Here is a 57,671-nt window from a genome sequence, read left to right as displayed (position 1 = left end):
ATCCATCCAACCGTTACCAGACATTCGGAGTTGAGGATTCGCGGATCACACAGATTGGCGACACTTACTATATCTATTTCAGCGCGGTTTCCGAGGTTGGCATCGGCGTAAATATGGTATCAACAAAGGACTTTAAAACTTTTCAGGATCACGGACTGATTTTCTCACCAGAGAATAAGGATGTTGTGATTTTTCCGGAAAAGATTAATGGGTGCTATTATGCCTTGCACCGCCCGTCTCTGAAAAGTGTCGGCACACCGGATATCTGGATTGCTGAGTCCGACAATCTGGATTACTGGGGCAATCACCGCCATCTTCTTGGTGTGAGAAAAGGCCGCTGGGATGGGGGACGAATTGGCAGTGGAGCGGTACCAATCAAGACTCAGGATGGCTGGCTGGAAATCTATCACGGTATGTCAGCGGACAGTCGCTACTGCCTGGGCGGACTTTTGCTTGATCTGAACGATCCGTCAAAGATTCTGGCGCGTTCCGATAAACCCATACTGGAACCGGAAGCGGAATATGAAAAGAAAGGTTTCTTCGGAGAAGTCGTCTTTACATGCGGTGGCATCGTTCAAGGACAGATTTTAAAGCTGTATTATGGAGTATCGGATCGCTCAATGGCCTGTGCCGAACTGGATATAGATGAAATCCTTTCTGAGCTGAAAAACAGTGTAGCGAAGGCTTGAATACTGACAAAACAATTTAGTGATATTTAATGTAAAAACTACCGCCAGTCATAGTCATACGGCCGACAGTAGTTTTTATTGGTAGGCCCGTTATGGGCGACAGGTAAGCGGTGAAAGTACGACTGATCTTAACGAAAATGTCCATAGCCCCGCACACATTTTTGGCCCCCCCTTACGCGACTTAAACAGGAAGAACATTTTTCTTACCCTTTTCATTAGAGTGGGATGGACTTTTCATCCATACTACTCTAGGATGAATATGTTCTGTCAGCAAATCAAAAAACCCGGAAGACGGAGTGCCTTTCCGGGTTTTCCTCAATGAAAGAAGTCATGATTTTTTCTGCAATTGCATCAAGCCTTCAGCGCGTTAAACAGTTCGCCTTTCGTTTTCGCCTGATGGAGCGCGCGGACAACGGACTGGTCCATGAGTTTCTGAGCGATGTCGGACAAATAGTGCATGTGGCTGACGTTTCCTTTTTCAGGGATTAGGAAGACAATGGCAATGGATACCGGATTGCCGTCGAGTGTTTTCCAATCGCTGATCTGTCTGTTCACCTTGACCACAAACATCGCTGACTGCCGTACGGCCTGGGACTGGGCATGGGGGATGGCGAAACCGCCTTCCATGCCCGTCGAACTCTGAGACTCACGTTTGTTGAACGCGTCGATTAAAGCGGCTTTATCGGAAATATATCCGTCTTCATAAGCTTTTTCCGCAATGAATCGGAACAGCTCCTGTTTTGATTGAATTTCATCATTTTCGACATAGATATTGCCGCTGTTCAAAAGTGAACCGGATTGCTCGGCCATGCTCAATTGCTCTCTGTCCGGCTGGTTGAATGAGTTGGCGGTCGAAATCACTTTGTTTGAGCGATTCGCTCTCCGGGAAGTTCTTTTTTGATCCCATGCGATCAGGTATCCGGCAACGAGCGCACCGGCGACAATGTCAGCGACCCAGAGAAACGGATTGGAGACAATCGGCAGAATGATAAAACCTCCGTGCGGTGCAGGAACCTGAATCTTCATATAATACGTCAGAATGGCGGCGATCGATGAACCGACCATCAGGAACGGAATGACGGTCAGCGGCCGTTTAGCCGCAAAAGGAATGGCACCTTCCGTGATATGCGTCGAGCCTAAAAGGAAATTGACATAACCCGCATTGCGTTCTTCGGTTGAGTAATATTTCTTGGCAAACAGAACCGCGAAACCGGTGGCAAGCGGCGGAGCGATGCAGGCGGCGGATACTCCGGCCATGAAATAATAGTTGCCCTGAGCAAGCAGTGCCGTGCCGGTCAGATAGGCAGCCTTATTTACCGGCCCGCCCATATCAAAAGCACACATCATACCAATGACCAGTCCAAGGATGAAAGGACTTGAATTCTGCAACCCGGCGACAAAATGCATCATGCCTGTGTTGATGGCCGACATCGGCGATGAAAGGAAAAATGTGACTAACCCTGCGGCAAATGTTCCGATCACAGGCAAGAGGAAAATGGCTTTCAAACCGTCAAGCTGCTTTGGCAGACTCTTCATCAGATAGTCGAGCAGAACAATGACATAACCTGATAAGAACCCGCTTACAATTCCGCCAAGAAAACCTGTTCCATTCGTAAAAGCGATCATACCCGTGATAAAACCGACGATCAGCCCCGGACGCTTTCCAATGGCCTGGGCGATGTAGGCAGAAAGAATAGGTACCATTAAGCCCATCGCCGTTTTTCCGATCATGTTCAACTGATAGGCAAAGGGATTATACTGCGGATTTCCCGGTTCCGCCGAATGAATGCCGAACATGAAAGAAACGGCCAGAAGAACACCGCCGGCGACGACGATCGGGATCATGTGGGACACACCATTCATTAAATAAACATAAATTTTATGAAGATAGGAGTCTTCACTTTCATTTTTAATCGAATTAGAGTTTGAAGATCTCTGTTTTCCCTCTTTGAAAGGTGCGAGATCATCATTAAGAATTTTATCGATCAGATCATCCGGGTCTTTAATCCCTTTCGATACGGACACCTTGATGACACGTTTGCCAATGAAGCGGTCTTCGTCAACATCTTTATCCGCTGCAATGATTACACCGTAGGCTTCGTCGATCTCCTGTTCGGTCAGTGCGTTTTCAACGCCGACTTGTCCGTGGGTTTCAACCTTGATGCTGATTCCTTTCTTTTTTGCCGCGTCTTCGAGCGCTTTCTTGGCCATAAACGTATGAGCAATGCCCGTTGGACAGCCGGTTGCCGCAATAATCTTTTTTGTCATTGTTCTTAGACCTCGCTTTCAATTTTGTTTTCTACATGAATCTGCTGAAGCAAGCCTGGGACATCCCGCAGATCACTGAGTCCGGAAGTAAAGGCTGTTGAAGACGCAGCCGCGGTCGCGTAGGCCAGGGAGTTGGCCAATGACCGTCCCTTAATCTGGGAACCGATAAAAGTTGCCAGCAACGTATCGCCGGAACATGCCGTGTTCACCACATTCCCTTTTGGTGCGTTGGCAAACAAAACCTGATCCTGATCCATGTACATGGCGCCCTGCGCTCCTCGCGAGACAATGATGTGCTGCGCCCCCATATGGAGCAATTTCCGCGCGCCGTCGATGATATTCTTTTGGGTATCAAAAGTTTTGATATCCGTATCAAGGAAAGCCGCCAGCTCTTCATCACTCGGTTTGATCAGCGCGGGCTGGTATGGCAGGCAGTTCAGAAGGGCCCTTGAACTGACATCCAGTATCAGTGAAAAACCGATCTCTTTTGAAAGGCGGGCGATGGCAACCAATATGCTGTCGTCAACATTTCTCGGGAGACTGCCCGAGACAAAAAGGGTGTCTGTCGAATGAAACTGTTTGATGAACTCCAGCAGTCTGCGCTGGTCCTCTTTACTGATAACCGGTCCGCGGTTAACAGCTTTGTATTCCTTTTCCTTTACCCTGATAAACGTATTGATTCTTGTGATTCCGTCAATATAAATGAATGCGGTGCCGATCTTCTGATTTTTTAATGCCGACTCGATAAACTCTCCGGTAAAACCACCAAGGAATCCTGTCGCGGTGCTGTCAATATTCATTTTTTTCAGCATCAGCGAAATATTGATCGCCTTCCCGTTTGGCTGATAATCCTCAAAATAACTGCGGTTGACAATAAAAGGTTTGAATTCATCAAATTCTGCAAACAAATCAATTGCTGGGTTCATGGTGCACGTGTAAATCATTTTTAATCCTCCTTTCTTTCCCTCTGTCTTTCTCTCTATGTGTTTAGTATCTCATATCCTGTACGAAAAGATTTTCGAATCATGGTATAATTATTGTAAGGCTTTACATAGTTGGATTCGAGGTGTGGTCTTTGGAGTCTTCTTTTCTGACCCGAATAAAAGAAAACGAACATTTGCTGAGCAATAGTGAAAGCTATTTGGTTGACTACATTAAAGACCATCTTGACCATATTTCGCAATTGTCTATCGTTCAATTGAGCCTGGAGGCCAGCGTTTCAACGGCCACGATTGTGCGGGCGATGCAGAAGCTGGGTTATGGCGGATTTACCTCGTTTAAAATCCGGCTTAAGGATGAAAACGCGGAAAACAGTAAATTTTCCAATGTTGAAATAGCGGATCATAAAATCAAAGAAGCTATTTTCAAGAATGAAAGGGAAGTTACCCAGACGATAAAAATGCTGGACAGCGGAACCATCGAGGATGCCGTACAGAAGATTTTTTACGCCGATAAACTTATGCTTTTTGCCAGGGGACTTTCCGAACTGATCGCCAAAGAAATGACGATCAAGTTTCAGCTTCTGGGCAAGTACAGTGAGATGCATAATGATCCGAACATCATTCGCACAATCAGCAATCGGATCGGCGCCCAAAGTTTAGTCATCTTCATTTCGTTAAACGGAAATACAGAAGAATTGGTTCAGGCAGCCAAAAATTGTAAGGCAAACGGAGTCAGCACGATGACACTGACAACCAATCGGCAGAGTCCGCTGTCTGATTTGTCAGAGATTAATTTTGTGGGCTATAAATCAAAAATATCTTATTTTCCTGATTATGAAGTCCGTTCCCGCCTTCCCATTCAAGTGATCGCGCGTATCCTGCTTGATGCTTATGCCATCAGGACACAAGAGAAGGATACGATGTGAACGGCCGCCTTGGCAGTTAGTCCTGATCGCGTATATGAAAAACGGACAAGTATGATGACAACGATAGATTCAAGAAAAATTAAGGGGTATGAGTCCTGCACAATACAGGATTCATACCCCTTAGGAATGCGCACAAACCAACGTTTTTCGGGTCAGCGCGAAAGGAATATCGATAAAAAACCTATTGATATAAAAGGTGGAAAACAGTTAATTTTTACTATTGAAAATACCATGATTAATCATGGGCAAGACTGTTCACATTTACGGTTCAGGCGGGGAAAATCGTCAACAGCGTTCTGACTGATTCCAAAGTGCAAATTGTGGCTGCGGGAAGTCTGTAAACTGAGGCTGTGATCAGACTGCGGGCTGCGGTCAGGGCATTCGCAGTTAAAAGAGGGTAATCGTCAATGTCTTTGCAGCAGCGATTCTCTTAAAGGTTCCAGCTTCTTTCGCAATGTTTTTTTCCAGGAGCGGACGGTATGTTCCGAAACCCGCGCGGCTTCGGCAATCTGCTTTGTATCCCAGTCTTTGAAAAGGGCGAGATGCAGATATTGGCGCTCACGGGGGCTGAGTATAGAGAAGAAATCATCGACGAGGGCATGCAGCTGTTTTTCAGCCGATACTGAGGAATAGTCGGGGAATTCAACGGTTCCGTCACTTATACCGTGTGCTTCACGGCGTGTCTGTTTGCTCACCTTTCTGAGCCTGTCCGACAGCCTTCCGCACATCGTTGCTGTCGCAAAGGCGATAAAAACATTTTCAGGAGTCTTGCCGCGATCCACTTTGGCGGGATCAAATAAACAGTTGGCTTCCCAAAAGGCGATACGCGCGATCTGCATGAGGTCGTCCCAGTCCGCCGCGCCCCGAAGATGCCGGGCGTAGGCGGTGGCGTAACGGTGGACCGTACTGACAATCTTCGGCTCGTACTTTTTGAGCAGCCTTTCAAAAGTCAGTTCGGGTGGTTCGCCGGGTCTTGCGAAAAAATGGGTGAAGGGCATAGTGGAGGTCTCCTCTCGGAAATGAAGGTGGTTTTGAAACAGAAGAAGTGAGGCGAAGTGTGTCAAGGTCGTTCGTCGGTGAAAACGACGAGGCAATGCTGAACGGCCTTTCTACATTCTATATAGCAGGAAAATGCAGAAAATGGTGATGAGAACAGGCTATTTTTTGAACGGAATTTGATTTTGGTTTCAGAAGCCGAGGCAGAGGCTCTAATTATGCTTCTTTTTTCACAAAGTGCGATCCATTGACCTTGGAAGTTAACTATAATACTCGCGCCCAATCTTATATAATGGAACAAGTGGATCCTGAGAACGGCAAGGTTCTTGAACCCTTAGTCCCGGTGTATGAAAAAATATCATTGAGGCAGGGTAGATGCCGGTTCTGCTTTCTTCATAAGACAAATATCGAATAGACGGAGAGATATACTTTGAAGGTTTTATTTTTTATCGGTGAATTTCCCAAACTGTCGGAGACGTTTATTCTGAATCAAATAACCGGAATGATCAGCAGTGGACATGAAGTAACCATCTTTGCGGATCATAAGGAAAACAATTCGAAGGTTCACGAAGATGTTTCTAAATATCATTTAATGTCTAAAGTCCATTACTATGGTTTTGACGGGAATAAGATTCAAAGAAGAGTGTTTTTGCTGGAGCGGTTAATTAGATGGTTTCCTAAAATCCTGTTTGGAAAGAATAGCCTTTCAAACATTAGGCATATCTTAAAGTTTCCCATACTGATTTCTTTCTATCATCAGCTTCACGTCAACAAGATTGGATCGTTTGATGTTATACTCGCCCACTTCGGACCAAACGGTGTCCGCGCACAGGAATTGATCGATTTGGGTTGGTTGAAAGGCCGATTGTTCACAGTTTTTCACGGCTATGATATGATAAAATACCTTAAAACAAATGGAATGGACGCTTATAATAAGCTTTTTGCTTCTGAGAGCGTGCTTCTCCCGATCAGTGAATTCTGGAAAAACAGCTTGATCAGGTTGGGTGCCGATCCTCACAGGACCATTGTTCATCATATGGGTATCGATCTTGAAAAATTTGAATTCAGCCCCCAAATTTATGATCAAGAAATAACGATCCTGTCCGTAGCCCGATTTGTGGAAAAGAAGGGACTGGCCTATGGCTTATTGGCTGTATCTCAGCTGATTAAAAAGGGCTATAAGGTCAGATATATCATCATTGGCAATGGCCCGCTTAAGGCTGACTTGAAAAAAGTGATCGCGGAAAACAACCTTGACGAGCATGTCAAACTTCTGGGATGGAAAACACAAAAAGAAATTGCAGAGCTGATGAAAGCCATGCAAATTGTTTTACTGCCGAGTGTGACGAGCCGGGATGGTGATATGGAAGGCATTCCTGTCTTTTTAATGGAAGCGATGGCTATGGGGAAAATCGTTGTTTCTACCTATCATAGCGGGATACCTGAGCTGATTGATAATCAGAAGAACGGGTACCTGGTTCAGGAAAAAGATATTGATGGATTGGTCGGCGTTCTTGAGTATATCGTGAGGTCTAAAGATAAGTGGACGGAAATAGCGGACAACGCTCGAACAAAAGTTGATAGCGAATTTAATATCCATAAACTTAATGACCGGTTAGTCGAAATCTTTCAGAATGAGCTGAAAAATCATGATGAAGATCTTAAGGAACACAAGTTACCGTTATAAAGAGTGAATGAGTCAGAAAGGCGCTGAAAATGAATCGTGAAACCGCTAATATCAGTCATTATTGCCGCTTATAATGTCGAGCCGTATATTGACCACTGCCTGACCTCAATTTTAAATCAATCCTTAACAAATATTGAAGTCATCGTCGTTGATGATCACTCAACAGATGGCACATTGTTGAAATTAGCTGGCTACAAGGACAAAAGAATAAAAGTTATCGCGAATTCAACGAATTACGGACCGTCTCACTGTCGCAACCAGGCGATGAAAGCCGCGGAGGGAGAGTACTATGCATTTATTGATTCCGATGATTGGATTACAGAAGATCGATTTCAAATTCTTTTGGAGAATATGGATCGGTTAAAGGCGGACTTGATTTCAGACAATCAATTGTGCGTGTACGGCGAGTCTGAAGATCCATGGGGATCGATCTTTGGCGATTTGGAGACGAATGAACGGAAAATAGATCCCGTTTATTACATCGATCAGAGTCTGGGTTTAAAACCAATCATAAGAAGTGATTTCATTAAAAAAAACCATTTGCTTTTTGATGAAAAACTAAAATATGGAGAAGACTACCTGTTTTTTTTCACTTGTCTGCTTCTGGGCGCTGATTTGTGGATATTAAAGGACGGGTATTATTTTTACCGCACAAGAAGGGATTCCTTAATGACCAATAAAGTCGCCCTGTTTCAAAGTACGGTAAAGACAACAGAAGAACTTCTTCTTGATGAACGGGTGATTCACAATAAGCCATTGGTCAATGCGCTGAAAAACAGATTATGCCAAAGAAAGAGAGCGCTGCACTACTTTATGGTCATTGAACCCCTGAATAAGGGAGACTATATCAAAGCTTTGAAAACATTCTTCACGGACATGGAATCTGCAAAAGTCATGCTCACAGAATCGCCTAAAATTATCTTGAGGGGCGCAAAGAAATTATTTAAAAAAATTAGAGCAGTGACTCCTGAAGTCCATAAAAAATAGATCGAACATATAAGCCCTCATATTTGAAAAGAGGAGAACGATGAAAGCTAAGCGAAGCATCCTGAATTTAATCTTTGGCATGGCAAGCATGCTGATAACAGTCGCTTTAGGCATTATTATTCCCAGGATGTTCCTTGTCCACTTTGGGTCTGAGGTCAACGGCCTGATCTCTTCAATCGGGCAGATTATCATCTACCTGTCTCTCCTTGAGGCGGGAGTCGGGGCCGCATCCTTGCAGGCGCTCTATAAAGTGGTGGCAAGAGCTGACAAACAAGATATCAATGAGGTTTTATCGGCAACTCATAATTATTATCAGAAAACGGGACTGTACTATTTCTTGTGCGTGATTGTCATGGCCGTCCTTTACCCTTTGTTTGTGCACTCTTCCATCAGCTGGCCCACGACGATGTCGGTCGTTTTGCTGACGGGGCTCGGCGGAGCCTTTAATTACTATTTTCAGGGAACCTACACGATTTTTGTGGCCGCAATCGGAAAAAGCTACATCAATACGATCATCACAACGACGATCAATATTCTGAGCAGTATCGCAAAGATTGTTCTGATAAAGTTGGGCTACAATGTCGTTATCATTCAAGGGTCCTTTTTTGCACTGACCATGTTTCAGATTGTCATTTATTTGATCTATATTAAAAGAAACTATAAATGGCTGGATTTAAAAAGCCGCCCGAACTTTCAGTCGATTTCGCAAAAAAATTCCGTGATGATTCATCAGCTCTCGACATTGATTTTTAATAATACCGATGTGCTTATTCTGACATTCTTTACGAATTTAAAAGTCGTCAGTGTCTATGTCATCTATAATATGCTTTTTACTGTGATTGACCGGGTAATCGGCACCGTGAACGACAGTATAACGTTTGCGCTCGGACAAACGTTTTATGATAACAAGAAACGTTTTATCATGATGTTTGACACCTACGAAGTGTATTTTATGGCTTTTGTTTTCTCGTTTTATGCTGTAGCTTATATACTCGTACTGCCTTTTATGAGATTGTATACATCGGGAATAAAGGATATCAATTATATTGACTTCTGGCTTCCGGTTCTGTTCGTGACTCTGAAACTGCTGAGCAACGCCAGAACGCCCTCCAATAATCTGATCAATATTGCCGGCCACTTTAAAAAGACACAGTATCGATCGATCCTGGAATCGTCAATTAATATTGTCTGCTCTCTGATCTTTGTTCACTATCTGGGCATGTACGGCGTGTTGATGGGCACGATCGCCGCTCTCTTGTACCGGTCAATCGATATGATCGTGTACGCGAATCAAACAATACTGGACAGAAACCCGTGGCCGACCATAAGAAGGTGGCTGACCGACGTATTGATTTTTTTGCTCATTATTTTTGTTGCGAGCAAAATTAATATTAACCCGCACTCCTATCTTCATGTGATCGGCTGGGCTTGTTTGCTCAGCTTACTGGTCATTCCGATCTATTTAGTGCTCAGTTCGCTGTCTGAAAGGAACGTTTATAAATATGCCAGACAATTGATGATTGAGAACATGAAAAAGATCAAAAAAAGGGTAGGGGCACAAAGCTGATGTACCGGTCAGAGTGTTTTAAGAATTGATGGTTCCACAGCAAAACGCTGCCGGTTTTGAAATGAAAGGATTGGAAACCGATTGGAGGGAATAATTCTTGAGGTTTAATAAGAAAGATCTAGTTAAAATTGATTTTTGGAAATTTGTGCTAAAGAGTTTACTGAATCAATATGCCGAAAGCGCGTCAACACGGGGAAAACGCAAGCTCCTGGGCGGTTTTGGGGGCGGTGGCGAAATATATCCCTCAGCTTCCATTCGCCAGCATCGTCAGATTTTTATTGGCAAGGAAGTGACCATTGGCCCCAAATGTACGCTGTGGCCGGGTACAGGCAAAATAATACTGAAAGATGATGTCTTACTCGGCCCCGGTGTCCAGATTTTCGCATCCAATCATGGATTAAAAAAAGAGGGCATCATCAGGCTGCAGGAATTCGTTTCCGGTGATGTCGTCATAGGATCGGACTGCTGGCTTGGAGCAAACAGTATTATCACAGCCGGCGTCACTCTGGGACAGGGAACAGTTGTCGCGGCAGGTTCGGTTGTAACAAAAGATACACCGGATTATTCGATTGTCGCCGGGGTGCCGGCAAAGATTATCGCCTACAGACAATAAAACGGGTTATAAAAGATCCGGGAATCCGGTATGCCTGCAGAATGGTCTGAAGTAAAAGTATAGGAATGGGCGGTAGATTTAAAGCGCTAGGACGATTGCGGAAAATGCAGTTTAAAGTAATTAACACGGACAGCCCAAATCATTGCAAACACATGGGCGATGTATTGGTGTGTGGATTTTAGATATATTTCCCCAACCAGCTATATAATACTGGCACTTAATTTTATATAATAATAAACGTATACTATAGTAGGAATCATCGTTCTTTTACTAGAGACGGCAAGACATATTCAGTATCTTTTTTTAAAAGGGAGCGTGGTTTTTTGAAGGGGATTATACTTGCCGGCGGCAGCGGGACGCGTCTTTATCCAATCACTCGATCAATTTCCAAACAGCTGCTTCCCATTTATGATAAACCGATGATTTATTATCCTTTATCTGTCCTTATGTTGGCGGGAATCAGGGACATTCTCATTATCTCGACGCCAAAAGATACGCCGCGATTTCAAGAATTGCTCGGCGACGGTTCGGATTGGGGGATCAGCCTTCACTATAAAGTGCAGCCGAGTCCGGACGGTCTGGCGCAAGCCTTTATTCTAGGCGAAGAATTTATTGGCGATGACCATGTTGCCCTCATTCTGGGCGACAATATTTTCTACGGACATGGATTTACCCGCACTCTGCATAAAGCCGCGTCCCAGAAACTCGGGGCGACCGTATTCGGATACAATGTCAAGGATCCGGAACGATTTGGCGTGGTAGAATTTGACGACGAGGGCAAGGTTATCTCGATTGAGGAGAAGCCTGCTGTTCCGAAGTCGACCTTTGCGGTGACAGGACTCTATTTTTATGATAACCAGGTGGTCGACATTGCCAAAAGCATCCGGCCGTCAGCGCGAGGCGAACTGGAAATCACTTCGGTGAATGAGGTCTATCTGAAACAGGGCCTGTTGAATGTGGAACTGCTCGGACGCGGATTCGCCTGGCTGGACACGGGAACGCACGAGTCTTTGCTTGATGCGTCGCTATTCATTCAAACCGTCGAGAAACGGCAGAGTCTGAAAGTCGCGTGTATCGAAGAAATTGCGTACCGGATGGGCTACATTGGCGAAGATCAACTCTATCAATTAGCACAGCCTTTGAAAAAGAACGGCTATGGCAAGTATCTGCTGGATTTAATCAAGGTGCGGGTAAAGTAAGGATCGGGCTTAAAATCCGGTTCGAAGTTTCCTAATTATTGAAGATTAAAATTTAATGGCGGGTGTTGGACTGTGTCAAAGGTAAAAGTAACGGAAACATTTTTAAAAGGCGTCAAAATTATCGAACCGAAAGCCTTCGGGGATAATCGCGGCTTTTTTATGGAAAGTTATAATGAAACGGAACTGGCTGAACAGGGCATTCACATTGAATTTGTTCAGGATAACCAGTCGCTGTCGAGTGAACCGGGGATTGTCCGCGGTCTGCACTATCAGCTGAATCCGAAATCGCAGACGAAACTGCTGCGGGCGCTGACTGGAGCAATACTGGATGTCGTCGTCGATATCAGAAAGGGCTCTCCTACATTCGGCAAGTGGGGCGGCTTTATTCTCAGCGAATACAATCGCCGCCAGCTGCTGATTCCGAAAGGCTTCGCCCATGGTTTCTGCACACTGACGCCCAATGTGAATGTCTTTTACAAGGTCGATGAGTACTACGCGCCGGAACAGGATCGCGGGATCATGTGGAATGATCCGGATATCGGCATTGACTGGCCGGTGAGCGATCCGATCCTTTCGGAAAAGGACAAGCGCCATCCGCTTCTGAAAGATGCGGAGATTAATTTTGAAATGGGAGCTGAAGACTGATGAAACTGCTCGTGACCGGAGGCGCCGGTTTTATCGGCAGCAACTTCGTGCATCATATGCTCCGGTTTCATCCGGACGACACGATTGTAAACTATGATCTGCTCACCTATGCGGGCAATCTGGAGAATTTAAAGGATGTTGAAAATAATTCGAACTATCACTTTGTCCGCGGGGACATCCGCAACCGCGAACTTCTGGACTATATTATTGATCATTTTGATATTGACACGGTCGTGAACTTTGCGGCAGAGTCGCATGTCGACCGCAGCATCACCGAGCCGGACGTGTTTGTCAAAACCAACGTTCTGGGTACGCAAACGTTGCTTGACGTTGCGAAAAGCAGGAACGTGAACAAATACCTGCAGATCTCAACCGATGAAGTATACGGATCCCTCGGGCCGGACGGCTATTTTACAGAAACGACACCGCTCGCGCCGAACAGTCCGTATTCGGCGAGCAAAGCTTCGGCGGATCTCCTGGTCCGGGCCTATTACGAAACATACGGCATGAATGTCAATATCACACGCTGCTCAAACAACTACGGCCCGTATCATTTCCCGGAAAAACTGATCCCGCTGATGGTGACGAACGCGCTGGAAGGCAAAGAACTGCCCGTTTACGGCGACGGCAAGAACATCCGCGACTGGCTCTACGTCGAGGATCATTGCCGGGCAATCGATCTTGTGCTTCACAAAGGGAAGTCCGGAGAAGTCTACAATATCGGCGGGCATAATGAAAAACGCAATATTGATATTGTCGAACGGATTGTCGATACGCTCGGCAAGTCCCGCGACCTGATCAAGCATGTCACCGACCGTCTCGGCCACGACCGCCGCTACGCGATCGATCCGACGAAGATCGAAACGGAACTCGGCTGGGAACCGCAATACACATTTGAGACCGGCATTAAAGAAACGATCCAGTGGTACCTCGATCACGAGGACTGGTGGCGGAAAATCAAGTCCGGTGAATACATGGACTACTACAAAAAGCAGTACGGAGCGAAGAGCTATGTCAAATAAGGTCATCGTCACGGGCGGCCACGGCCAGCTTGGCACGGAACTCGCGGTGATGCTTCAGGAGAAAGGCTACGAAACTTACGGACTTGGTCATCAGGAACTGGACATTACGAGCCTGGATCACGTCCGTAAGGTGTTTCAAGAAATCAAACCCGATGTCGTCTGCCATACGGCGGCTTATACAGCTGTCGATAAAGCGGAATCCGACAGAGACGGAGCATTTCTCGTAAACGCCTATGGTACGCGGAATGTCGCCCTGGCTGCTGAAGAAGCCGGCGCGAAACTGGTTTATGTCAGCACCGATTATGTCTTTAACGGAACGAAAAGCGGTGCCTATTCAGAGTTTGATCCTCCGTCCCCACTGGGAGTTTACGGTCAGTCCAAGTATGCGGGGGAGCAGTTCGTCCGCGATTTTCACACCAAGTTCTTTATCACCCGGACATCCTGGGTGTATGGCCAATATGGCGGCAATTTTGTCAAGACAATGCTGAAGCTTGCCGCTAACCAAGACCGTCTGAAAGTCGTCAATGATCAGAGAGGCTGCCCGACCTTCACAAAGGATCTCGCGGCAAAAATGATTGAACTGTTTCAGACCGACAATTACGGTACCTATCACATCTCCAATTCCGGCAGCTGCACTTGGTACGAATTTGCCCGGGCAATTTTTGAGATCAAAGGGATTCATATTCAGGTCGATCCATGTACAACGGCTGAATTTCCGAGAACGGCAAAACGACCGGAAAACTCGGTATTTGAGCATATGGCATTACGACTTAATGGGTTTGAAGACGTGAGGGATTGGAAGTCGGCTTTGAAAGAGTTTTTAAATCAGGAACACCAATAACTTTAATATGGATAGCATCTAGGTAAATTTATTTCTATTGAATTTAAACGTTCGGAATATTGATCGGACATCTTCTGGAAACAGGAGATGTCCAAAATTATAGAAAAAGACGATATACATAACATATATTTAGAATATTTTTCAGGCATGTGACCACTTTCCAGATTCAGGGTTAAATGTTAAAGTATTGATGTAAAAAGGCGGGTCTAAAATTAGAAGGAGATTGAACGATGCACAAAGTAAAGCTCTTTTTTAAAAATTTTTTTCTCACCCAGAAACTGTATCAATTTTTAAAAAGTGTAAAAAACAATCGAAAGAAAATGAAACGATTAAAAGGGCCTTATCGGTTCATAAACCGTAAAACGGATGCCGAAACTTTATGCGTGATTTTAGCCGGCTATAAAGATTTTTTGTGGCCGAAAGTTTTTGCAAGGATCAAAACTTTCCTTCCAGAGAATATCGACGTCTGTGTCGCATCTTCCGGTCTTTATTCCGATCAATTGGATAAACTGTGCGAGGAAAATGGATGGTCGTATTTGAGTTTACAAAGAAATTGCGTGACTCTGGTTCAAAATATAGCGATTCATTTACACGAACACGCAAAAATGATCTATAAGATTGATGAAGATATTTTTATCACCCGGCATTTTTTTGAAACACTGACGAAAACCTATTCGGATGTTTCAGCGAATGGAAAATACGAAGTTGGATTCGTCGCCCCGTTAATCCCAATCAATGGGTATGGTCACGTTCGTATTCTGGAGAAGCTGCATTTAGTGGATGAATATGAAAAACGATTTGAGAAAGTGAAATACGCGAGCAGATCGGATAGAAAGATTGAGAAAGATCCGGAAGCGGCTAAATTTTTTTGGGGCAAGGATCAAATGTTGGGCAGCATTGACGAAATGGATGAGGAATTCTACAAAGCGCCTTATGAATATCATGCCTGCCCCATCCGATTCAGCATCGGTGCCATCCTCTTTTCAAGAGAATTATGGGAAAACATGGGTATGTTCATCGTTGACAAAGGACCGTGCATGGGGCTGGATGAAGAACAGATTGACAGCTACTGTGTGATGCAATCCAAATCCATGATCATCGCAGAGAATACCGTTGTCGGACATCTTTCATTTGGGCAGCAGAACAAGGAAATCAAAAATTATTTTCTGCAGCACAGCGAGCTGTTTTAAAAATGTTAAGAAGAAACCATATGTTAAAGTGAATTGACACATCCGACTTACCACTGACAAATTCATATTGGAGAAAAAATGGAGGCCGTCTCAAAAGATGGTCTCCTTTTTTTCTCCAATTTCTGAACGGGAATAACCGAGCCGGATTGCTCGAAACGGTCTTTAAACTGCAGGCTAAAAACAGGGGACAGATGTCGATGATTTCGCTTCTTAGACGTTCTATGGATAGCCTTACTGTTTTTTTCCTACATTGCAGAACACTTTTTAATAATGATGTGATTTTGAGTAAAAAAATCCTCCCTATTGAAAGGCGGACAATTGACTGCTCAAAGATTTTAGGCTTTGATCTTAAATGTTGCCACAAGCTGATTGAGCTCATCCGCAATCGTTGAAAGCGCGGTTGCACTGCGGGCTACTTCTTCCGTAGAGGCCGATTGTTCTTCCGTGGCTGCTGAAACATTCTGCGCATTTGAGGATGTTTGAGATGCCAGCTCTTTTATTGGTTGGAATGAAGCGACTGAGTGAGCAGTGGAGGTGGATATATCATGGATCGCAGCTGTCACATTTTTGATTTGTTCACTGACGGTGTTGACGAAAGACTTAATATTGTCGAAGGATGAACCGCTTTGGCTCACTGCTGACATTCCTTTATCGACTTCATGGATTCCGTCTTCCATGGACGTGACGACTTGTTCGGTATCCTGCTGGATGACGGTAAGGATGTCGTTAATCTGATTGGCCGACTGTGCGGATTGTGCGGACAGTTTTTGGATTTCTCCTGCGACAACAGCGAATCCTTTTCCATTTTCCCCGGCTCGGGCCGCTTCGATGGATGCGTTTAACGAAAGAAGACGGGTTTGGTCCGCAATATCATTGATGACATGGATAATCTCGCCGATTTCCTTGGACTGTCTGCTTAAGTTATTGACCATTTGGGATAGGTTGCTCATTTTTTCCTTAATCGTTCCCATTTGATTCGCCGTAATTTGCAAGGCATCTTGCCCGTTTTGCACGATCTGACTGGATTCATCCGATGTCCGGGCAAGGTTACTGGTTCGCTCGGTGATCGAGCCGACGGCCTGATTAACGGCCTCTGCTTCTTCGACAAGTCTTTCCACATTGTTCGCCTGTTCGTCGGCGGCTAGGGCGATCTCTTGAATCGAACGGGAAATTTCATCGGAGGTTGCTTTATTTTCCTCAGTAGAAGCGCTCAATTCTTCTGAAGACGCGGCCAGCATTTCCGATTTGCTTCCAATCGTACGGACCACATTTTTCAGCGAGCCCATCATGTGATTGACACTTACGCTTAACTGAGCGAACTCTCTATTGGATGTGGTTTCCGTATCCATTCCCTGAGTAAAGTCGTTCTTGCTGATTTTCTCGAAAACGCTCACCATCCTGGCCGTCGGTTTCAGCACATATTTTCTGACGATCAGCCAGACGAGCACAGTAACAATGATGATGGTGATTAAGGCAAAAAGTCCGACATTCACCAGAAGCGGCACGACCATGTTATCAATCTCGTTAAGGTTCATTGTGCCGCCGATTTTCCATCCGGTCAGCTGGTTGGTTACAAAATAAACGTGCTGGTTATTCTGAAAAAGGCTGCCGGATGACCGTCCGGCAAATTCTCTGATCAGAGCGGAAGGAGCTTTGCCACCGCTTTTCGCCTGGCTGTTGACTACCCAGGCATAGTTATTATCGAGCAGAAAAGCGTGCCCGGATTCTCCCACTTTGACCTGATTGACAATTGCGCTGATCTTGCTAAGCTTGAGGTCCATTCCGATTACACCGGTTCCGTCAGAGGTGGTTTCCGCAATAGTGACCGTCATCGCATTGGACCCGTCAGATGAAAGATAAGGGGCTGTAATGACCGGCTTCCCGGGATACTGCATCGCAAGTTTGTACCATGGACGGGTACGGGGATCTAGACTTTTTGGAATTTTGGCTGTTGCAGGAAGGAAAATCAGTGCACCCTGCCGGTTTGCCAAATAAAGGGCTGCTTCATCCTGATCGACCCCCTGCACGGTGCCAAGTGTGCTTTGTATATCCTTAGGGTTATCCGTTTTGCCGGACAGACTGTCACTCAGCTGCGTGACGATATGTGTCTTTCCCTGAATAAACTGCGTCAGGTTCTTGTCCAGAAATCGCAGACTGTTTGCTGCGCTGCTGTCCAGTTGTGCCTGAGAAGACGCTTGAACATCCCTGTAGATGAATAGGCCAATCAGAAGATCGGGAATAGCGATAATGACAATGATAAATAGAACGGCAAGGGTACTAAGGCCGAGAGAGCGGTGCTTGTTTTTCTTTAAATGTAACACTTGTATACCTCCACAAGATATTAAGAATGGGGCATGGCTGCTTACCATAATAAATTAAGACACTCAACATTCACTAATATCGTACAAGGACGGTTATTGTTTAATAGTCAGCGGAAATTTTCTTCTAAAGATGAAGCAGTTTTACCGCCTTTTTTGGGGAAAAGATAGATCTATAAGGGGGATTTTAAGCATATAAAAAAAGCCTCCTTGTTCGGTATGCTCCAGAGTTAGAGGTTAATAGAAACAGTAGATAGCCGGTAAGTGAAAGCAGCCACTGCAAGAATGCTTTTATTTGACTTATCCTTTCTTAATCAGTCTTTGAACTGTTTCAGCAAGGATTGATAGGGATTGATCGGATAGGTGTTTTTGGTCACGTGTAGATTATCATGATCATTCACAACAATATAGTTCTTTCCTTTGTATGAAATAACATCCCCTTTTTTATAGTGCGATTTTTTACATTCTACCTCCGTTTCTTTTGCTATGTACCATGATGTTCTTGACGTGTTGACGTACGAAATAATTTTCATTTTTCTTTTCATTAACCAATCATCCTTCGAATCTAATGTCAGTCTTGATGTTATTCACTCCGCGAAGAATGGATGACACTCCATAAAATTAAAACATGATTTCGGCAAGACAACACAACCACAAAAAGAAATGCCTTTTATATGATAGCGAAATCAGATCGAAAAAATCAACTGTCTGGTGATAAAAGAAGGGATGAATGGGCTCCTTTAACAAGGTCCGGGATGAAAATTTATCCCGGCTTTTTTCGTGAGATTTGGTTGAATTTCTGCTATTCAATACTGGACTATTCACTTTCAGGAAGAGAAAATGGACGTGATCCGGCAGCTTAATGAAAACGGAGTCTTCCTTTTAAAAGGCATTGTCAGCACCGCTTCTAAAGAGCTGAGCACTTCAGAGGCCAGCATCTATCGATATTTGGAAAAGATGCTTTACTGAAATTTCTCGCATTGTCCGTGAGGGAAAGAGCCGATACAAAAAACGGTTATGGCGATAGGGTAGTCATGCGCCTGGAACAATATGAAGCGATTCAATCGGCAGACCGAATCGGCAGAGCATTGCACGAGGCAGATCAACAGGCTTCTCAGGATTCTGCCCGTTATGATTTTTCCGATGTGTTCCAAAAAAAGCGCCAAAAACTAACCGATAAAGTGGGCCGAAAAAATACGTGAAATCGTTTTTCTGTCCTTTGCTGTGCAGGATGATGGATAGAAATACACTCTATTTTACATGGAAGCCGAGATATATAAAACTGCTGAGCAGTAAAGGGGCGCTGAAAAGCGTCCCTTTTACTGCAAACAGACTTAAAGATTATGGGTTAAAATCGCATTTTGAGAGAATACTTCAGACGCAAGCATCATTCCCGACTTAAATCCGTCAGAAAAAGACTCAGCGCTGATCACGGAAACCAACTTTCGAAACAGTTCGCTTAATAGCTTAAGACGCTTCTAATCATTCATCAGCATTTGTTCTTATTTTGGAGCAACTTTTTGTGATTTAGGATTAACTTTTACTCATTTCGGAGCAACTTCATCCGGATTCGGATGAACTGTAATCCGGAGATGCGTAAGTTTTTGGATGATTTGCAGATTTGCCTGTCCGGTTTAGATTACTCGACCTTCCCGACATATGCCGGATGGAATTCGCCCTCTTTATAAATGATTTTCGTTATACTGGCATTGGGGACATGATCTGCATCGATATTGCCGATGACGCGCAGTAAAATGCTGATGAACAGCGAGTGGCTGACGAGCAGAATCACCGAGCGGTCGGATTTCTCAAGCTCTTTAAGCAGGAGGAGGACTCTGACTTTGACATCATCGAAATTCTCGGCGATTTTTAAGGTATCCAATTTCTTAATTCCTTCTAGAGCAAGGATTTTTTCGGCGCTTGGAAAGGAATCTGTGAAATCCGGCTTGCCGATAACCCGGCCCACCTCGTGCCACATGTCTTCACTGCTTCCACCTTCGAATCTTCCAAAAGAAGTTTCCCGAAGAAGAGGCGTCTCGTGAAGATCAACTGTGTTATTGTTCGACTGGTCAAGAATAATATTTGCTGTTTTTCGGGTCCGGCCCATGTCGCTGATCCAGGCAGCATCGAAAGTTGTGTGATTTTTTCTGAACATTTTGCCGACACGTTCAGCCTGGGCGATACCCGTCTCCGTCAACAGCGAGTCACACCATCCCTGCACTTTGCCGGTTTTGTTAAAAAAGGTTTCTCCATGTCTGACAAGATATATCGTTTTCATCTCAGATAAACTCCTCCGGAATTTATGGCTCGTTTTGTGATTGCCTGCAACAGACAGTTATTGTACTGCTTGTTTCACGGCCCGCAAAATACACTATAGCAAAAGATTGAGTATTTTTCTATGCCGGATGACGCGCTTTGAAATAAGGATGGACAGTGAATAATAAAAAGGAAGCCAACATGAATGGCATTCAGTTTTAATGGCACCTGAATCCCGTTTTTCACACAGGCAGAAATGAACTTTTACGAAAGGTGACATGTGTGTTAGAGTAAGCATGGATCCATAGATACTTGCGGCTTAATTAAGCTGTACTTTTAATGTACATACCATGTGCACCCTTTTTATACGTTTTTGGAGCGATAGACTCGGTGCTTCGATAATGTTAAGTTGTCGATATCCCGGGATTTTATCGTCTGATTTGTGATGTATCGATGGAGGGAAGCCCTATTCTTATATTCTTTGAAGTTATTTTGCCAGTGTTTCTCATTTTTGTCAGCGGTTTTATCTTGCAGAGAATCTTTATGCTGGACTTGAAACCGATCTCGACGCTCGCGGTTTATCTCCTGCTGCCGTTTCTGGTTTTTGAGACATTCTATACAACGCCTTTAAATCTCAGTTTCTTCTATATTACTATTACATCCGTTCTGATTATGATTATTCTGATCGTGCTGGGGATTGTGGCCGGCAGATTTCTGAAATTTGATAAGAAGGATGAAAATGCGTTTCTGCTGTCGACCATTTTTCCGAACAGCGGAAATTACGGTATTCCGATTATTTTGTTTGCGTTCGGGAAACAGAGTCTGGCTTATGGTATGCCGCTGATGATTATTCATGCGATTCTGATGGGCATTGTCGGTGTTTACATTGCGGCGAATGGCCGGGGCGGCGTGAAAATGTCGGTTGAGACGGTTTTGAGGCAGCCGTCGAACTATGTGATTATTCCCGCCATTTTGCTTCAGCAGTTTCATATTCACCTACCGGCAAATCTTTTCGCAAGCATTCAACTTGTCGGCAACGCGACAATTCCCGTAGTGATGATTATACTTGGGATGCAGCTGGCCAATGTCACGATCCGGAAGATGAAGTGGGGGCGGATCAGCTGGGCTACTTTGATTCGGCTGATCCTCTCGCCGGCCATTGCCTATGGTGTGTGTCTGCTTTTTCCGATGAGCGATCTGCTGAGAAATGTCATCGTCGTTATGTCGGCGATGCCGAGCGCGGCCAATACGACACTGTATGCCATTCAATTCGATGCAAGGCCGCAATTTGTCTCAAGCTGCACGCTGATTACAACCATTTTTAGCATTCTGTCGCTGACCGTCTTGTTAAACATTCTTTAGGCTATTGACTTGGCACAAGTTCGGTCCAATGATCAACCGTTTGGGCTTACTTCATGCAATGTATTCATCCATAGGCATATATGCATGAATCCTTTGAATTGATAAAAATTAACAATTTGACTATAATATGGGCATGTATCTTAGAAGAGTTTCCCGAAAAAATAAAGATGGCAGTGAAGTGGCTTATCTGCAACTGGCGCATAATGAGTGGGATCCCGTGACCAAATACGCCAAGGCGAAGGTGATCTATTCTTTTGGGCGTGAAGACCAGGTTGACATGGACGCGCTCAAACGGCTGGTCGACAGTATTTCTCGGTATCTCTCCCAAAGAGACGCTTCGGACACTGAAATCAACAATCCAGAATTCGGTTCCCATCTTTAAGCCGTTCTGTAATAGACGGGTACTTAAGCACTGTATTTGAAAATGCCGCTTATTTCCGGATTGAATGAGAGACGTGATGATTTTTCTTTTCTACATTCTTGAATTATAAGAATTGACAAACGCTTCTGATTGAAAATAAATAGTCCGTCTGCCCGCTGACCTTGTCGTCAGTGGACAGACGGTTTTTTTTTATGCTTGATTGAGAGTACGCAGATAATAAATAGGCTGCTTAAAATTATTAGTACGCAATAGAAACAGAAACTGTGCAACAGTTTAACAGAAAGGAGAATGTGAAAAATTTCGGAACCCTTTTTGTCTGCTTAGGCGTAACCTTTTTTGATTTCGGATTAACTTTTTTCTGTTTCGGAATAATTTAATCGGGATTCGGAGCCGTTTTCAAAATTGGAAGAATCCTTTTTATTCCTGATAGAACACGCCTTCGAAATCGATATCAAAGCCGACCTGCCTGCTTGCGGCGGAATAAAAATTAACGACCAGATTGTTATTGACCATTTTTAGATAGGGAGCAGCCGTTACGCCATTGCTTGCGTTCCACTGGTGGTTGATGGTCAGAGAGTGGTTGCTGTACGTAACGTCAGCCGTAAAGTAGATACGATCATAGTTATTCGCATATTTGAGGACCAGTTTTCCGTCAAAGGCGGTTGGAAGTTTGAACAGGGTGTAATCCGTATAGCCGTTATTGGGTGCCGTGACCGCAGCCTTTTTAAATGAAAACCCTTCCAATGTTGTTCCTTGATAGCCCTGCGTGCCCGTATACTGAAGGATCGCTGCCGGTTCGGTCAGTGAAATGATCTTTCCGAATCGTGATCCAGGTCCGCCTTGGGCCAGCGTCGGACAATCTTTGGCAAAAATCGTTCCTGACGTTCTGCCGGTCCATAAGGATACGGCTGTATTGCAATCAAGAATGCTGCAGCCATCGATATGGTGAACAGCATCGGCTCCAAGATCAAGCCCGCGATCAAATCCCTCTACAATGTTGCCGGTCAGTGTACTGCCGGTCAGCGTTCCCCTTGGGTCGTACACGGCATAAATGCCGCTTCCTGTGTGGTCGCTTGCCAGTTTTTTAATGTGGTTGTTCGTTAAAATGACCGGTTTTGCGCCTGTCTGATTCAGGAGACGGACGCCATCCCGCAAGCAATCCTTGATGACGTTATTGGAGACAATGACTCTTTCCTGAGCGTCTTCAATGTGTACAGCCTCATTTCGTGAATGTTCGATAATATTCCCGCTCACAACAATATCTTTTCCCCTAGCGATACCGACCGCAAACCCGGCGGTAGCCGCAGTGCTGTCGCCGAGGGCGTTGATTGAATTGCCAATAATTTTAATACCGCTGAAGTTGCCGGCGGTTGTGTTTATCTCAATGGCATCCGCGCCGGCTTTGATACTGCTGTTGCTGATTTCAAGGTTACTGCCTTGGGCATTGTTGTTGAGAAGGATTCCGTATCCGCCCGCCGTGACTTTCGCATCTTTAATTTTTAAGTCAGACCTGGACCCATTCGTATAGTAGCCGTGGAAGGGTGTATTGATCTCAATTCTTTCCATATTCGCCGCGTCAAATTGAACATTTGCATCGGGAACCACTTGGGCACCGTTGATTCCGATCAAATGATAGTTGCTTGGAAGATCGATGTTTGATTTGATTTTATACACTTTGTCTAACAGGACGGTTACGGGATTAGAGCCGTAGGCCGTTATTAAACGATTGAATGCGGGGGCGTCATCGGTAACGCCGTCGCCGACCGCACCGAACTGAGATATAGTGACGGGGTACTCCGATACCCGACTGACAGTGGATTCAATATCGGAATAATAGCCAGATATTCTGTCCGTGAAGTTTTTCATAATATCTGCTAGTTTTTCCATATTAATCACCTCTTTGCTCGTTTCTGTATAGTATATGTTTCGCATATTGTCCAGCTTGTACCCTTGCATCAACATAGGGAAATTGTTCGTTCATCATGTAATGAAGCTGTTACGGCCTATTCTGTAAGATATCTATTAATAAGAGAAGGGATAGACAGATTTTCAGCGGCATAGGGTGAAAGAGTTTTGAATGCGGAGAGGACAGGCAGCAGCTGGATCGTGAAGCCACAGCAACTAGAAGAGCAGGAGCGTATCTAATGAATTTTTCAATGAACGGGATCTGACGGATCGTGAAGCGCTCACTCTTAAATTTGGAGGAAGAATATGAAAGAGGCCATTAGTTTAAAAGACATTTTCCACATGTTGAAGAAGCAGTTGTTGATGATTATTACCGTCACTTTGCTTGCGGGAGCCGCCGGGGCGCTTGTCACCCACTATCTGATGAAACCGAAATACGACGCGTCCACCCGTATTCTTGTCAATCAGTCAAATGCGAATCAGTCAACGCTCTATGACACAAACGCGCTCCAGACCAACGTGCAGCTCGTGAATACGTACAGCGTGATCATCGATGATCCCACCGTGCTGAACCAGGTGATTCGGAATCTTAATCTGAATATGACGGCGGGACAGCTGCAGGGGATGCTGACGGTAAACACGGTTCAAAATTCACAGATTTTTTCGCTGACTGCGGAAACAGGAAGTCCTGAGCTTTCCGTCCGTATCGTCAATGGCGTGGCCGACGTTTTCAAAACACAGGTTCAGAAAGTGATGAAAGTGGATAACGTCAATGTGCTTTCACCGGCGGAACTGGCCGCAAGCTCAACTCCGGTCAAACCCAGGTTGATGATGAATATCGCTATTTCAATCGTTATCGGCCTGATCGCATCGGTCGGACTCGCCTTTCTTTTGGATTATCTGGATAACACGATCAAGACTGAAGAAGATGTGGAACGGAAGCTCGGGTTTCCGGTCATCGGAGCCGTCTCCCATATCGGCAGATATCGGGAAATCAAACCGGAATCATTCGCCGCCGCGGCGAACTGTGAACGACTCATCGGGGGTGAACACGTTGAGGCAAAGTAAAATTCTGGATAAAAGACCGCGAAGCCTGGTTGCTTATTATAAGGAAAAATCGTCATTCGCCGAACAGTATCGGAAAATCCGGACGAACATTGAGTTCTCCAAAGCAGGCGGCGGTCTGAAAGCGATCATGGTGACTTCATCGGGTTCGAATGAGGGAAAGTCGACCACGGCGGCCAACCTGGCCGTGGTCATGGCTCAGCAGGGGAGGAAAGTCCTGCTGATCGATGCGGACATGCGCACGCCGAGTATGCACTATACCTTTCATTTACCCAATAGAGACGGCCTGACCACGCTGTTGACAAAGAACAGCAGATTTGAAGATATTGCGCAACAGTCGGGCATTGGCAACCTTTCAATCCTGACGAGCGGACCGGTTCCGCCGAACCCGGCCGATCTGCTCAGTTCAACGGAGATGGCCGGGTTCGTCAACCGATTCCGGAATCTGTTCGATGTGATCATTATCGATTCTCCGCCGATTCTTGATGTGGCGGATGCCCAGGTGCTGGCCAATCTTTGCGACGGCACTCTGCTCGTCGTAAGAAGCGGATCAACGGAAGTCGATGATGCTAGAAAAGCGGCGGAATGCCTGTCAGAAGCAAAGGCCAGGATTCTCGGCGTTGTTCTTAATGATTTGAAAGTGACAAAGAAAGAGCGAAAAGGCCGCAGTTACAGGGCGGGATGATAGAAAGGAGGAAGCATCGCCGCAGAAAACAGCGGCATTCTATTGACGGAAAAAAGGGGCAGGCTTCTTGTTATATTGGCGTTTATTTCTGACGGAGGGATAAAGATGGCCTTATCAAGGGTACAAACAGAAATTCAGACTCCTTATAACGCTGGAATCAGCAAAAGTTCAGAAATGCTTAGTGAAAAATTAAAGGATCAAAAAGTTTATGAACTGGCCAAAAGAGTTTTGGATCTGTTCTCTGCATTTATTGGGCTCATATTACTGTCACCCGTTTTTCTCATCGTTTCTCTGATGATTAAATGGGACGATCCGCACGGAGAAGTTTTTTTTAAACAAATTCGTATCGGGAAAAACGGCAGAAAATTTTATATTTACAAATTTCGTTCGATGGTTCCGAATGCCGAACAAATGTTGGACGGCCTTGCTGATCAGAACGAGACAACGGGAGCTATGTTCAAGATGAAAAAAGATCCGCGGATCACCAGGGTGGGCCGTATTCTTCGCAAAACGAGCATTGACGAACTCCCCCAACTGGTCAATGTGCTGAAAGGGGAGATGAGCCTGGTCGGTCCGCGGCCCCCTCTCCCGAGAGAAGTTGAGCAATACTCGGGATACGACTTGCAGAGACTGCTTGTCAAACCCGGATGCACGGGACTCTGGCAAGTCAGCGGGAGAAGTGACCTCGGCTTTGATCAAATGGTGAAACTGGATCTGCACTATATTCAGCACAGAAGTATTGCGAATGATTTTAAATTAATTTTGAAAACGCTGTTCCAACTGCTCGGTTCAAAAAATGCCTACTGATAAGAAGGAGGTTTCCGTTATGGAAAAAGACGCAAAGATTTATGTTGCCGGTCATCGAGGGCTGGTCGGCTCGGCCATAGTCAGAAACCTGGAAGCACAGGGTTTCCGCAATCTGGTGTTTCGCACACATGCTGAACTGGACTTAACCGATTACCGGAAAGTAGGTGCTTTTTTTCAAAATGAGAGCATTGATTATGTTTTTCTTGCCGCCGCCAAGGTCGGCGGAATCATGGCGAATAGCAGCTACCCGGCCGAATTCATCAAAGAAAATCTGATGATTGAGACCCATGTGATTGACTGGTCATATAAGACAGGAGTAAAGAAGCTTCTGTTTCTCGGAAGCACCTGCATTTATCCGAAATTTGCCGAACAGCCGATCAAGGAGACGGAGCTGCTAAACGGGCAACTGGAAGCAACCAATGAAGCGTACGCGATTGCCAAAATCACCGGGATCAAGATGTGCCAATCCTACAACGCGCAATATGGAACCCATTATATCTCAGTCATGCCGACCAATCTGTACGGACCAAATGACAATTATGATTATATGACGTCCCATGTGCTTCCGGCGCTTGTCAGGAAATTCTATGAAGCGAAAATGAACCATGATCCTTATGTCGTTGTCTGGGGGACAGGCCGTCCAAAAAGGGAATTTCTCCATTCGGATGATCTTGCGGATGCCTGCATTTATTTGATGAACCATTATGACGGCAATGAAATTGTCAATATCGGAGTCGGAAAAGAGCTGACGATCAGGGAACTGGCGGAGAAGGTTAAAGAAGTGATCGGCTACACGGGTGATATTCATTTCGATTCGTCAAAGCCGGATGGAACGCCGAGAAAGATTGTTGACGTCACGAAGCTTCACGCTCTGGGGTGGAAAGCGAACATCTCGCTGGATCAGGGGTTGAAAAGGACTTATCAGGATTTCCTGAACACATTAAGCAAGGTTGGCAATTGACGATCAAAGGTTGTGAAACTGCTGGCGGAAGATTCTATAAAATAACGGAGGGAAGTACATGAAAAAAGCATTGGTTACTGGTGTAACAGGACAGGACGGTTCCTACCTATCGGAATTTTTGCTGAAAAGAGGTTATAAAGTTTTCGCGCTGAGAAGAAGAACGAGCATGCCGATTTACGTCAACGTGGAACACATAAAGGATCAGCTGGAATGGATCGACGGTGACCTGACCGATCTGGCCTCGCTTATCCGGGCTGTGCAGATCGCCGATCCGGACGAGATCTATAATCTGGCGGCCCAGTCATTTGTCGGTACGTCGTGGAATCAGCCGTTTGCGACAGGGGAGATGACGGGACTCGGCGTGACAAACATGCTCGAGGCCATTCGCCTGATCAAACCGAACGCACGCTTCTACCAGGCGTCCACGAGCGAGATGTTCGGAAAAGTAGCCGAAGTACCGCAGAGAGAAACGACGCCGTTCTATCCGAGAAGCCCATACAGTGCCGCGAAACTGTACGGACATTGGATGACGATCAATTATCGTGAGAGTTTCAGCATGTTCGCCTGCTCGGGGATCCTTTTCAATCACGAGTCTCCGCGGCGCGGCCTGGAGTTTGTGACCCGGAAAATCACGAATGGCGTGGCCAAAATCAAACTCGGTCTTCAGAATGAGTTGCGTCTGGGCAATCTGGACTCCAAAAGAGACTGGGGCTTTGCCGGTGACTATGTGAAGGCGATGTGGCTGATGCTTCAGCAGGACCAGCCGGATGATTACGTTATTTCGACCGGGGAGACCCATTCTGTCAGAGAATTCGTAGAGACGGCCTTTTCATATGTCGGCCTGAACTGGAAAAGCTACGTGGTTCAGGATGAACGGTTCATGCGGCCGGCTGAAGTGGACTTGCTGCTCGGAGATTGCTCAAAGGCTGAGAAGAAGCTGGGATGGAAGAAGAGCGTCGACTTCCGGGCATTGGTTCATATGATGGTTGACCATGACCTTGAACGGCTGCAAGTGAACGAACCCGTCCGCAGAATGGCGCTGTGAGCGAGCCTATGAAACGTCGACTTCTCGTGATAGGTCCCGTCCCCCCGCCGATTCATGGAGAAAGCCTGGCAATCCGGCATCTTACCGAGTCGGAGGACACCAGAGAGAAATTTCAGGTTACAGTGATCAATACGAACAGGAAGAGAGTAAACAGCGGCGGAAAATTTTCGCTTATTAAAATTTTCCAGGATATAGGCAGCGCCATTCGTGTCCGGCGAATAGTCGGGAAAGGGCAGGCGGACATCGTTTACTTATCGATCTCTCAGACGAAACTCGGTCTGATCCGGGATGCGGTCATCATTCTTCTGGTTTCCGGAAAAGTGAATCAGATTGTCGCTCATCTGCATGGAAACAACTTAAAAAATGTCCTGGAATCTCTTCATCCGATCCTGACGAAATTTATTTTTAACATGATGAAAAAAATTGACACGGGTATCGTCCTGAGTCGGGGGCTTTCCCAAAATTTTATGAACTTACCCAAGAGGCTTGAAGTCATTCCCAATGGCATCGGAAGAAATCTTATTCGGGCGCAGGAGATTGAATCCTTTTCTAAGGTGAAAAACGGGGAGGGGCACTGTTTTACGATCCTCTACCTCAGCAATCTGATCGAAGCGAAGGGATTCAGCCATTTGATTTTAGCCGCCATGGATCTGCTCAGGCAGCATGCCAATATTCAGCTGCTGCTTGCCGGCCAGGTTTACGACCGGAAGCTGTTTGAACAACTGATGAACCGGGTCGCTCAGGAACGTCTCGATTCGCGAATCCGTTATTTGGGGACGGTAACCGGGGTCAAAAAAAAGCAGCTGCTTCTGAAGTCCGATGTCATGGCTTTGCCGACCAGCTATAAAATTGAGGGCCAGCCGATCTCGATTATTGAAGGCATGGCGGCCGGCCTGCCGATCATCTCATCCTCCCAGGGAGCAATTCCTGAACTGATCGAGGACAGCGGCATCGTGCTGGACGTGATCAACCGGTACAGCATTGCCGCCGCAATCAAGAGCCTGATCACGGACAAAGCGCTGTATGAACAGTATGCCTTAAACGGCAGAAAAACGTTTTTGAAAAAGTATACGATGGATCACTATATCGAGGGACTTATTTCAGTGTTTGAGAGGGGCGATACGGATGAAGAAAAAAATCTTATTCGTCATCAATTATTTCTATCCTGATCCGGCTTCAACCGGCCAGCTCATTACCGAGCTCTGCCTGGCGCTTCAGGACAGCTTCCAAGTGACAGTCATTGCCGCTCAGCCGGGAGGATACGCCGGAGGAGAAGGCAAGGCCGGCCGATTGATTGAAGTCGGCACACTCGAGGACATTCGGGTGATCCGGCTGAAGCTTCCGAGGGTCGATAAAACATCTAAAATCAGCAGGATCAACTATATTTTTGCTTATTTTATTTTGGCGCACCTGGCATTGCTGAGGGAAAAATCCGTGGATATCATTTATACGATATCGACTCCGCCTGTGTTAGGGGGACTGATCGGCACGATCGGCAAATTCCTGAAGCGTACCAAACACGTTTACAACATTCAGGACTTTAATCCGGAACAGGCGGCTGCCGTAAGCTTCACGAAAAGCAAACTGATTTTTAAGATTGCCCGGCTGGTGGACAAATTCAGCTGCAGACATGCGGACAACATCGTGGTGGTTGGTCAGGACATGGCCGAAACTTTGAAAAACCGTTTTTTGTATCATAAGGTTCCCCGGTATCAGGTGATTCACAACTGGACCGACGAAGATGAAATCGTTCCCCTTCCGAAAACAGAATGGCATGTAAATCGTTTTCTGGAAGAAAACGATTTGAAAGACAAGTTTGTCGTGATGTACTCGGGAAATATCGGTCTTTATTATGATCTTGAAAATCTGATTAAACTGACGAAAGATTTCGCGGAATTTGACGACCTGGCTTTCGTTTTTATCGGCGAGGGGGCTGTCAAAAAACAGATGCAGCAGTTTGTGGATGAAGAGGCCATCAAGAATGTTTTCTTTCTACCTTACCAGCCAAAAGATTTTATTAGGTATTCACTGAATGCGGCGGATGTACACCTGGTCGTCAATCAGAAAGGAATCAAAGGCGTTTCGGTTCCAAGCAAGATTTATGGAGTGATGGCGGCGGGCAAGCCGGTTCTCGGCGTACTGGAAAAAGGAAGCGAAGCCGAGCGGCTGATTGCAGGCAGCAGCTGCGGCCGGGTGGTCGAACCCCGGGATTACAAGGGTGCGGCCGCGCTGATTCGCTCCTTCTACATGATGGACCGCGGACAGCGGGAAAAAATGGGCCTGAGAGGAAGACAATATCTGGAGCAGCATCTGAGAAAAGAACTTTCGATCGGGAAATATAAACAACTGCTGATGGGACTCTGATTGCCTGATCGGATGGCCCTTCAGTCGGAAAGGTTAAAGGTGGTTTTTATGGAATTTTTCATGTATGCCGCGGCTTTTCTATTTTGCATCGATGATTCGCCGTTTATGTTCGGCTCTGGTTATAAACCCATTTCCGTGCTCCTGATTATCGTTTATTTACTTTTCCAGCTGCCCAAACTTTTCCGGCTGAAGTATAGGCGCATTGAGTTTTTTATTTTTGCTTTTTTGGTCGTCTGCCTGCTGATTTCTTTCGTTCAGGTGACTATGAACCATTATCAGTTTGTGGGCCTGATCAACGCGTCCGAGACTCTGGGCAGCGGATTCGCCTGCTACCTGGCCTTCAAGCTGTTCGTAAATGAGTGCGATGGCGACGATACGAAGTTCACGAAGCTGTTTCTGTGGATGATTCGCGGTTACAGCATCGCTGTTGCTGTCGGCTTCCTTGAATTTCTCTACGTCTATGGAGCGTCGAGCGGATTCTTAAGCTCGATCATTCACTTTTTCGTTGAGCGAACCGGTTATATTACAGACGGACGAATACATTTCAGTTTTTCAGAACCGTCTTTTATCAGCCTCCACACGAACCTGCTGCTGCTTCCCGCGGTCGTTATTTTAAAGAATAAAGGGCTTCTGACCCGATACCATAAAATGATTGTCGTTCTGTTTTTCATCCTGTCCCTGTTTTCACTCTCGATCCGGTTCTATCTGGATATCCTGGTCTTTATCGTCGCCTATTTATTCCTGACGTCTAACTCCAGAATCTTTTTCAAACGGATGTTTGTCCTGCTGCTGTCCTGCGCCGCCGTCATCGTCCTGACAAATATGATTTTCGTTCAGAACATATTCGGATTAAATTCCTATCATTTCTACAGAATGGCGAACATGATTGAAAATCCGGGATCGGCGGGAAACGACACATCGACCATGATCCGGGCAACGTATACGAGGATCGGCTTCGAGTCCTTTATGGATCATCCGCTGATCGGATACGGGCTAGGAAACTATCACTATGCCTATGTCGCCCATTTTAATTCCATTAATCCCGCGGATCTTCAAAAAGCCCAGGAACTGAGCAATGCAGTTGATGACTATAATCTGCATACCTATGATATGTTTGCCCGGCTTGCTTCTGAAATGGGATTGCTCGGAATTGCGGCTTTTCTGCTAACTCTGTATTTCGCCCTCAGTCTCCGAGGAGGAAATTTTTCGAAATTAATGATTTTTCTGGTCGTTTATTCCCAACTGCAGTTTGATTCGCTGTCGTTAATCCAGCTGTATTTATGGATTGCATTGCTACAAAGTAAATATATTGCTGACCTGAAGATTGGCTATTCTTTAGATAATCGTCTATCAGAGACAGCAACCCAATACTTTAAAGTGGGCAGTTTTTCAAATCTACCTAAACCAGAAGAACAAGTGGGGATTAATCATGATCACCGTTTATCGATTGTAAAGGAGACTTGAAAAAAATGAAAACATTAATAAGCATAGTGGTGCCCGTTTTCAATGTGGAAAAATACTTATCAAGGTGTATTGAAAGTATCATCCGTCAATCTTATAAAGATCTTGAGATCATATTGATCGATGATGGATCATCTGATCGCTCAGGTCAAATCTGTGATAAATATGGAAAGATAGATAAAAGAATTAAAGTCATTCACAAAAAAAACGGGGGATTATCCGATGCAAGAAATGTTGGGATAGATCTTGCAAGAGGGAACTATATAGGATTTGTTGACAGTGATGATTATATACATGAAGACATGTATCTATTCCTATACAATACAATCAGTGTAAATGACTGTGACATTGCCGAGGTTGGGTATCAGACTTTCTTTCATGACAAAGATATTAAGGACTTGGACAATCATAGTAAAGTAATTCTGTACACGAAACAACAGGCTGTAATTAGTGCGATTGTAAATCATCAATGTCAAACTTATGTATGGAATAAACTTTATAAAAAAGAACTATGGGATAAAGTAAAATTCCCAAAAGGTAAATTATTTGAAGACGAATTTACAACTTACAAGATTTTTAATATATCTACGAAAGTTGCTGTGCTAAATAAAAAAATGTATTACTATTTTCAAAGAGAAAAGAGCATTGCACATACCTTTTCAATAAAAACTCTGGACCATTGTGAAGCTCTAAATCAAATGATGCGCTTTATTGAATCAGAATATCCTGAGGCGCTTCCAATATCTTGCATTAAATATTATATAAATAATCTGTGGCATCTACAAGACTTGCTGATCAATAGAAAAAAAGTAGCTAATTCAAAATGGCTGATAAACGAAATGATAAACGAATTGATGTCATATAGTAAATATCTTGAAAATAAAGAGAAATTTATGAGAACAGCTAATAAGATATTTATGAATGATTATAGCGAGTTGTTGGTACAAAGAAAAAAAGTAAAGATTATATTTTTTTTCTTGAAGAGGTCAGTTTGGCTTTTTTATATTATTTTAAGATTTCGACGGATGGCCAAACGGGTGACAACACTCCCACGTAAAATGCTTCACAGCTAATTACCTGTATTATGAAAAACTCAGATACAATGTACAAGGGTGAATACCATGAGTGTGAAAAAAAATTATTTGTATAATCTTGTTTACCAGATTATGACAATGGCATTGCCTCTGGTTACTGTTCCGTATATTTCGAGGGTATTGCTGGCGAAAGGCGTCGGAATATTTGCGTATACGTCCTCAATTGCGCAGTACTTTGCATTGTTCGGTATGCTTGGTATCGGCATATATGGTAATAAAGTGATTGCGATGACGCGTGATGATAAGAAGGTAATGAGCGAGAATTTCCTCAGCATCTATTTTCTGCAGTTGATCGTCTCTTTAGTTTCCGTTTTTAGTTATCTGATGCTTGTGTTTTTGATGATCCGAACAGACCAGGAGATTGCGCTGATTCAAACGGTTACTCTGCTGGGTACAGTAATCGATTGTACCTGGTTTTTCAGTGGACTGGAGATGTTCAAAAAAATCGTAACTAGAAATATTTTGATTAAGTGTTTGTCATTAGTTGCCATATTTTCCTTTGTGAAGGGACCTGGTGATCTGTATTTGTACACATACATCATGTGCCTGTCTACTTTTTTTGGACAATTAATTATGTGGTTCTACATCAGAAACCAGATTGTTCGTGTTAAAATTACCTTTCGGGCCGTAAAAAAACACGTCAAGCCCGTCTTTATTTATTTTCTTCCGCAAATTGCCATGCAAGTCTATTTTGTGCTTGATAAAACAATGATAGGTGTACTGTCCAGCAAAAGTGAAGTAGGCATCTATGACTATGCAGACAAAATACAGAAAATGGCAATCGCTATTGTTACCTCACTTGGAACCGTCATGCTGCCCAAAATGGCGCATACCTTTATAATGGGACAAACGGATAAGGCCCAAAAATACATTTTGAAATCTTTAGACTTTTCAACGTTGCTTGCCGTACCGATCATGTTCGGTCTGGCGGGTATTGCGCAGGAATTCATTCCATGGTATATGGGAAATGGTTTTCTTAAATGTACGGTCGTCCTTATTATGATCAGCCCTACAATTTTTTTAATGGCATGGAGCGGGGTATTTGGCAGTCAGTATTTATTGCCGCTCGGAAAAATGAAAGAATATACGGTTTCCTTATATATCGGAGCTATCGTCAATTTCCTGCTCAATCTCGTTTTAATAAAATCTTACGGATCGATCGGCGCGTCCATCGGCACTTTAGTGGCTGAACTGTCGGTTACGCTCGTCCAGATGTTTTTCGTCAGAAATGATATTCGGTGGAAACAAATGCTCCCGAAAACGCTGCTTTATTTATGTGCCGGTGTTGTTATGTATACGTTTGTGCGATTCATCGGTCATTCCATGGGTGTTTCCATCGTCACAACCTTTGTCCAGATTATTGCCGGAATCTTCTCCTATACGGCGATTATCTTGACAGTTGAATATGCTGGGCACGGTGGAATTATTCTGGAGGAAATCAGAAAGAGAAGGCCAAGCTATAGGGGAAACAGCTAAGTGTTTTTTGGAGCAAGTTCATTGATCAACCCATTCACATATTGATGAAAGCAGGTGATCCGCATGCGCCATCGTTCACATACAGGAAGCTTTTTACTCATCGCTATCGTGATTATTTTTGCACTGATCATGGGGTACGCTGTCGTTCACCGGACTAAATCAGCAACACCCCCTTCTTCATCAGCTGCCAAAACATCAAATGGTGATATTCATACTAACCCCGCTTTCTTTCAGGCGAAAGACTTCCATGTTACCGGCGACGGAAAAACGGATGATACGGATGCCATCCGAAAAGCGATCAGAGCTGCGGCTGCCGTGAATGGAACGGTTTACTTCGGAGAGGGCATTTATCTCGTTTCAAGTCCCATCAGTATTCCCAAAAACGTGTCGATCATCGGAGCAGGTAAAGAACAGACAACCTTTAAATCTGTAAATAAGAATACTGATCATGTGTTTTCTCTTGACGGAAACCAGACTTTACAGGATATTGGGTTCGACTCTCAGATCGGTATTATGCCCTTGGGTGATAACATCAATATCGATGAATGCAAGTTTAAAAGCAGCGTTCAAGGCATCCAAAACGCCGTGACGGTACGCAATCTGACGGTAACCGATACGTTGTTCGAGGGTTCCGGATATTCCATTCTTTCGAACAAACAGCCAAGCTATAACGTTAGAATTATTAACTGCCAGTTTCTGAACAACAATTCGGATGATATCGAAATTAATGCCCCTAGCGACGGATGGACGATTGAAAATTGTGTTTTCAGCGGGATCACCAGCAACACAAGCAATGCAGGTTTTGGCGTGGGTGTTGCAGTTGGTGCCCAGAATATTTTGATTAAAGGCTGTCTCTTTCAAGACATAGCTGGCCAGGGCATTCACGCTGAAGCTCACTCGCAGGTTATGGTGTCTAATTGTACCTTTCAGAATAATGGCTATGTGAACTATCCGGGAAGTCCGAAAGCGGACATTGCTGTTCTATCTGAGGCCAACGTCTCGGTTTTCAATTGTGTTTTTCTAAAATCAACAAAAGAATACAGCAACCTAGCGATCTATAATACGGACATTCCTGTTGGCGGAACGGCGATGGTTCAGTCATCGCGATTCTCCGGGAAAAAGATCGATACACAAGTCAAATCGATCAATAACAGGTTTTTAAAGTAAGACGAAATTTATTAGAAAGTTGCCATGAGAGACATGGAAGGTGAATATCATTTGAAAACAATCTGTTATTACGTTTCTGATTATGGATTCGGTCACGCGGCAAGAAGTATCGCTGTTATACGATTCTTGTGCAGGGTAAGAAAAGATATCAGAGTTATCATTTGTACCTCTTTTGCTTATTCGTTTATGAATGCATCCCTTAAGCAGTTAATTGTTCAGAGACAAGTTTCTATGCGGCAAGTGCGTAACGACATGGGCTATATTTTAAAGCGTGATTCACTGATTCCCGATAACGAGTTGTTAAGAAAAGAGTATGATGCTTTTGTACATCGGATGTCTGAATCCGTTGAGGAAGAAATAGAATTTCTCAGAAACTGCAAAGCGGATCTTGTGATCGGGGATATACCGCCTATCCCGTTTAAGGCGGCACATTTATTGTCCATTCATTCAATCGGTATTTCCAATTTTACATGGTATACGGCTTATCGGGACGCGCTCTCTGAAAAAGAGTTGCAGCCGTTATTTGATTGCTATACACAAATGGACGATTTTTTTGCTTTGCCTGGAAGTCAAGAGCGGCCTTGGGGACAAAAAAGAAATCGGGCATTTGGTTTTTTTTCGCGTTGCACGGAGACTGAGGATGTAAGAAGCATTCAAACGCGTGTTAACCCCGAAGGCAGCAAAAAAATCATTTTTTTCGGACTAGGTATGAAAATAGAAACCGAAGACCTGACGGCTTATCCATTATGGAAGAGCAAAAACTGTGTTTTTATCGTTTCAAATCATACTCATGTTGAAGGAGACAACATTTATAAAATACCAAGCGGCTATAATGAAACTCAAAATTTCATTGCAGCCAGCGATGTTGTGATTTCAAAACCAGGTTGGGGAACAATTGCCGAGGCTGTCTGTACTAATAAACCGCTTGTTCTTGTTGCAAGAGAAAATGTAACCGAAGATCGCAATACCATAAATTATTTGCAAAGACATAATGGATGTGAATTGGTTAAATGGGAATCGCTCAAAGACTATCAGCTGCTTCCCGAACGTTTGAGTGACTTGAAAAAACCAAAAAAGACAAAGGCATTCGATTCTTATTTTAATTTGTCTATTTTGGTAAATGAAATCACTGCTGTTCTGGATAATAGAGCGTTAAAAACTTTTTAAATCATACACAGACAGGGCTTTAAAATTAGAAGCAATTATCGGGAAATTATATTAATTAATTTTTACAGAGGGTAACAGGATGCTTAATCCTTTACTGTTTAGGCAAATTCTTGAAAAAGAAATTGAGAACAGTAGTAAGAAATCATCAATTGGTATCCTGAGAAAATTTGATTACTGGCATCAGTTGAGCAATAGCAAACCGATCTATATTTTTTTTAGCTCCGTTTATTATTCGATAAGGGGATTTGCAAAGGAAAAAATAAACAAAGCATGATCAGCCTTATCATGAGAGAAACTTGATACCGATGAAATAATGCCTGAATTTCTTTTTTTGCCAGCGGACTTCCGCTTTCACCGGACCAAGATCCGGTTTTGCATTCAAAACGATGGTTTCATTCAGATTAAGTGGGAACGTGGTAAGAATCTGGCAGCCGCTGACGCTGATATCCTTAATGACAACAGGCTTTTGCTCAGGATCAATCGTAAACGGCCGTCGCGGTCCGTCATCAGAAAACGCAACAGCAGCTTCCATGGCAGCGCGGCTGATTTTGGTTTCAGGTATACGAAAAATGTATCCATCTAAATGTACCGATCGTCGCAAGTTCTGTCTTTTCAGTGCTTGGGGGACTTTGAACGATTTTCTGAGAAAACGGGCAAGTGTTCGGACGGACCCTGTTTTGTCTTCCAGAAAAGGTCTCTGGGACTGGACAATGTTAAAGAGATAATGAATAACACGACTGTACTGCCGGTCGCTCAGTTCCTCGAATTGAATGCCGACAGACTCATCGCCATCCTGGCTTTTATGGGAAAGCCATACTAAGCGGCAGGGCAGAGTGCCGATTGGATCGATAGCCAGCGATCGGATGGCAAACTGTTCATATTCGTGGAAATGATCAGAGGCAAAGGAGAGACGTGCCCCGGAATCGCTCATATCGACGATTGTCACCGGTAATGAGGCATTCCTTTGTTCGTCTGTGAACTCAATCCGGCCGGGACGGTTGACACGAAAACGCTCTCCTCTTCTGAATCTCGGCCGATTGACGGCAACGGTCAATGACAGCGCAAGTCCGATCATATTGTAAAAAGCCCAGAAAAGATTGAAACTGACTTCATTCACTCGCAGGTTGTGAAAGAAGAAGTAATCAATCCCGATTTTGGTAAAGGCGGCAGCCGTCATGATCAGGCAGAACAGATGCGGCATCACGGTGGACAGATGAAAATGTCTTTTTTCTGAATTCTGCCCTTTCGGTGTCACTTTAAAATTCAGCTTTTTTCTGAAAAAAAGTTCCGATAACGCCGAGAAAGCGAGAGACGGGGCCATGGATGTGTCATAGATGTGGCTCCAGGTCATGCTGCGCTGCCCCCGCGAGACAAGGCGGAATGTCAGGTAGCTGCCGAGAAAGGAGGGCAGCCAGAAACAGGCAAGCGAGTAAAGGTCCGTTTTAAGAAAATAGACACCAAACAGCATATAGATCAGCGGGGCGAGAATATAGACTAATTTAAAAATGCCGAAAAACCAGTAAACAATACCGTCAATATAAAGCAAACGCTGCATAAATGATAAGCCGGACAGGGTCAGCGGATTCCATTTTCTCGCGCACTGAATATTGCCACGGCACCACCGGTCGCGCTGCTTCAGCATGTCGCCCCACGATTCCGGAGCGAGTCCCATGGCCAGAACATCGCCGACAAAGAGTGTGCGGAATTTCTTGGCCTGTAGGATCATGCCAGTGGCCATATCTTCCGTAATGACACCCGTCGCGAACCCGCCGATTGCTTCCAGAGCGCTGCGGCGGAAAACCGCGTTGCTGCCGACAAACATGACGGCGTTGAAGCGGGCTTTACCGGCCTGCAGCGTTCGCATAAAGAAGTCCTGCTCGTTAGGCAGATGATCGGTTGAAAATGTATTGAACTGGTATGGATCGTCATTGTAGAATGCTTGCGGAGTCTGAACGAAAGCGACTTCCGGATCCGAAAAGAGGCCGATGGTCCGCTGAAGAAACGGCGCGAGCGGAACCATATCCGCGTCAAGTGTGACAATAAATTCTCCCGAAGTATGCTGAAGCGCGTGATTCAGATTCCCCGCCTTGGCAAAAGAATGATCTTCACGTTTCAGATAATGGACATGGAACTGCCCGGCCAGCTTTTCAACCGTCTCACGGCTCCCGTCGTCGCAGATATAAATGTTGAGACGTTCTTTCGGGTAGTCGAGGTTCAGGCAGCCTGCGATGGTTCTTCTAAGCACGTCGAGCGGCTCATTATAAGTGACGATAAGCACGTCGACCATCGGCAGTTTTTCAAGACTTTTAAGCGGCACTTCTTTTTTTCGGGCGGGTTTCCAGACGAGTATGTAGAAGACGCACAACTGAAGAAATCCGATGAATTCGGTGATCCACAGCACCATGCCAGCCGCAAAACTGATCGATCCGATTGAAGGAAGTGTGAAGAAAGCGCGCCAGATCAGATAAATCATGCTCGTTAGCCAGCAAATGAGAATAAGAGGTTTCTTAAAAAGATTTTCCCATTTCAAGCTTAAGAAGAAGAATAAAATCAACAGATTGATTACACTGGCAGGATAGATTAAAGATGAGTATGACATAGAAGCTCCTAGCAAATAATAAATAGATTCCTGTGCGCATGATTCTATTATAATGAAAAAATCCGACAAAAGGCTAGACGACTTTTGTGCTAATTAAAGGGAGCGAAACTGACGACTACAATGGATTGAACAGATTCATTCACGGTAAGTCTATTACATGTGTGGTGTCTAAAGGTGTTGCAGATAGGCAATCGGCGGTTGAGACAGCTCCGTCCTATCCATGATTTCCACATAAATTTAATGGCATTCTGGATGAATTTTTTGTGAAGCATAATCTTTAATATTAAAGCAAATTTTATAAGAATCGCTTAATCAGCCACTTTTGAGATTTCTTCAGGAGTGTTTTTTTTAATTGAGAACAGTTGCTTTTATCATTCAATAAAATACACAAATAGTTAGCGATTCGTTGATTAACCGACTGCTTCATTCAATATAAAAGTCTTACACCTTGCACTCCGTCTGATAAAAGACTATACTACTGTTCCTTGAAAGGACTGTTGAAAAGGAGTATAAGAATAGCCATGAATCAGGCAACAGAGTGCAGGACGCTTGTGGAGAGATACAAGAAGAATCACCAACCTGTTCACTACGTGGAAAAACTGAAATTTATGGGCGCGGGACTGAATGATGTGTACAATATCACCGCCCCTTTTTCCGATGAGACGAAACAAGTCATTGCCGCCCGGGTGGAACCGAGGGAAAGCGAAGAGTCCACTGTGGCTTTTTTTGAAAAAACCGGAGAGAGCTGGGAGCTGATGAAAGACATGCCGGTTTTTCCCCTGCAGGACCCCTTTGTCACGCGGATTGACGGACTTCTTGTTTTCGGCGGCGTCTGGGTGACGAGAGACAGTGCAGGAGAAGCGACATGGCGGACGGTTCTTTACAAAGGGGAAACCATTAAAACACTGGTCCCTTTTTTTGAAGGGCCGGCGGGCATGAAAGATTTGCGCCTGGCGCAGATGCCGAACGGGATCATTCTTGTTCTGACGCGGCCGCAGGGTATTAAGGGAGGCAGAGGGAAAATCGGTTTCTTTCTTCTGCCCGCATTGGATGAACTGGATGTCCGGAAGATTGAGGATGCGCCGCTTCTCGAAGGCCACTTCGCGGAAGGCGAATGGGGCGGAGCGAACGAGATTCATCCGCTCAGGAACGGCGACGCCGGGGTGCTTGGGCATGTCGCCTATTTCGATGAGCGGGGAGACCGCCACTACTATTCGATGATCTTTACGCTGGATCCGTTGACGGGAAACCATACTCCGGTGGAAATCATCGCGACACGTGACAATTTCATTGACGGTCCGGCGAAACGAGAGGATTTGAAAGACATTGTGTTCAGCGGCGGGGCGATCCGTGGGAACTCGCGGGTGATCCTGTATGCGGGAACGAGCGACACGGAAGCGCAGAAAATCGTACTGGACGATCCTTTTGAAAAATACGAAAAATAACGGGCAAATAGAGTCGCTTTCTTGATCCAAGTTTACAGATATGCGGGAAATTCGTAGATTACATAGGACGAGGTGAAAACCAGTCATCAGGCACAGGCGAGTTGTATTGTTTTGCCATCTGTCATTAAAATGACCGTATCATAATTAACCGAACAAAAAAGCAAAACTAAAGAAGATCTCCGGAAACCGGGGATCTTTCTGGTTAGTTAAGTATAACTAGTCTTTTCTTATATTGGAATGATGGAATCAACTTTTAGGTGTTATTGAGAAATATTTCTTTAGAAAGCGGAATAATAATTTCTTTGTCATAATCGTTCAAGTAAAATAACTTATAAGTTATTTGATTTTTCTTTTTAATCGGAAAAATAAAATCAGTTTGGAGTCCTCCTGATGTTATTAACGCTAAATGCTTTTCTTGGAAAGTGGATGCCTGTGCTCACACCGCTTAGTGTTGTTCTGGGTGTTTTGGCATCCGGTCATCTTCATCCATTTGCCGGATGGGTCCCCTTGATTTTCGCATTTATGACTTTCACCGGGAGCCTGAATTCAAACTTCAGATCGCTCTATCAATCCATTACCAATCCGCTGCCGATTATTATTTCGTTGATGGTGCTTCATGTTTTGACACCGATATGGGCCTGGGGTATTGGTCATCTGCTCTTCAGCGGTGATCCGATGACCATTACCGGGCTGACTTTGGCCGTGGTTATGCCCACCGGGATTACCAGTGTCATTTGGGTTTCCTTATATCATGGCAATGTCCCGGTAACCTTATCGATTATTTTAATAGACACATTGCTTTCACCGTTGATCGTCCCTTATAGTATTTATTTATTGGTTGGTCAGTCGGTCGATATAGATGTGACGAGTCTGATGCAGGGACTCATTGTCATGATTGTGGTCCCGACTATTGTCGGAATGGTGATCAACCAATATAGTAAACATACTCTTACGAAAAAAGTCAGCCGGAATTTAGCTCCATTTTCAAAGTTATGCATGCCGTTTATTATCGCTGTAAACAGTTCGGGTTTAGCGCCCTATCTTAAAACGGTGAATTTAAAGTTTTTAGCTATTGCCGGCACGATCTTATTTATTTCCAGCAGCGGATTTTTGCTCTGCTGGCTGCTCGGATACCTATTCAGACAGAAACGAGGAAACGCTATTGCCTTAATATTTACCGGAGGAATGAGGAACATCAGCACCGGCGTTGTCATTGCGGTCAGTTTTTTCTCACCTCATGTTGCCGTGCCTGTGGTCATTGGCATGCTGTTCCAACAGACTTTGGCCGCACTTAACGGGCACTTTATCGATCACAGTCGTAAAGCTTTGAGAGAAGTGGGGTGAATTCTTAGGTTTTCAGTGACCTAGTGGTAAAAAAACGCTCGGAAGACTTTTTTCGGAGCGTTTTTAGGTTACATGTTCATAAACGGATTACTTTAAGAGACGTTATAATGTTATTTGACCTCATGGGCATTTTAAAATCGTAGCAGTATACCGTTTGTAAAAATGTAAAGGGCCAAAACGAGTTCTAAAATTTTGGCGCAGTCAGGAAAGCTGTTAAAATAGAATTATGGGTTTGAAAAACAGGAAGAAAATTTACGCTTTGACAGAATTTTGTTTTTCACAAAATAAACGTTCAGTTGGTCGCGCGTATGAGAATAAATTCACTTTTTTTATGACAGACATTTTTTAATAGGAAGCTTTAAATTTCCTGCCTGTTTCATTTATACAGGAAGAAGACAAAAGGAGTCGCGAGACCAATATCTCGCTACTTTGTAAAAAGGCGAGCAAACTGTCCTGATAGCTAAAGGAGGGACGCAGGGTGAAGGTTCTTTTCTGTGTGGGAAAATCCTATTTTCCGATTTACCAGACCATGGTTCATCAATTGGAAGAAGCGGGGGCGGATGTAACATGCCTGATGTACGATCAGGCGCAGAATAAGGAAACAATTAAAAAAAATATTTCAGATGCGGAGATCTACATAACGGCAGTTGCACCGGCGGATCAGGAAGTTATTGATGCGGCTCCCCAGCTGAAATATATTCTGAAGACGGGAACAGGACTGGATAACGTGGATGTCGACTATGCTAGCGGAAAAGGAATCTTCGTCAGCAATGCGCCAGGGGAAAACGCGACGTCGGTCGCCGAACTTGCGATCGGTCTGATGATCGGCATCTCCAGAAAGATTCCGCAGTTGGACAAAAAGACCAAAGACGGTGTATGGATCCATAGTAAGGGATACGAATGCTGTGGTAAAACACTTGGGATTATCGGGTTTGGTTCGATCGGCATGAAGATTGCCAAGTTTGCCGGTGCGTTTGATATGAAAGTGATTGTTTTCGGAAATTACAAGGATCACGAGGTAGCGAACAGACTTGGCGCCTCATTTGTGGAACTGGATCAGCTGCTGGAAGATGCGGATTATATCGTGGTCAGCACGGCACTTACAAAATCAAATTACCACTTGATCGATGAGCAGGCGATTGGCAAAATGCAGCCGTCAGCGTTTCTGATTAATATTTCCCGGGGAGCGATCATCGATGAGCAGGCCCTTTTTGAAGCTCTGCGGCAAAAAAAGATTTGCGGAGCCGCGCTCGATGTCTTTGAGAGTGAACCGCCGAAAGAAAAGCTGCCTGACCTTGACAATCTGATCGCTACACCACATATCGGCGGCATGACTCAGGAGAGCGTCAATCGGGTTGCCGGGGTAACGGTTGAAAACATCCGCCGCTTTATTCATCAGGAATCCCCGCAATACGTGGTCAATCTTAAAGAATTGGAAGAAACACATAAACTGTGACAAGGTTTCCAGCTCACTTTTCGCCAGTAAAGAGCAGAGAATCTACAGTAATGGGTTGAGAATCAACAGTAAAGAGCAGAGAATCTACAGTAACGCTCAAAGAATCAACAGTAAACGGCCTGAAATCAATAAGTGCGAATAGTCAGAACACGAATTGGACTTTTTACGCCGCGAACTGCCCAAATTCACGGGAGCAGGGGGATAATCTTTAATTTTCGATTCGCTATTAATCATTCAGGACGTATTTTGCCGACTTAAATGAGCAATGGGATAATCATATTTATTTTTACCGAATTGGGGGAATGATCATTGTCAGAAACCATCCAGGAACATGCACGGCGCCTCCATCAGCAGTACTTGGTCGTCGATGCGCACTTCGATCTTCTGATGGAGGTCGATTTGCGGAGAAAACTGGGCTATAAAAAGGTCATCGAAACGCATTTTCTCCCTGCTCTGGCAGAGGGCGGGGTCAGCGTTCTTGTTTGCTCACTTTTTATCGAAAACGAATACTTGCCGGAATTAGGCCTGAAAAAGGCGCTTGATCAGATCAGTGCGCTTTACGCTGAAATTGAGGAGTCGCCGGATAAGATTCAGCTGTGCACGACTTATGATGACATTTTAACCGCGCACCGCAATAATCGGCTCGCTATTCTATTATCGCTTGAAGGCGTCGACCCCCTGACAAACGACCTCGATCTTCTGCCTATTTTTTATAAGCTGGGTGTCCGGTTTGTCGGCCTGACCTGGAGCAGGCGCAACTTTGCCGCTGACGGCAGCCACTTCTCTCCAAAAGATGAAGGGCGCAAGGGCGGCCTGACGGATTTTGGCGTCAGTCTGATTCAGCTAGCTGAAAAAAAGAACATGATCATCGATGTCAGTCATCTGAATGATGAGGGATTTGAGGATGTTCTGGCTAGAGCCCGAGGTCCGGTTATCGCTTCACATTCCAACGCCCGCGGCCTTGCTTCATCGATGAGAAACCTGACCGATGATCAGATTCGCGCGCTGTCGGCGAGCGGTGGCGTGATCGGGATGAACGGATGCAACATGTTCGTTTCCGATAAGTACGAGCACGGTGATGTCGAACATTTACTCGATCACGTCGACTACATGGTTGGGCTGGTCGGTGCGGAGCACGTCGGAGTCGGGCTGGACATCTGCCATTTTCTGACGGGGATCAATCTCAGACCAGCGGGACAAACAGGACCCGACAACTTTGACGTGATTGCCAGCCACAGGGACATTCTTAAATTCACCGGGGGTCTGATCAGCCGCGGTTATACGGATGAGCAGATCGGCCTGATATTGGGCGGAAACTTTTTGAATGTCTATCGGCAGGTTTTGAACTGAGTGTTAAAAACAATCCATTATGATAGGGCAAGACACCGTTCAGAATGTTGAACGGTGTTTGCTGTTTTGAGAATGTTTACCATGTTATGTAGTGTTATTTATAAAATTGCTAATATTCGGCACATTTTCAGATAATGGACACAATGAATAAAGAACTATATAGTAAAAATAAAAATTATTCACAAAATATCTTCAATTAACAAGAATCGATAAGTCAGGCTGCTGACATATTGGAAATCACGCGACTCTTTCGTTTTGAAAACCCCACATCGCAATAGGTTCATTGTTTTCGTTTGCCGGGAAATGATCGCTTTCTCTCCTTTTCAAAAGGCTTTGTTAAACTCAGTTGTTGTTTTTATCGTTTATGCTTCATGTGCTCGCTTGGCCGCGGGCGTAACGCGGGCCTCCTCGAACAGGCTGGAGGCTGCGGGGTCTCGCTGGCACGCTGTTCCCGCAGACACTCGCACATTGCATTTTCGTCGAAATAACAACATTAGATTTGAACATAGCCTTAAAAAACTTCTGACTTATTTTCTTAGGAATAAACAAAAAGCAGGATTGATTTCGAATGGGCCGCAAGGCGGCTGATATTCGTAAAGGAGATTAAGAGAACATGATAACACTTAAGAAATTATTCTCTTTATCCGAATTAGAACCGATTCATTTAGTTGCGGGCGAAACAGGAATAAACAGGCCGATTACCGGTGTGAATGTGATGGAAAGCGACCGTCTCGCCGAATTTTTTAAAGAAAATGAGCTGCTTGTCACAACCGGAATCAATATGCAAGGAGATGAGATAAGATTAATCGCGATGCTTCATATGGCATTCAAACGAAAGGCAGCCGGTATCATTCTGAATGTCGGGCCCTACATTCCAACCATTCCGGAACAAGTGTTTCAGTTTGCTGATGAACACCAGTTCCCGGTTTTTGAAATGCCATGGGTCTACCGGATAGCCGACTTTGTCAAAATTACCGTTCAATACTTGGCAACAGCAGAACAAAGACAGACAAAAACGGAACGCATCCTTTCTGAAATCTTGTTCAATCCTGAACCCGATCACGAGTCTCTTGACAAAGAACTTTCTCAGCTTGGTATTAAAGCGGAAGCAGATTTCAGCATTATTGTCTGTACGACCGGTTCTGCGCCGGACGTTCCTTCACGATTAATCTATATAATTGAAGATGAATTGTCAAAAAGGTATAAAATCCTTCTGTCAATGAGTCACAAGGATCAAATCATTTATATGGCTGATCGGACTGAAATACAAATTTCAGATCCTCCCCTTTCGCAACTGGTTAAGAATATTCGCGACAAGTACTACGGGAAATTGGAGAAGGCCAATTTGTTGATTGGCGCGGGAAACGACTATCCGATAAAAGAATTGTCAAAAAGTTATGAGGAGGCCGCAACGGTCATTCGCCTGACCCGTCACTATCCGGATCTCCTGATCTCTGAATATAAGGACATAGGGGCCTATAAAATCATCATGGATGTGCGTGACCGGAATGTGATCGAAACGTTCCATCAGGATTCGCTCGGTCTGCTTTACCGTTATGATAAGCTGCACGAGACGGATTTTGTTCATTTTCTCCGTGTATTTCTTGAAGAAGACGGACGCACGGCGAACATTGCCCGAAAAGAATTTGTTCACCGCAATACGGTACTCTATAAAACAAAAAAGATTGAATCGATATTGGGCGTTGATTTATATCATCCTTTTGTGAAAACAAATCTTTCGCTGGCCTTTATGATTGAAGACGTTATGGAATGAAATGTGCCTTCTGTTTTGTGCAGATGCACAATTTTTTTCGTTTGAATTGTCATTGTTTTCGATCAATAAAAGTATATCATTAAATTATATTAATTCAGAAAATTGATTGGAGTTGTCGGTTCATGAAACAAATTGACGATGGTCAAATCAAAAAAGACGACCAGCATTATGTCCTGCATGCCTGGGCAAAGCAAAAAAATATTCATTCGAAAATGATCAAAAAGGGTGAAGGCGTTTTTTTCTGGGATGAGTCGGGCAAGAAATATTATGACATGTGCTCTCAACTTGTTTACTTGAATGTCGGGCATAACCATCCGAAGCTGATGGAAGAATTCAGGCACATTGGTGAAATTCCGCTGGCGGCGCCTGGTTTTGCCACCGCATCCAAGGCGGAACTGGCGCGCAAAATTATTGAAGTGGCACCCAAGAATATGGCCAAAGTCTTCTTTGCAAACGGGGGCGCGGATTCAAATGATCACGCGGTGAAAATCGCGCGTATGGCCACCGGTCGTTATAAAATATTCTCCCGTTACCGTTCCTACCACGGAGCGACATTCGGAGCAGGAAATCTTTCCGGGGAGAGTCGCCGATTTGTAGTGGAACCGGGAATTCCGGGATTTATTAAGTTTGATACGCCTTATCTGTACCGGGAATCGATCGACTTTGAAAGCGAGGAAGCGGCCACTGCTTTTTATTTGGACCGGCTTAATAATCAGATTTTATATGAAGGGCCGGATTCGATTGCCGCGATTTTCATGGAGCCGATTCCGGGCAGCAACGGGGTGCTTGTTCCTCCGAAAGGCTATCTTGAAGGAGTGCGCAAACTATGCGACAAATATGGCATTCTGATGATCTGTGATGAAGTCATGTCGGGATTCGGCCGCACCGGCAAAATGTTTGCCGTCGATCACTTCGATTTCGAACCGGATATCATGACCTTTGCGAAGGGCGTGACGTGCGGGTACAGCCCGCTCGGCGGCGTTATCGTCAGTGAAAAAGTCGCCCAATATTTTGACGACCATGTCCTGATGACTGGTCTGACCTACAGCGGACATACCGTCTCAGCGCAAATCGGCTGCGCAACCCTTGATATCTACAAGGAAGAGCACTTGATCGATCATGCTGCGGCAATGGGGGAGGTACTCGCCGAACGTCTGGAAAAACTGTACCGCTTCGCTTCGGTCGGCGATGTCCGCCATATCGGGCTGTTCGCGGCAGTGGAACTCGTTAAGGATAAAGCGACGAAAGAACCGCTTATCGCTTACGGACTGGACTATGGAAAGGATACGGTCGGGCTGATGAGTAGGTTCGTCGGTCTGCTTAGTGAAAATGGCTTCTATACGTATTCGCATGAATCCAGCGTCATGATCGCGCCTCCGCTCATCATAACGGAGCGGCAGATCAATGAAGCGATGGATATCTTTGAGAACGTTCTGGCTCAGTTTGAGAAAAATGATCTGTTCGCTGATCAAACCGTCATTTCTAAATAAAAGATTGGGGATGAATCCGATGGAGAATTTTTTCTACAAACAGCCTGTTCCAATCGACTTTGGCTCGGGAAAGCGGAAAAAGCTGCCGGATATTTTAAGTCGGATGAATGGAAAACGCGGTATACTGATCAGCGCGCCGTCCATGGTGCGGACCGGGATTGCGCGGGGAATCATGGATCAATCCGAGGGTAGAATAGTCGCGGTATTTTCGGAGATCCAGCCTAACCCGACCGTCATCAACACAGATGCCTGTGCGGCGGCTATTCGCGAATACCAATGCGAATTTGCCGTCGCTCTTGGCGGAGGAAGTATCATGGACTGCGCGAAAGCCGCCTGTTTCGTTGCAGGAACACCGTACAGCGCGGCCGATTTTCTATCAAATGCACGGCCGATCACCCAACCCGGCATTCCGCTGATTGCGATGCCGACGACGTCCGGGACAGCCAGCGAAGTGACGGCCGCATCGGTTCTGACCGACACGGAAAGAGGTGTGAAGGCTCTGCTCGCAAGTGACTATTTCTATCCGGTCTATGCGTTGATTGATCCCGAGCTGACGGTGTCCTGTCCGCCTCAGGTTACGGCGGCGAGCGGACTCGACGTGCTGGCTCACTCGCTGGAAGCCTACTATGGAAAAAAACATCAGCCTCTGACAGACATGGCGGCAGAGCGTGCGGCGTCTCTTGTTTTTCACTATTTGTTAAAGGCATACCATGAGCCCGGAAATAGGGAAGCCAGGGAGAAAATGAGCGAGGCTTCGGTGACTGCGGGCCTGGCATTCAATCTTACACAAACAGCCGCCGCGCATGCCTGCTCCTACCCGCTGACTCAGGATTATGGTATTCCTCACGGGGAAGCCTGCGCGTTTACCCTTCCTTCTTTCTGGAAGTTGAACAGCCGGCTGGGTCCTGAATCCGATCGGCTGAATGGTTTCAGTAGGCGTTTGGGATTTGAAGATTCCGATCGTCTGGCCGATCGTATTGACGAAATGAAGAAGGAGATGGGGCTCCGTACAACTTTAGAGAAGGTGGGCATCCTTTCGGAAACTGGTCTGGATGAACTTGTTTCTCGTAGTTTCGCGCCGAACATGAAGAATAATCCGGTGGAGATGACAGAAAGCGGTTTGAAGGAGATGTATCGTCAACTGCATTCAAGCTTGGCGCAGCGCAACTAAAAGTTCTTTGGTGATCAGGTATTGAAGGGGGTGGGAACGTGCAGCGACAGAAAATAACGATTAATGGAGAAAGACTCAAACAATCCCTGGAAAAATTTGCGGCATTCGGCCGTACAAGAAATCATGGAGTCACCCGATTATCCCTTTCAAGGGAAGACATTGCCGCCCGAGATTATTTCGTTTCCTGCTGCGAGGAAATAGGTATGACGGTGAGAATTGATGATATGGCCAATATTTATGCGACGATGGCCGGAGAGGAAGACAGACCCCCGATTGTGATGGGTTCACATTTGGATTCCGTGGAAAAAGGCGGGCGTTTTGACGGCGTCCTCGGCGTTCTCGCGGCCTTGGAAGTTAGCCGTACGCTTTATGACCAACGAATGAAACCCAAGATTCCTTTTACGATTGTTGATTTTACCAATGAGGAAGGCGCCCGATTCGATCCGGCGATGATGTGTTCAGGGGTCATAACCGGTATGTTCGATAAAGCGGGGATCCTGAAAAGTAAGGATAGCAAGGGGACAACATTTGGCGAAGCACTCGCAGCAAGCGGATATGAGGGCGACTCAAGAAACAGGTTAACGAAAGCTTCAGCCTATCTGGAAATGCATATCGAGCAGGGACCGATTCTCGAAAGCGAATCCGTGCAAATCGGCATTGTCGAGGGTGTTGTCGGCATGGTCAATTACGAAATTGAAATTACCGGAGAAGCGGATCATGCAGGAACGACACCCATGGGTATGCGAGAGGACGCACTTTTTGCGGCAACCGATCTGATTGCAGAGCTGCGCCGGTCGTTGAGCCGATTAGACGGCGGGCTGGTGTACACGATGGGCAGAATGAACGTATTTCCGAATATCCACACAGTTATTCCGGATAAAGTGCGCTTTACTCTTGAGGCCAGACACAAGGATCCCGAGGTGATCAGTCAGGTGGTCAAGGTCATTCAGGAGCTTCCCGAATCCATGGAGGGATGTACCATTGAGACGAAAAAGCTGTGGGCACGCGACACGGTCGCTTTTGACCCGGCAATCTGTCATCAATTAGAAAAATCCACACAATCCCTGGGGTATTCGTATAAAAAAATGTACAGCGGCGCGGGACATGACGCTCAGTATATGGCAAGCATGGTTCCAACAGCAATGATTTTTGTGCCAAGCGTCAGAGGGAAAAGCCATTGCGAGGAGGAACTGACGTCGTATGAAGACTGCGTAAAGGGGGTTAATGTGGCACTGGATACCCTTCTGGCCATCCTTTCCGATCACTGAATGTGTGTTGGAAGTGGATTGCCGGTCCTTACATTTTTTACTAGAAAATATAACAGAAAATTCTGCTATAGCAAAGACTAAATATATAATTTAAAATATTACGAGTTATTTGATGGCTAGTCTGCAACTCAATTCCAATTAAGGGGGAAATCACACGATGAAATCACAAGTTGAACAAGACGGAATTGTTACTCTGACGAGCGAAGCTGCAGACAGCCTGAAAGACAGTCATTTGTGGAATGATGATTTGCGGCCGACAACAAAGGCGGAACATTCATGGGGCGGGATTAACTTTGTTACCTTATGGATTGGCATGTGTCTTGTCATCCCATCGTATACCATGGCCAGTGGCATGATTGCACTGGGCATGAACTGGTGGCAGGCACTGATCACCATTTTTCTGGGGAACTGTATCGTATTGATTCCAATATTATTGAATTCACATGCCGGCACAAAATTTGGGATTCCGTATCCTGTATTTGCGAGATTGTGGTTTGGGTCAAAGGGCGCACACATTCCGACAGTCGCGCGGGCCATCGTGGCGGCCGGCTGGTTCGGCATCAACACATGGATCGGAACAACGAGTATCGATGCGCTCCTTATGAAAGTTTTCCCGGCCTGGCAGAACTTCGGCCTTCATACAGCTATCGTATTCATTCTTTTTTGGGCGCTTAATGTCGTCGTCGGCATGAGAGGTCCTGAAGGCATCAAGTGGCTGGCCATGATTGCGACTCCTATTGTCGGCATTGCTTCGGTTGCATTGTTTATTTGGGCGATCGCTCACATTAACGGCCTCGGTCCGATTATGACGGCGCCCAGCAAGTTTCAATCAACCGGCCAGTTTTTTGCAACATTCTTTCCCGCGCTAACCGGCGTCATTGCTTTTTGGGCCACACTCGCGCTTAACATTCCTGACTTTGCCCGGCAGGCAAAGGATCATAGATCGATGATGGTTGCCCAGGCTTTCACACTGCCTCTGACTATGACGATATTTTCTTTTATCGGCATCTTCGTTACGTCGGCAACGGTCGTCCTGTATGGGCAAGCTTTGTGGCAGCCTGTTGATCTGCTCTCACATTTTCCGACCTTCATTGTTTTTCTGGGTGCCGTTGTCATTGTCATTTCCTCACTGACGATTAATGTGGGCGCGAATCTGGTTGCTCCGGCACGCGCAGCAGAAAATCTCTGGCCACGGCACATCACCTTTGCCATTGGTGCAGTCATTACCGGTTTATTCGCTCTGGTGATGCAGCCTTGGTATCTCATGGCTAACTTTCAAAATTATATTTTCGGTTTTCTCGGCGGATATGGTGCCCTTCTTGGCCCGATTGACGGAATCGCCATCGCCGATTACTGGATTGTTCGCCGACGCCATCTAGCACTGACGGAGCTTTATACAAGAAACGGCCGCTACAGTTATTCTTCCGGGTTTAACAAAAACAGCGTATATGCGTTGATTGTAGGGATTGTCATCCCTCTTCTCGGACTATTTATACCGGCCCTTAAATTTCTGTGGGATAACGCATGGACCATCGGCTTGCTCATCGCTGTTGGGGTATACAGTTACCTGATGCGCAGCGATGCCAGTCTCCTGAAAGCCGGGGAATATGAGGAGATGACGGTTATCATGGATTCTTCAAAGACTTCCAAAGATATGGCGGTCCAGATGGTGAAACAGGGTCCGGAGAACATCGGATAATCACATGAGCTAATGAATCATTCCGATTAAGCCATTCATGGAGGTGATTGCCGGAATGCGAATACCGGATACAAAAGAAAATCTTTGGAAAAATTTCGATGAAGTGAGAGCTGATCTAAAGCCGAAGGAAGTCATGGAAGAAGTGAGCCGATGCCTGTTCTGCTATGATGCGCCCTGCACAAAGGCTTGTCCGACAAACATTAATGTCCCTTCTTTTATCAAAAAGATCGCTTCGGGAAATATGAAAGGAGCCGCTCATGTCATTATGGAAGCCAATCCGATGGGGGCGACATGCGCGAGGGTTTGCCCGACAGAGGAGCTGTGCGAAGGCGCCTGTGTTTTGAATGATGCATCGCTTCCGATCATGATTGGGGATCTGCAGAGGCATGCGACAAATTGGGCAATGAAGAATCATGAGCCATTGTTTCAGCCGGGAAAACCGAATGGCAAAACGGTGGCCATTGTCGGAAGCGGACCGGCCGGGCTTTCGGCGGCACGCGAACTGGCCCGATACGGATTTAAGGTTACAGTCTATGAAAAGAAGGATAAAGCGGGCGGGCTGGACACTTACGGGATTGTCCCCTTCCGTCTGCCGCAGGCGATCTCACTCTGGGAAGTGGAACAGGTTGAGAGCCTTGGGGTTGCGATTCATACGAATACCGAGGTAGGAAAAGACGTTCAGGTAGAAACATTGATGAACGATTTTGACGCGGTTGTTCTGGCGGTCGGCATGTCGGATGTTCCGCTTCTGGGCATTCCGGGCGAGGATCTGGATGGTGTCCATGATGCGATTCAGTTCATCGAAAAAGTGAAGGACGGTCATTTAACCGACCGATTTATCGGTAAGCGCGCGGCGGTGATCGGAGCCGGGAATACGGCAATTGACGCGGCCACATGCCTGAAACGGCTGGGAGCGGCAAATGTCAGTATGGTTTATCGCCGCTCCGAAGCAGAGATGACCGCCTATCCATTTGAGTACGCTTTTGCCAAACAGGACGGCATTGAATTCAGATGGCTCACCCAGCCGAAAAGCTTCATTGATGACGGGTTGGGGCATGTTGCCAGGATGGAATGTGTGCGGATGAAACTTGGGGAAATCGATGCATCCGGCAGGCGGCGACCGGAGAAAGTTAAAAACTCCGAATTTTATATGGACATTGATGTTGTGGTCAAGGCAACCGGTCAGGTACGTTATACTTCATTAATCGAGGCATTCGGCCTTGAAAATGACCACGGTATCGTTAAAGTAAATCCCGAAACCTATCAGACATCAAATCCTAAGGTTTACGCTGCGGGAGATGTCATTTTTGGAAATGGAAGCGGCGAAGCGATGGTTGTCGCTGCTGCCGAGCAGGGAAAAAAGACGGCGCGGGCTATTCAGGAACAAATGCTGAGCAGAATTTAAGACTGGGGGGATCCTATTGGCAGATTTAAGCATAAATTTCGCTGGGATAAAGTCTATGAATCCATTCTGGCTTGCCTCTGGGCCGCCAACGAATTCCGGTTATCAAGTACAGAGAGCATTTGAAGCCGGATGGGGCGGTGCAGTCTGGAAAACTCTGGGTGATCCGATTGTCAACGTGACTTCCCGGTTTTCTGCGCTTCATTATAATGGACAGCGGGTTGCGGGTTTTAATAATATCGAACTGATTACAGACCGTCCGCTTGATGTCAACCTGCGGGAGATTGCCGAAACAAAAAAGAAGTTTCCCAAACAGGTCATCATTGCTTCACTCATGGTTGAACCGGTACAAGAGAAATGGCATGAAATCGTGAAAAAGGTTGAAGACGTTGGCGTTGACGGCCTTGAATTAAACTTCGGATGCCCTCACGGCATGGCGGAACGCGGCATGGGTTCAGCCTCCGGGCAGGTGCCGGAGCTGGTTGAGAAGCAGACCAGCTGGGCGAAAGAAGCTGCTGAAACACCGGTTATCGTAAAACTGACGCCTAATATCACGGATATCACAGCTACGGCCTATGCGGCAAGCCAGGGCGGAGCGGATGCCATCAGTCTGATCAACACGATCAACAGCCTGATGGGTATTGATCTTGACACTTGGAATACAATCCCGAACGTAGCCGGGAAGGGAACCCACGGAGGTTACTGCGGCCCGGCGGTCAAACCCATCGCATTGAGCATGGTTGGAGAATGCGCCCGGCAGACGGATAGCAACATTCCGATTTCAGGCATCGGCGGGATCGGAACCTGGCGGGATGCCGCGGAATTCATGCTGATGGGGGCGACAGGGCTGCAGGTGTGCACTGCGGCGATGCATCACGGATTCCGTATTGTGGAAGACATGATTGACGGGTTAAATAACTACTTGGATGAAAAAGGACTCGCCTCAGTCATGGATCTGGTTGGCCGATCCGTACCTAAATATAGGGATTGGGGCGATCTCGATCTGAATCACCGGGTGGTTGCCCGTATTAATCAGGATCAGTGTATCCATTGCAATAAATGCCACATCGCCTGTGAAGATGGCGCGCATCAATGTATTGAAATGTATACCGATAAGAATGGCAAGCCTGCACTAAAGGTCCGCGAGGAAGATTGTGTCGGCTGCAATCTCTGCTCTATTGTCTGCCCGGTTGACGGGGCGATCGACATGATCGAAAAACCGGGGGAAGAGCCGATGACGTGGAATGAACGTCAGGCACTGCTTAACACTTTATAAAAAGATGTTTGAATGGTCCCGCGAATGTTTTCCTTTCAGAAAAAATTTTATTAATCTATGAGGTTAGGAAAATGCATGAGTATAAAATCTTTTTAAAAGAAAAAAAGCAGATTGACGAATTAATGGAGCAAGGTTGTCAAATTGTCAGCGTCAAAGAAAATCTTAACGGGGCTTTTGTTCAGTTCAGACCGATCGATGAGGAGGCTCTCGATCAAGTGAACACTTTACGACTGCTCACTCCGGATAGCAGAAAATATTTTACGAATCAGCTGCGCTTAAAACGCCAAGTGAAGAACTGACTGGATCTTATCCATGCAGTCAATCTGCAGTTATTGTTATCAGAAATATTAAATGATTTTGTTGATTCAATTATGTAAATCGGATGGAGGCAGGATGATATGAAACTCATTGGTGTTGACATAGGCGGCACGTTTACAGATGTTATATATACAGATACGGACACCGGTGTATCGCGTATTCATAAGACACCTACCACGACAAAAGACCCTTCGGTTGGTATGGTCAAAGGAATCACAGAGATTTGCAGCCGGTACGGCATAGAAAGAAACCGTATCGACCATGTTTTTCACGGGACGACGATCGCGACGAATGCTGTTCTTGAACATAACGGAGCAAAAACCGGACTGATTACCACAAAGGGCTACAGGGATATTCTGCAGATCGGCCGGCATCAGAGACCGGAGAATTATTCCATTGCGCAGGAGATACCGTGGCAGGACAACAACATGGTTGAACGCCGCAACCGCAGGACTGTTTCAGAACGGATCGGTGTATCGAATGGAAAAGCGTATGAAAAGATTCCATTGGATGAAGACGAAGTCATTAAAATTTTAAACGAATTTAAAGATGAAGGGATCGAATCCGTTGTCGTCGGGTTCCTGTTTTCCTATTTAGAACCGGAACATGAAGAGCGGGTAAAAGAAATAATCAGTGAAAAGTTCCCTGATTTTTATATCACCACTTCGGCCAATATTTCTCCGCAGTTTCGCGAATTTGAACGCTTCGCAACAGCAAGTATGAACGGCTTTGTCGGCCCGGTCATGAAGGGGTACATTGAGAGTCTGGAATCGCGTCTCCGTGATGCAGGAATGGACTGCGACCTCTTGATCATGACATCCAACGGTGGTGTCGCTAATTCCCGGACGATATCGGAAAAGCCGGTCATGACGCTCTTATCAGGGCCGGCGGCCGGCGTGCTTGGCGGACAATGGGCCGGGAAATTGTCCGATCATCAAAGATTGATTACTTTTGACGTCGGTGGAACAAGCGCGGATATTGGGATTGTGACAGAACGGGGTTTTTCAGAGGCGACAGCCGGTGATACCCAGATTGCCGGCTATCCGGTGCAGGTGCCGATGATCGATATTCATACGATCGGTGCGGGCGGTGGCAGTATCGCCTATGTTGACGCGGGAGGCGCCTTCAAAGTCGGCCCGAGAAGCGCCGGTTCGTATCCAGGTCCGGCTTGTTACGGGCGCGGCGGGGAACTGCCGACGGTAACCGATGCGACGCTGGTGCTCGGCAGACTGGATCCGGATCATTTTCTCGACGGGGAAATGGAGATCTACCCGGAAAAGGCGGTTCAAGCCGTACAAAGTTTAGCATCGAAACTTGGATTAGGCTTATATGAAACGGCCGAAGGAATTTTAACCATAGTCAATAACAACATGGCCAACGCGATTCGCTCAAGAACTATTCAGAAGGGCTTTGATCCCCGCGGTTTCACTCTGGCGGCGCTCGGCGGCGGCGGACCGATGTGTTCGGTTGAGGTTGCAAAAATCCTTGACATTCCGGAAGTCATTATACCGCCGTATCCCGGTATTACTTCGGCAACCGGTCTTTTAACAACGGATCTGAAATATGATGCGGTCCAGACGATCTTTATGTCCAGCGATAGGCTCGATACGGACTATCTGAATCAAAAATTCAAAAGTCTGGAGGAAGAGATTACCGGGCAGCTGGGAGAGGCCGGGTTTGCGCCGGACAAAATTACTCTGCTGCATTTCTTTGACTGCCGTTACGTCGGGCAAGGCTACGAATTGCGTATCCCTGTTGCCTCCGGTTCGATCGATGCAGCAAATATTCACGCGATATGGGAAACCTTCCATACGGTTCATAAACGCGAGTATGGGCACGCTTTCCAGAATGCTCCGATTGAAATTGTGAATATGCGTGTGACCGGTATCGGCGATATGCCAAAAATCGGGGATCCGGATTTTTCGGGGACTTTGTCAAATAGTGTTGATGGTCCATAGAACTCTATCTTTATGGTAGGGTTCTTTTTTTACTG

47 protein-coding genes and 1 pseudogene (1 of these 48 running past the window's edge) are annotated in these 57,671 nt (G+C 45.5%); 40 read left to right on the top strand and 8 right to left on the bottom strand.

What is annotated here, in order from left to right; all coding sequences use genetic code 11:
- Nucleotides 1-689 carry the 3' portion of a BtaManbiosPhlase gene (locus IEX81_RS10465; protein ID WP_188803064.1) on the top strand. 388 nt of this gene lie to the left of the window's left edge, so the window shows 689 of its 1,077 coding nt (coding positions 389-1,077); its start codon lies beyond the left edge, outside the window; its stop codon occupies nucleotides 687-689.
- 351 nt (nucleotides 690-1,040) lie between these two features.
- Here IEX81_RS10465 and IEX81_RS10460 read toward each other — a convergent pair whose 3' ends face one another.
- Nucleotides 1,041-2,957, bottom strand: a complete 1,917-nt coding sequence (locus IEX81_RS10460) for a fructose-specific PTS transporter subunit EIIC (RefSeq protein WP_188803062.1) — start codon at nucleotides 2,955-2,957, stop codon at nucleotides 1,041-1,043.
- Nucleotides 2,958-2,962: 5 nt separating this feature from the next.
- The gene (pfkB, locus tag IEX81_RS10455) at nucleotides 2,963-3,901 is read right to left on the bottom strand and encodes a 1-phosphofructokinase (protein WP_188803060.1); all 939 of its coding nucleotides are present in this window, start codon (nucleotides 3,899-3,901) and stop codon (nucleotides 2,963-2,965) included.
- A 131-nt stretch (nucleotides 3,902-4,032) separates the two neighbouring features.
- Between pfkB and IEX81_RS10450 the strand changes: the two genes are divergently transcribed.
- Nucleotides 4,033-4,824 carry a MurR/RpiR family transcriptional regulator gene (locus tag IEX81_RS10450; protein ID WP_229727563.1) on the top strand — a complete coding sequence of 264 codons (792 nt, stop codon included), beginning with the start codon at nucleotides 4,033-4,035 and terminating at the stop codon, nucleotides 4,822-4,824.
- Nucleotides 4,825-5,228: 404 nt separating this feature from the next.
- Here IEX81_RS10450 and IEX81_RS10445 read toward each other — a convergent pair whose 3' ends face one another.
- Nucleotides 5,229-5,822: a sigma-70 family RNA polymerase sigma factor gene (locus IEX81_RS10445; RefSeq protein WP_188803058.1), complete on the bottom strand. Its 594-nt coding sequence runs from the start codon at nucleotides 5,820-5,822 to the stop codon at nucleotides 5,229-5,231.
- A gap of 428 nt (nucleotides 5,823-6,250) precedes the next feature.
- Here IEX81_RS10445 and IEX81_RS10440 point away from each other — a divergent pair, with 428 nt between their 5' ends.
- The 9 genes from IEX81_RS10440 (at nucleotide 6,251) to IEX81_RS10400 (ending at nucleotide 15,571) form a co-directional block, all read left to right on the top strand.
- Nucleotides 6,251-7,507 (top strand): glycosyltransferase, encoded by a 1,257-nt coding sequence (locus IEX81_RS10440; RefSeq protein ID WP_188803056.1) that lies wholly within the window; start codon nucleotides 6,251-6,253, stop codon nucleotides 7,505-7,507.
- 36 nt (nucleotides 7,508-7,543) lie between these two features.
- Nucleotides 7,544-8,494: a glycosyltransferase family 2 protein gene (locus tag IEX81_RS10435; RefSeq protein ID WP_188803054.1), complete on the top strand. Its 951-nt coding sequence runs from the start codon at nucleotides 7,544-7,546 to the stop codon at nucleotides 8,492-8,494.
- 40 nt (nucleotides 8,495-8,534) lie between these two features.
- Nucleotides 8,535-10,061 (top strand): lipopolysaccharide biosynthesis protein, encoded by a 1,527-nt coding sequence (locus IEX81_RS10430; protein ID WP_188803052.1) that lies wholly within the window; start codon nucleotides 8,535-8,537, stop codon nucleotides 10,059-10,061.
- 97 nt (nucleotides 10,062-10,158) lie between these two features.
- Nucleotides 10,159-10,674, top strand: coding sequence for an acyltransferase (locus IEX81_RS10425; protein WP_188803049.1), 516 nt, complete (start codon nucleotides 10,159-10,161; stop codon nucleotides 10,672-10,674).
- A 323-nt stretch (nucleotides 10,675-10,997) separates the two neighbouring features.
- Nucleotides 10,998-11,873, top strand: a complete 876-nt coding sequence (gene rfbA / locus IEX81_RS10420) for a glucose-1-phosphate thymidylyltransferase RfbA (RefSeq protein ID WP_188803047.1) — start codon at nucleotides 10,998-11,000, stop codon at nucleotides 11,871-11,873.
- A 72-nt stretch (nucleotides 11,874-11,945) separates the two neighbouring features.
- A complete protein-coding gene (rfbC, locus tag IEX81_RS10415; RefSeq protein ID WP_188803045.1) occupies nucleotides 11,946-12,518 on the top strand; it encodes a dTDP-4-dehydrorhamnose 3,5-epimerase in 573 nt (190 codons plus the stop codon).
- Nucleotides 12,518-13,540: a dTDP-glucose 4,6-dehydratase gene (gene rfbB / locus IEX81_RS10410; protein WP_188803042.1), complete on the top strand. Its 1,023-nt coding sequence runs from the start codon at nucleotides 12,518-12,520 to the stop codon at nucleotides 13,538-13,540. The genes rfbC and rfbB overlap by 1 nt, the downstream gene beginning before the upstream one ends.
- Entirely contained in the window at nucleotides 13,530-14,381 is an 852-nt protein-coding gene (gene rfbD, locus IEX81_RS10405) for a dTDP-4-dehydrorhamnose reductase (RefSeq protein WP_188803040.1), read from the top strand. Before rfbB ends, rfbD begins: the two co-directional genes overlap by 11 nt.
- 230 nt (nucleotides 14,382-14,611) lie before the next feature.
- Complete coding sequence (locus IEX81_RS10400; protein ID WP_188803038.1) at nucleotides 14,612-15,571, top strand: hypothetical protein; 960 nt, start codon at nucleotides 14,612-14,614, stop codon at nucleotides 15,569-15,571.
- Nucleotides 15,572-15,906: 335 nt separating this feature from the next.
- On the opposite strand, the gene IEX81_RS10395 is transcribed toward IEX81_RS10400, so the two are convergent.
- Nucleotides 15,907-17,892, bottom strand: coding sequence for a methyl-accepting chemotaxis protein (locus IEX81_RS10395; RefSeq protein WP_188803036.1), 1,986 nt, complete (start codon nucleotides 17,890-17,892; stop codon nucleotides 15,907-15,909).
- A gap of 311 nt (nucleotides 17,893-18,203) precedes the next feature.
- Nucleotides 18,204-18,434, bottom strand: a complete 231-nt coding sequence (locus IEX81_RS10390) for a hypothetical protein (protein ID WP_188803034.1) — start codon at nucleotides 18,432-18,434, stop codon at nucleotides 18,204-18,206.
- A 295-nt stretch (nucleotides 18,435-18,729) separates the two neighbouring features.
- On the opposite strand from IEX81_RS10390, the gene IEX81_RS10385 reads away from it, so the two are divergent.
- Together IEX81_RS10385 and IEX81_RS16590 are read left to right on the top strand one after the other, a co-directional pair.
- Nucleotides 18,730-18,858 (top strand): helix-turn-helix domain-containing protein, encoded by a 129-nt coding sequence (locus tag IEX81_RS10385; RefSeq protein WP_188803032.1) that lies wholly within the window; start codon nucleotides 18,730-18,732, stop codon nucleotides 18,856-18,858.
- 65 nt (nucleotides 18,859-18,923) lie between these two features.
- Complete coding sequence (locus IEX81_RS16590; RefSeq protein ID WP_229727562.1) at nucleotides 18,924-19,091, top strand: hypothetical protein; 168 nt, start codon at nucleotides 18,924-18,926, stop codon at nucleotides 19,089-19,091.
- Nucleotides 19,092-19,528: 437 nt separating this feature from the next.
- Here IEX81_RS16590 and IEX81_RS10375 read toward each other — a convergent pair whose 3' ends face one another.
- Nucleotides 19,529-20,167, bottom strand: coding sequence for a histidine phosphatase family protein (locus IEX81_RS10375; RefSeq protein ID WP_188803030.1), 639 nt, complete (start codon nucleotides 20,165-20,167; stop codon nucleotides 19,529-19,531).
- 431 nt (nucleotides 20,168-20,598) lie between these two features.
- On the opposite strand from IEX81_RS10375, the gene IEX81_RS10370 reads away from it, so the two are divergent.
- Together IEX81_RS10370 and IEX81_RS10365 are read left to right on the top strand one after the other, a co-directional pair.
- A complete protein-coding gene (locus tag IEX81_RS10370; protein WP_188803028.1) occupies nucleotides 20,599-21,507 on the top strand; it encodes an AEC family transporter in 909 nt (302 codons plus the stop codon).
- Nucleotides 21,508-21,640: 133 nt separating this feature from the next.
- Nucleotides 21,641-21,844 (top strand): annotated as a pseudogene (locus IEX81_RS10365) (IS1634 family transposase N-terminal domain-related protein); the annotation flags it as partial.
- 462 nt (nucleotides 21,845-22,306) lie between these two features.
- Here the strand turns inward: IEX81_RS10365 and IEX81_RS10360 are convergent.
- A complete protein-coding gene (locus IEX81_RS10360; protein WP_188803025.1) occupies nucleotides 22,307-23,776 on the bottom strand; it encodes a right-handed parallel beta-helix repeat-containing protein in 1,470 nt (489 codons plus the stop codon).
- Between the two features lie 324 nt (nucleotides 23,777-24,100).
- Here IEX81_RS10360 and IEX81_RS10355 point away from each other — a divergent pair, with 324 nt between their 5' ends.
- The 12 genes from IEX81_RS10355 to IEX81_RS10300 all read left to right on the top strand — a co-directional run bounded on the left by IEX81_RS10355 (nucleotide 24,101) and on the right by IEX81_RS10300 (nucleotide 37,086).
- Nucleotides 24,101-24,862 (top strand): YveK family protein, encoded by a 762-nt coding sequence (locus IEX81_RS10355; protein ID WP_188803023.1) that lies wholly within the window; start codon nucleotides 24,101-24,103, stop codon nucleotides 24,860-24,862.
- A complete protein-coding gene (locus IEX81_RS10350) occupies nucleotides 24,849-25,544 on the top strand; it encodes a CpsD/CapB family tyrosine-protein kinase (RefSeq protein ID WP_188803223.1) in 696 nt (231 codons plus the stop codon). The genes IEX81_RS10355 and IEX81_RS10350 overlap by 14 nt, the downstream gene beginning before the upstream one ends.
- A gap of 105 nt (nucleotides 25,545-25,649) precedes the next feature.
- A complete protein-coding gene (locus tag IEX81_RS10345; protein WP_188803021.1) occupies nucleotides 25,650-26,351 on the top strand; it encodes a sugar transferase in 702 nt (233 codons plus the stop codon).
- A gap of 19 nt (nucleotides 26,352-26,370) precedes the next feature.
- Nucleotides 26,371-27,312: a GDP-L-fucose synthase family protein gene (locus IEX81_RS10340; protein ID WP_188803019.1), complete on the top strand. Its 942-nt coding sequence runs from the start codon at nucleotides 26,371-26,373 to the stop codon at nucleotides 27,310-27,312.
- Between the two features lie 58 nt (nucleotides 27,313-27,370).
- The gene (gene gmd, locus IEX81_RS10335; RefSeq protein WP_188803018.1) at nucleotides 27,371-28,357 is read left to right on the top strand and encodes a GDP-mannose 4,6-dehydratase; all 987 of its coding nucleotides are present in this window, start codon (nucleotides 27,371-27,373) and stop codon (nucleotides 28,355-28,357) included.
- Nucleotides 28,358-28,365: 8 nt separating this feature from the next.
- Nucleotides 28,366-29,526 (top strand): glycosyltransferase family 4 protein, encoded by a 1,161-nt coding sequence (locus IEX81_RS10330; protein WP_188803016.1) that lies wholly within the window; start codon nucleotides 28,366-28,368, stop codon nucleotides 29,524-29,526.
- Nucleotides 29,483-30,721 (top strand): glycosyltransferase family 4 protein, encoded by a 1,239-nt coding sequence (locus tag IEX81_RS10325; protein ID WP_188803015.1) that lies wholly within the window; start codon nucleotides 29,483-29,485, stop codon nucleotides 30,719-30,721. Before IEX81_RS10330 ends, IEX81_RS10325 begins: the two co-directional genes overlap by 44 nt.
- A gap of 48 nt (nucleotides 30,722-30,769) precedes the next feature.
- Nucleotides 30,770-32,185, top strand: coding sequence for an O-antigen ligase family protein (locus tag IEX81_RS10320; RefSeq protein WP_188803014.1), 1,416 nt, complete (start codon nucleotides 30,770-30,772; stop codon nucleotides 32,183-32,185).
- A gap of 5 nt (nucleotides 32,186-32,190) precedes the next feature.
- Nucleotides 32,191-33,255 (top strand): glycosyltransferase family 2 protein, encoded by a 1,065-nt coding sequence (locus IEX81_RS10315; RefSeq protein ID WP_188803013.1) that lies wholly within the window; start codon nucleotides 32,191-32,193, stop codon nucleotides 33,253-33,255.
- A gap of 48 nt (nucleotides 33,256-33,303) precedes the next feature.
- Nucleotides 33,304-34,752: a flippase gene (locus IEX81_RS10310; RefSeq protein WP_188803012.1), complete on the top strand. Its 1,449-nt coding sequence runs from the start codon at nucleotides 33,304-33,306 to the stop codon at nucleotides 34,750-34,752.
- Between the two features lie 63 nt (nucleotides 34,753-34,815).
- The gene (locus tag IEX81_RS10305) at nucleotides 34,816-35,919 is read left to right on the top strand and encodes a glycosyl hydrolase family 28-related protein (RefSeq protein WP_188803011.1); all 1,104 of its coding nucleotides are present in this window, start codon (nucleotides 34,816-34,818) and stop codon (nucleotides 35,917-35,919) included.
- Between the two features lie 24 nt (nucleotides 35,920-35,943).
- Nucleotides 35,944-37,086 carry a glycosyltransferase gene (locus IEX81_RS10300; protein ID WP_188803010.1) on the top strand — a complete coding sequence of 381 codons (1,143 nt, stop codon included), beginning with the start codon at nucleotides 35,944-35,946 and terminating at the stop codon, nucleotides 37,084-37,086.
- Nucleotides 37,087-37,369: 283 nt separating this feature from the next.
- Here the strand turns inward: IEX81_RS10300 and IEX81_RS10295 are convergent, their stop codons facing one another.
- On the bottom strand, nucleotides 37,370-39,559 hold the full coding sequence (locus IEX81_RS10295) for a glycosyltransferase family 2 protein (protein WP_229727559.1): 2,190 nt from the start codon (nucleotides 39,557-39,559) through the stop codon (nucleotides 37,370-37,372).
- A gap of 647 nt (nucleotides 39,560-40,206) precedes the next feature.
- Between IEX81_RS10295 and IEX81_RS10290 the strand changes: the two genes are divergently transcribed.
- The 13 genes from IEX81_RS10290 to IEX81_RS10230 all read left to right on the top strand — a co-directional run bounded on the left by IEX81_RS10290 (nucleotide 40,207) and on the right by IEX81_RS10230 (nucleotide 57,636).
- Complete coding sequence (locus tag IEX81_RS10290) at nucleotides 40,207-41,130, top strand: DUF1861 family protein (RefSeq protein WP_188803008.1); 924 nt, start codon at nucleotides 40,207-40,209, stop codon at nucleotides 41,128-41,130.
- A 387-nt stretch (nucleotides 41,131-41,517) separates the two neighbouring features.
- Complete coding sequence (locus IEX81_RS10285) at nucleotides 41,518-42,474, top strand: bile acid:sodium symporter family protein (RefSeq protein ID WP_229727574.1); 957 nt, start codon at nucleotides 41,518-41,520, stop codon at nucleotides 42,472-42,474.
- 478 nt (nucleotides 42,475-42,952) lie between these two features.
- Nucleotides 42,953-43,930, top strand: a complete 978-nt coding sequence (locus IEX81_RS10280) for a phosphoglycerate dehydrogenase (RefSeq protein WP_188803006.1) — start codon at nucleotides 42,953-42,955, stop codon at nucleotides 43,928-43,930.
- A 309-nt stretch (nucleotides 43,931-44,239) separates the two neighbouring features.
- The gene (locus tag IEX81_RS10275; RefSeq protein WP_188803005.1) at nucleotides 44,240-45,280 is read left to right on the top strand and encodes a dipeptidase; all 1,041 of its coding nucleotides are present in this window, start codon (nucleotides 44,240-44,242) and stop codon (nucleotides 45,278-45,280) included.
- 613 nt (nucleotides 45,281-45,893) lie between these two features.
- Complete coding sequence (locus tag IEX81_RS10270) at nucleotides 45,894-47,054, top strand: PucR family transcriptional regulator (RefSeq protein ID WP_188803004.1); 1,161 nt, start codon at nucleotides 45,894-45,896, stop codon at nucleotides 47,052-47,054.
- A gap of 122 nt (nucleotides 47,055-47,176) precedes the next feature.
- Nucleotides 47,177-48,544 carry an aminotransferase class III-fold pyridoxal phosphate-dependent enzyme gene (locus IEX81_RS10265; protein WP_188803003.1) on the top strand — a complete coding sequence of 456 codons (1,368 nt, stop codon included), beginning with the start codon at nucleotides 47,177-47,179 and terminating at the stop codon, nucleotides 48,542-48,544.
- Between the two features lie 19 nt (nucleotides 48,545-48,563).
- Complete coding sequence (locus IEX81_RS10260; protein WP_188803002.1) at nucleotides 48,564-49,715, top strand: iron-containing alcohol dehydrogenase family protein; 1,152 nt, start codon at nucleotides 48,564-48,566, stop codon at nucleotides 49,713-49,715.
- Between the two features lie 38 nt (nucleotides 49,716-49,753).
- Nucleotides 49,754-50,983: a Zn-dependent hydrolase gene (locus IEX81_RS10255; RefSeq protein WP_188803001.1), complete on the top strand. Its 1,230-nt coding sequence runs from the start codon at nucleotides 49,754-49,756 to the stop codon at nucleotides 50,981-50,983.
- A 157-nt stretch (nucleotides 50,984-51,140) separates the two neighbouring features.
- Nucleotides 51,141-52,682 (top strand): NCS1 family nucleobase:cation symporter-1, encoded by a 1,542-nt coding sequence (locus IEX81_RS10250; protein ID WP_188803000.1) that lies wholly within the window; start codon nucleotides 51,141-51,143, stop codon nucleotides 52,680-52,682.
- A gap of 55 nt (nucleotides 52,683-52,737) precedes the next feature.
- On the top strand, nucleotides 52,738-54,087 hold the full coding sequence (locus tag IEX81_RS10245) for an NAD(P)-dependent oxidoreductase (RefSeq protein WP_188802999.1): 1,350 nt from the start codon (nucleotides 52,738-52,740) through the stop codon (nucleotides 54,085-54,087).
- A gap of 16 nt (nucleotides 54,088-54,103) precedes the next feature.
- Entirely contained in the window at nucleotides 54,104-55,360 is a 1,257-nt protein-coding gene (gene preA, locus IEX81_RS10240) for an NAD-dependent dihydropyrimidine dehydrogenase subunit PreA (RefSeq protein WP_188802998.1), read from the top strand.
- Nucleotides 55,361-55,431: 71 nt separating this feature from the next.
- Nucleotides 55,432-55,659 (top strand): hypothetical protein, encoded by a 228-nt coding sequence (locus IEX81_RS10235; RefSeq protein ID WP_188802997.1) that lies wholly within the window; start codon nucleotides 55,432-55,434, stop codon nucleotides 55,657-55,659.
- A 99-nt stretch (nucleotides 55,660-55,758) separates the two neighbouring features.
- Nucleotides 55,759-57,636, top strand: a complete 1,878-nt coding sequence (locus IEX81_RS10230; RefSeq protein ID WP_188802996.1) for a hydantoinase/oxoprolinase family protein — start codon at nucleotides 55,759-55,761, stop codon at nucleotides 57,634-57,636.
- The last annotated feature ends 35 nt before the right edge of the window (nucleotides 57,637-57,671 follow it).

This window comes from Sporolactobacillus putidus (assembly GCF_014647035.1).
Taxonomy (GTDB): Bacteria; Bacillota; Bacilli; order Bacillales; family Sporolactobacillaceae; genus Sporolactobacillus; species Sporolactobacillus putidus.
The sequence above is the reverse complement of the archived record's forward strand: the minus strand, read 5'-3'. Positions and strand labels throughout refer to the sequence as shown.

Excerpts from the sequence above, each read along its gene's own strand:
- IEX81_RS10460 (WP_188803062.1), bottom strand. The coding sequence starts at position 2,957 with ATGACAAAAAAGATTATTGCGGCAACCGGCTGTCCAACGGGCATTGCT.
- pfkB (WP_188803060.1), bottom strand. The coding sequence starts at position 3,901 with ATGATTTACACGTGCACCATGAACCCAGCAATTGATTTGTTTGCAGAA.
- IEX81_RS10445 (WP_188803058.1), bottom strand. The coding sequence starts at position 5,822 with ATGCCCTTCACCCATTTTTTCGCAAGACCCGGCGAACCACCCGAACTG.
- IEX81_RS10430 (WP_188803052.1), top strand. The coding sequence starts at position 8,535 with ATGAAAGCTAAGCGAAGCATCCTGAATTTAATCTTTGGCATGGCAAGC.
- rfbB (WP_188803042.1), top strand. The coding sequence starts at position 12,518 with ATGAAACTGCTCGTGACCGGAGGCGCCGGTTTTATCGGCAGCAACTTC.
- rfbD (WP_188803040.1), top strand. The coding sequence starts at position 13,530 with ATGTCAAATAAGGTCATCGTCACGGGCGGCCACGGCCAGCTTGGCACG.
- IEX81_RS10400 (WP_188803038.1), top strand. The coding sequence starts at position 14,612 with ATGCACAAAGTAAAGCTCTTTTTTAAAAATTTTTTTCTCACCCAGAAA.
- IEX81_RS10390 (WP_188803034.1), bottom strand. The coding sequence starts at position 18,434 with ATGAAAAGAAAAATGAAAATTATTTCGTACGTCAACACGTCAAGAACA.
- IEX81_RS10385 (WP_188803032.1), top strand. The coding sequence starts at position 18,730 with ATGGACGTGATCCGGCAGCTTAATGAAAACGGAGTCTTCCTTTTAAAA.
- IEX81_RS16590 (WP_229727562.1), top strand. The coding sequence starts at position 18,924 with ATGCGCCTGGAACAATATGAAGCGATTCAATCGGCAGACCGAATCGGC.
- IEX81_RS10375 (WP_188803030.1), bottom strand. The coding sequence starts at position 20,167 with ATGAAAACGATATATCTTGTCAGACATGGAGAAACCTTTTTTAACAAA.
- IEX81_RS10370 (WP_188803028.1), top strand. The coding sequence starts at position 20,599 with ATGGAGGGAAGCCCTATTCTTATATTCTTTGAAGTTATTTTGCCAGTG.
- IEX81_RS10360 (WP_188803025.1), bottom strand. The coding sequence starts at position 23,776 with ATGGAAAAACTAGCAGATATTATGAAAAACTTCACGGACAGAATATCT.
- IEX81_RS10355 (WP_188803023.1), top strand. The coding sequence starts at position 24,101 with ATGAAAGAGGCCATTAGTTTAAAAGACATTTTCCACATGTTGAAGAAG.
- IEX81_RS10345 (WP_188803021.1), top strand. The coding sequence starts at position 25,650 with ATGGCCTTATCAAGGGTACAAACAGAAATTCAGACTCCTTATAACGCT.
- IEX81_RS10340 (WP_188803019.1), top strand. The coding sequence starts at position 26,371 with ATGGAAAAAGACGCAAAGATTTATGTTGCCGGTCATCGAGGGCTGGTC.
- gmd (WP_188803018.1), top strand. The coding sequence starts at position 27,371 with ATGAAAAAAGCATTGGTTACTGGTGTAACAGGACAGGACGGTTCCTAC.
- IEX81_RS10330 (WP_188803016.1), top strand. The coding sequence starts at position 28,366 with ATGAAACGTCGACTTCTCGTGATAGGTCCCGTCCCCCCGCCGATTCAT.
- IEX81_RS10325 (WP_188803015.1), top strand. The coding sequence starts at position 29,483 with ATGAAGAAAAAAATCTTATTCGTCATCAATTATTTCTATCCTGATCCG.
- IEX81_RS10320 (WP_188803014.1), top strand. The coding sequence starts at position 30,770 with ATGGAATTTTTCATGTATGCCGCGGCTTTTCTATTTTGCATCGATGAT.
- IEX81_RS10315 (WP_188803013.1), top strand. The coding sequence starts at position 32,191 with ATGAAAACATTAATAAGCATAGTGGTGCCCGTTTTCAATGTGGAAAAA.
- IEX81_RS10310 (WP_188803012.1), top strand. The coding sequence starts at position 33,304 with ATGAGTGTGAAAAAAAATTATTTGTATAATCTTGTTTACCAGATTATG.
- IEX81_RS10305 (WP_188803011.1), top strand. The coding sequence starts at position 34,816 with ATGCGCCATCGTTCACATACAGGAAGCTTTTTACTCATCGCTATCGTG.
- IEX81_RS10300 (WP_188803010.1), top strand. The coding sequence starts at position 35,944 with ATGAGAGACATGGAAGGTGAATATCATTTGAAAACAATCTGTTATTAC.
- IEX81_RS10295 (WP_229727559.1), bottom strand. The coding sequence starts at position 39,559 with ATGATTTATCTGATCTGGCGCGCTTTCTTCACACTTCCTTCAATCGGA.
- IEX81_RS10290 (WP_188803008.1), top strand. The coding sequence starts at position 40,207 with ATGAATCAGGCAACAGAGTGCAGGACGCTTGTGGAGAGATACAAGAAG.
- IEX81_RS10270 (WP_188803004.1), top strand. The coding sequence starts at position 45,894 with ATGATAACACTTAAGAAATTATTCTCTTTATCCGAATTAGAACCGATT.
- IEX81_RS10265 (WP_188803003.1), top strand. The coding sequence starts at position 47,177 with ATGAAACAAATTGACGATGGTCAAATCAAAAAAGACGACCAGCATTAT.
- IEX81_RS10260 (WP_188803002.1), top strand. The coding sequence starts at position 48,564 with ATGGAGAATTTTTTCTACAAACAGCCTGTTCCAATCGACTTTGGCTCG.
- IEX81_RS10250 (WP_188803000.1), top strand. The coding sequence starts at position 51,141 with ATGAAATCACAAGTTGAACAAGACGGAATTGTTACTCTGACGAGCGAA.
- IEX81_RS10245 (WP_188802999.1), top strand. The coding sequence starts at position 52,738 with ATGCGAATACCGGATACAAAAGAAAATCTTTGGAAAAATTTCGATGAA.
- IEX81_RS10235 (WP_188802997.1), top strand. The coding sequence starts at position 55,432 with ATGCATGAGTATAAAATCTTTTTAAAAGAAAAAAAGCAGATTGACGAA.
- IEX81_RS10230 (WP_188802996.1), top strand. The coding sequence starts at position 55,759 with ATGAAACTCATTGGTGTTGACATAGGCGGCACGTTTACAGATGTTATA.